Source organism: Mycoplana sp. ABR4_002 (assembly GCF_056159645.1).
On record NZ_JBSWVO010000003.1, the window covers coordinates 113,543 to 170,459 of the forward strand.

General features: G+C 58.3%; 51 protein-coding genes, 3 pseudogenes and 2 riboswitches (2 of these 56 cut by a window edge). Of the genes and pseudogenes, 22 read left to right on the forward strand and 32 right to left on the reverse strand.

Annotated elements, in window-relative coordinates; translation table 11 throughout:
- Positions 1-1,420, reverse strand: partial view of a S8 family peptidase gene (locus tag ACXAGF_RS22895; protein ID WP_475019854.1) — the 5' portion only. The gene continues 956 nt to the left of window position 1, outside the view; only the first 1,420 of its 2,376 coding nucleotides appear in the window; its start codon is at positions 1,418-1,420; its stop codon lies beyond the left edge, outside the window.
- An 89-nt stretch (positions 1,421-1,509) separates the two neighbouring features.
- Here ACXAGF_RS22895 and ACXAGF_RS22900 point away from each other — a divergent pair, with 89 nt between their 5' ends.
- Entirely contained in the window at positions 1,510-1,794 is a 285-nt protein-coding gene (locus tag ACXAGF_RS22900; RefSeq protein WP_475019855.1) for an ATP-binding cassette domain-containing protein, read from the forward strand.
- Between the two features lie 170 nt (positions 1,795-1,964).
- Here the strand turns inward: ACXAGF_RS22900 and ACXAGF_RS22905 are convergent, their stop codons facing one another.
- From ACXAGF_RS22905 to nrdH, 5 genes are all read right to left on the reverse strand, one after another.
- Positions 1,965-2,999: a DUF6925 family protein gene (locus ACXAGF_RS22905; RefSeq protein WP_475019856.1), complete on the reverse strand. Its 1,035-nt coding sequence runs from the start codon at positions 2,997-2,999 to the stop codon at positions 1,965-1,967.
- A gap of 80 nt (positions 3,000-3,079) precedes the next feature.
- Positions 3,080-4,069, reverse strand: a complete 990-nt coding sequence (nrdF, locus tag ACXAGF_RS22910; protein WP_475019857.1) for a class 1b ribonucleoside-diphosphate reductase subunit beta — start codon at positions 4,067-4,069, stop codon at positions 3,080-3,082.
- A gap of 13 nt (positions 4,070-4,082) precedes the next feature.
- Positions 4,083-6,230 (reverse strand): class 1b ribonucleoside-diphosphate reductase subunit alpha, encoded by a 2,148-nt coding sequence (gene nrdE / locus ACXAGF_RS22915; RefSeq protein WP_475019858.1) that lies wholly within the window; start codon positions 6,228-6,230, stop codon positions 4,083-4,085.
- On the reverse strand, positions 6,227-6,625 hold the full coding sequence (nrdI, locus tag ACXAGF_RS22920) for a class Ib ribonucleoside-diphosphate reductase assembly flavoprotein NrdI (protein ID WP_475019859.1): 399 nt from the start codon (positions 6,623-6,625) through the stop codon (positions 6,227-6,229). The genes nrdE and nrdI overlap by 4 nt, the downstream gene beginning before the upstream one ends.
- A gap of 11 nt (positions 6,626-6,636) precedes the next feature.
- The gene (gene nrdH, locus ACXAGF_RS22925) at positions 6,637-6,858 is read right to left on the reverse strand and encodes a glutaredoxin-like protein NrdH (RefSeq protein WP_475019860.1); all 222 of its coding nucleotides are present in this window, start codon (positions 6,856-6,858) and stop codon (positions 6,637-6,639) included.
- A gap of 240 nt (positions 6,859-7,098) precedes the next feature.
- Positions 7,099-7,313: riboswitch (cobalamin riboswitch) on the reverse strand.
- A gap of 448 nt (positions 7,314-7,761) precedes the next feature.
- Positions 7,762-7,963: riboswitch (cobalamin riboswitch) on the forward strand.
- Positions 7,964-8,053: 90 nt separating this feature from the next.
- Here nrdH and ACXAGF_RS22930 point away from each other — a divergent pair.
- Positions 8,054-9,295: an aromatic ring-hydroxylating oxygenase subunit alpha gene (locus ACXAGF_RS22930; RefSeq protein ID WP_475019861.1), complete on the forward strand. Its 1,242-nt coding sequence runs from the start codon at positions 8,054-8,056 to the stop codon at positions 9,293-9,295.
- 1 nt (position 9,296) lies between these two features.
- The gene (locus ACXAGF_RS22935; protein WP_475019862.1) at positions 9,297-10,394 is read left to right on the forward strand and encodes an FAD-binding oxidoreductase; all 1,098 of its coding nucleotides are present in this window, start codon (positions 9,297-9,299) and stop codon (positions 10,392-10,394) included.
- Positions 10,395-10,851: 457 nt separating this feature from the next.
- Here ACXAGF_RS22935 and ACXAGF_RS22940 read toward each other — a convergent pair whose 3' ends face one another.
- The 9 genes from ACXAGF_RS22940 to ACXAGF_RS22980 form a co-directional block, all read right to left on the reverse strand.
- Positions 10,852-12,081 (reverse strand): aromatic ring-hydroxylating oxygenase subunit alpha, encoded by a 1,230-nt coding sequence (locus ACXAGF_RS22940; protein ID WP_475019863.1) that lies wholly within the window; start codon positions 12,079-12,081, stop codon positions 10,852-10,854.
- Positions 12,082-12,283: 202 nt separating this feature from the next.
- A complete protein-coding gene (locus ACXAGF_RS22945) occupies positions 12,284-13,042 on the reverse strand; it encodes an iron ABC transporter ATP-binding protein (protein WP_475019864.1) in 759 nt (252 codons plus the stop codon).
- On the reverse strand, positions 13,039-13,980 hold the full coding sequence (locus ACXAGF_RS22950) for an iron chelate uptake ABC transporter family permease subunit (protein WP_475019865.1): 942 nt from the start codon (positions 13,978-13,980) through the stop codon (positions 13,039-13,041). Before ACXAGF_RS22950 ends, ACXAGF_RS22945 begins: the two co-directional genes overlap by 4 nt.
- Complete coding sequence (locus ACXAGF_RS22955) at positions 13,973-14,953, reverse strand: ABC transporter permease (protein ID WP_475019866.1); 981 nt, start codon at positions 14,951-14,953, stop codon at positions 13,973-13,975. Before ACXAGF_RS22955 ends, ACXAGF_RS22950 begins: the two co-directional genes overlap by 8 nt.
- Positions 14,950-15,861: a siderophore ABC transporter substrate-binding protein gene (locus tag ACXAGF_RS22960; protein ID WP_475019867.1), complete on the reverse strand. Its 912-nt coding sequence runs from the start codon at positions 15,859-15,861 to the stop codon at positions 14,950-14,952. Before ACXAGF_RS22960 ends, ACXAGF_RS22955 begins: the two co-directional genes overlap by 4 nt.
- Positions 15,862-15,949: 88 nt before the next feature.
- Positions 15,950-16,240 carry a DUF2218 domain-containing protein gene (locus ACXAGF_RS22965; protein WP_475019868.1) on the reverse strand — a complete coding sequence of 97 codons (291 nt, stop codon included), beginning with the start codon at positions 16,238-16,240 and terminating at the stop codon, positions 15,950-15,952.
- 96 nt (positions 16,241-16,336) lie between these two features.
- Positions 16,337-18,637: a TonB-dependent receptor gene (locus tag ACXAGF_RS22970; RefSeq protein WP_475019869.1), complete on the reverse strand. Its 2,301-nt coding sequence runs from the start codon at positions 18,635-18,637 to the stop codon at positions 16,337-16,339.
- A gap of 116 nt (positions 18,638-18,753) precedes the next feature.
- Complete coding sequence (locus ACXAGF_RS22975) at positions 18,754-19,779, reverse strand: FecR family protein (protein ID WP_475019870.1); 1,026 nt, start codon at positions 19,777-19,779, stop codon at positions 18,754-18,756.
- A 75-nt stretch (positions 19,780-19,854) separates the two neighbouring features.
- Positions 19,855-20,364 (reverse strand): sigma-70 family RNA polymerase sigma factor, encoded by a 510-nt coding sequence (locus ACXAGF_RS22980; protein WP_475019871.1) that lies wholly within the window; start codon positions 20,362-20,364, stop codon positions 19,855-19,857.
- 632 nt (positions 20,365-20,996) lie between these two features.
- Between ACXAGF_RS22980 and ACXAGF_RS22985 the strand changes: the two genes are divergently transcribed.
- The 6 genes from ACXAGF_RS22985 to ACXAGF_RS23010 all read left to right on the forward strand — a co-directional run bounded on the left by ACXAGF_RS22985 (position 20,997) and on the right by ACXAGF_RS23010 (position 29,921).
- Positions 20,997-22,781: an IucA/IucC family protein gene (locus ACXAGF_RS22985; RefSeq protein ID WP_475019872.1), complete on the forward strand. Its 1,785-nt coding sequence runs from the start codon at positions 20,997-20,999 to the stop codon at positions 22,779-22,781.
- Positions 22,765-24,501, forward strand: coding sequence for an IucA/IucC family protein (locus ACXAGF_RS22990; protein WP_475019873.1), 1,737 nt, complete (start codon positions 22,765-22,767; stop codon positions 24,499-24,501). The genes ACXAGF_RS22985 and ACXAGF_RS22990 overlap by 17 nt, the downstream gene beginning before the upstream one ends.
- Positions 24,498-25,778, forward strand: a complete 1,281-nt coding sequence (locus ACXAGF_RS22995) for an AMP-binding protein (protein WP_475019874.1) — start codon at positions 24,498-24,500, stop codon at positions 25,776-25,778. The genes ACXAGF_RS22990 and ACXAGF_RS22995 overlap by 4 nt, the downstream gene beginning before the upstream one ends.
- On the forward strand, positions 25,775-27,085 hold the full coding sequence (locus tag ACXAGF_RS23000; protein WP_475019875.1) for a DUF6005 family protein: 1,311 nt from the start codon (positions 25,775-25,777) through the stop codon (positions 27,083-27,085). The genes ACXAGF_RS22995 and ACXAGF_RS23000 overlap by 4 nt, the downstream gene beginning before the upstream one ends.
- Positions 27,082-27,939 (forward strand): sugar phosphate isomerase/epimerase family protein, encoded by an 858-nt coding sequence (locus ACXAGF_RS23005; RefSeq protein WP_475019876.1) that lies wholly within the window; start codon positions 27,082-27,084, stop codon positions 27,937-27,939. Before ACXAGF_RS23000 ends, ACXAGF_RS23005 begins: the two co-directional genes overlap by 4 nt.
- 188 nt (positions 27,940-28,127) lie before the next feature.
- Positions 28,128-29,921 (forward strand): ABC transporter ATP-binding protein, encoded by a 1,794-nt coding sequence (locus tag ACXAGF_RS23010; protein ID WP_475019877.1) that lies wholly within the window; start codon positions 28,128-28,130, stop codon positions 29,919-29,921.
- A 507-nt stretch (positions 29,922-30,428) separates the two neighbouring features.
- On the opposite strand, the gene ACXAGF_RS23015 is transcribed toward ACXAGF_RS23010, so the two are convergent.
- Positions 30,429-31,364 carry a LysR substrate-binding domain-containing protein gene (locus tag ACXAGF_RS23015; RefSeq protein WP_475019878.1) on the reverse strand — a complete coding sequence of 312 codons (936 nt, stop codon included), beginning with the start codon at positions 31,362-31,364 and terminating at the stop codon, positions 30,429-30,431.
- 154 nt (positions 31,365-31,518) lie between these two features.
- On the opposite strand from ACXAGF_RS23015, the gene ACXAGF_RS23020 reads away from it, so the two are divergent.
- The 8 genes from ACXAGF_RS23020 (at position 31,519) to ACXAGF_RS23055 (ending at position 37,883) form a co-directional block, all read left to right on the forward strand.
- Positions 31,519-32,358, forward strand: a complete 840-nt coding sequence (locus ACXAGF_RS23020) for a transporter substrate-binding domain-containing protein (RefSeq protein WP_475019879.1) — start codon at positions 31,519-31,521, stop codon at positions 32,356-32,358.
- A 103-nt stretch (positions 32,359-32,461) separates the two neighbouring features.
- Positions 32,462-32,815 carry a Rid family hydrolase gene (locus ACXAGF_RS23025; protein ID WP_475019880.1) on the forward strand — a complete coding sequence of 118 codons (354 nt, stop codon included), beginning with the start codon at positions 32,462-32,464 and terminating at the stop codon, positions 32,813-32,815.
- 5 nt (positions 32,816-32,820) lie between these two features.
- Positions 32,821-33,135, forward strand: coding sequence for a (2Fe-2S)-binding protein (locus ACXAGF_RS23030; RefSeq protein ID WP_475019881.1), 315 nt, complete (start codon positions 32,821-32,823; stop codon positions 33,133-33,135).
- Complete coding sequence (locus ACXAGF_RS23035) at positions 33,135-34,550, forward strand: FAD-dependent oxidoreductase (protein WP_475019882.1); 1,416 nt, start codon at positions 33,135-33,137, stop codon at positions 34,548-34,550. The genes ACXAGF_RS23030 and ACXAGF_RS23035 overlap by 1 nt, the downstream gene beginning before the upstream one ends.
- Entirely contained in the window at positions 34,540-35,661 is a 1,122-nt protein-coding gene (locus ACXAGF_RS23040) for an NAD(P)/FAD-dependent oxidoreductase (protein WP_475019883.1), read from the forward strand. The genes ACXAGF_RS23035 and ACXAGF_RS23040 overlap by 11 nt, the downstream gene beginning before the upstream one ends.
- On the forward strand, positions 35,651-36,373 hold the full coding sequence (locus tag ACXAGF_RS23045) for an ABC transporter permease (RefSeq protein ID WP_475019884.1): 723 nt from the start codon (positions 35,651-35,653) through the stop codon (positions 36,371-36,373). The genes ACXAGF_RS23040 and ACXAGF_RS23045 overlap by 11 nt, the downstream gene beginning before the upstream one ends.
- Positions 36,373-37,089, forward strand: a complete 717-nt coding sequence (locus tag ACXAGF_RS23050) for an ABC transporter permease (RefSeq protein WP_475019885.1) — start codon at positions 36,373-36,375, stop codon at positions 37,087-37,089. Before ACXAGF_RS23045 ends, ACXAGF_RS23050 begins: the two co-directional genes overlap by 1 nt.
- Positions 37,086-37,883 (forward strand): ABC transporter ATP-binding protein, encoded by a 798-nt coding sequence (locus ACXAGF_RS23055; protein ID WP_475019886.1) that lies wholly within the window; start codon positions 37,086-37,088, stop codon positions 37,881-37,883. The genes ACXAGF_RS23050 and ACXAGF_RS23055 overlap by 4 nt, the downstream gene beginning before the upstream one ends.
- A gap of 182 nt (positions 37,884-38,065) precedes the next feature.
- Here the strand turns inward: ACXAGF_RS23055 and ACXAGF_RS23060 are convergent.
- A pseudogene (locus tag ACXAGF_RS23060) lies at positions 38,066-38,557 on the reverse strand (class I SAM-dependent methyltransferase); the annotation flags it as partial.
- Between the two features lie 167 nt (positions 38,558-38,724).
- Here ACXAGF_RS23060 and ACXAGF_RS23065 point away from each other — a divergent pair.
- Entirely contained in the window at positions 38,725-38,982 is a 258-nt protein-coding gene (locus tag ACXAGF_RS23065; RefSeq protein ID WP_475019887.1) for a DUF4172 domain-containing protein, read from the forward strand.
- Between the two features lie 64 nt (positions 38,983-39,046).
- On the opposite strand, the gene ACXAGF_RS23070 is transcribed toward ACXAGF_RS23065, so the two are convergent.
- Complete coding sequence (locus tag ACXAGF_RS23070; protein WP_475019888.1) at positions 39,047-39,982, reverse strand: HEPN domain-containing protein; 936 nt, start codon at positions 39,980-39,982, stop codon at positions 39,047-39,049.
- A gap of 222 nt (positions 39,983-40,204) precedes the next feature.
- On the opposite strand from ACXAGF_RS23070, the gene ACXAGF_RS23075 reads away from it, so the two are divergent.
- Positions 40,205-40,378 (forward strand): hypothetical protein, encoded by a 174-nt coding sequence (locus tag ACXAGF_RS23075; protein WP_475019889.1) that lies wholly within the window; start codon positions 40,205-40,207, stop codon positions 40,376-40,378.
- Entirely contained in the window at positions 40,375-40,581 is a 207-nt protein-coding gene (locus tag ACXAGF_RS23080) for a hypothetical protein (protein WP_475019890.1), read from the forward strand. Before ACXAGF_RS23075 ends, ACXAGF_RS23080 begins: the two co-directional genes overlap by 4 nt.
- A 283-nt stretch (positions 40,582-40,864) precedes the next feature.
- Here ACXAGF_RS23080 and ACXAGF_RS23085 read toward each other — a convergent pair whose 3' ends face one another.
- The 4 genes from ACXAGF_RS23085 to ACXAGF_RS23100 form a co-directional block, all read right to left on the reverse strand.
- On the reverse strand, positions 40,865-41,803 hold the full coding sequence (locus ACXAGF_RS23085; protein ID WP_475019891.1) for a TIGR00341 family protein: 939 nt from the start codon (positions 41,801-41,803) through the stop codon (positions 40,865-40,867).
- A 219-nt stretch (positions 41,804-42,022) separates the two neighbouring features.
- Positions 42,023-42,775, reverse strand: a complete 753-nt coding sequence (locus ACXAGF_RS23090; RefSeq protein ID WP_475019892.1) for an ABC transporter ATP-binding protein — start codon at positions 42,773-42,775, stop codon at positions 42,023-42,025.
- On the reverse strand, positions 42,769-43,833 hold the full coding sequence (locus ACXAGF_RS23095; protein ID WP_475019893.1) for a FecCD family ABC transporter permease: 1,065 nt from the start codon (positions 43,831-43,833) through the stop codon (positions 42,769-42,771). The genes ACXAGF_RS23090 and ACXAGF_RS23095 overlap by 7 nt, the downstream gene beginning before the upstream one ends.
- Before the next feature lie 3 nt (positions 43,834-43,836).
- Positions 43,837-44,967, reverse strand: coding sequence for an ABC transporter substrate-binding protein (locus tag ACXAGF_RS23100; protein WP_475019894.1), 1,131 nt, complete (start codon positions 44,965-44,967; stop codon positions 43,837-43,839).
- A gap of 105 nt (positions 44,968-45,072) precedes the next feature.
- Between ACXAGF_RS23100 and ACXAGF_RS23105 the strand changes: the two genes are divergently transcribed.
- Positions 45,073-45,888 carry a class I SAM-dependent methyltransferase gene (locus tag ACXAGF_RS23105; RefSeq protein ID WP_475019998.1) on the forward strand — a complete coding sequence of 272 codons (816 nt, stop codon included), beginning with the start codon at positions 45,073-45,075 and terminating at the stop codon, positions 45,886-45,888.
- Between the two features lie 407 nt (positions 45,889-46,295).
- Here ACXAGF_RS23105 and ku (ACXAGF_RS23110) read toward each other — a convergent pair whose 3' ends face one another.
- The 6 genes and pseudogenes from ku (ACXAGF_RS23110) to ACXAGF_RS23135 all read right to left on the reverse strand — a co-directional run bounded on the left by ku (ACXAGF_RS23110) (position 46,296) and on the right by ACXAGF_RS23135 (position 52,087).
- Positions 46,296-47,108 (reverse strand): non-homologous end joining protein Ku, encoded by an 813-nt coding sequence (gene ku / locus ACXAGF_RS23110; RefSeq protein ID WP_475019895.1) that lies wholly within the window; start codon positions 47,106-47,108, stop codon positions 46,296-46,298.
- Between the two features lie 5 nt (positions 47,109-47,113).
- Complete coding sequence (gene ku / locus ACXAGF_RS23115; RefSeq protein ID WP_475019896.1) at positions 47,114-47,977, reverse strand: non-homologous end joining protein Ku; 864 nt, start codon at positions 47,975-47,977, stop codon at positions 47,114-47,116.
- Between the two features lie 485 nt (positions 47,978-48,462).
- Positions 48,463-49,275, reverse strand: coding sequence for an IS21-like element helper ATPase IstB (gene istB / locus ACXAGF_RS23120; RefSeq protein ID WP_475019897.1), 813 nt, complete (start codon positions 49,273-49,275; stop codon positions 48,463-48,465).
- Positions 49,265-50,790: pseudogene (gene istA / locus ACXAGF_RS23125) on the reverse strand (IS21 family transposase). Before istA ends, istB begins: the two are co-directional and overlap by 11 nt.
- 114 nt (positions 50,791-50,904) lie before the next feature.
- Positions 50,905-51,246 (reverse strand): annotated as a pseudogene (locus ACXAGF_RS23130) (GntR family transcriptional regulator); the annotation flags it as partial.
- Positions 51,247-51,481: 235 nt separating this feature from the next.
- On the reverse strand, positions 51,482-52,087 hold the full coding sequence (locus ACXAGF_RS23135; protein WP_475019898.1) for a cupin domain-containing protein: 606 nt from the start codon (positions 52,085-52,087) through the stop codon (positions 51,482-51,484).
- Positions 52,088-52,220: 133 nt separating this feature from the next.
- On the opposite strand from ACXAGF_RS23135, the gene ACXAGF_RS23140 reads away from it, so the two are divergent.
- Positions 52,221-53,153: a LysR family transcriptional regulator gene (locus tag ACXAGF_RS23140; protein ID WP_475019899.1), complete on the forward strand. Its 933-nt coding sequence runs from the start codon at positions 52,221-52,223 to the stop codon at positions 53,151-53,153.
- 889 nt (positions 53,154-54,042) lie between these two features.
- Here the strand turns inward: ACXAGF_RS23140 and ACXAGF_RS23145 are convergent.
- From ACXAGF_RS23145 to ACXAGF_RS23160, 4 genes are all read right to left on the reverse strand, one after another.
- Positions 54,043-55,059, reverse strand: coding sequence for a glycoside hydrolase family 3 N-terminal domain-containing protein (locus ACXAGF_RS23145; protein WP_475019900.1), 1,017 nt, complete (start codon positions 55,057-55,059; stop codon positions 54,043-54,045).
- 12 nt (positions 55,060-55,071) lie between these two features.
- Positions 55,072-55,854 carry a DeoR/GlpR family DNA-binding transcription regulator gene (locus tag ACXAGF_RS23150; protein WP_475019901.1) on the reverse strand — a complete coding sequence of 261 codons (783 nt, stop codon included), beginning with the start codon at positions 55,852-55,854 and terminating at the stop codon, positions 55,072-55,074.
- The gene (locus tag ACXAGF_RS23155; RefSeq protein WP_475019902.1) at positions 55,851-56,480 is read right to left on the reverse strand and encodes an HAD family hydrolase; all 630 of its coding nucleotides are present in this window, start codon (positions 56,478-56,480) and stop codon (positions 55,851-55,853) included. The genes ACXAGF_RS23150 and ACXAGF_RS23155 overlap by 4 nt, the downstream gene beginning before the upstream one ends.
- 86 nt (positions 56,481-56,566) lie before the next feature.
- Positions 56,567-56,917, reverse strand: the end of a protein-coding gene (locus ACXAGF_RS23160) for a GMC family oxidoreductase (protein WP_475019999.1). 1,281 nt of this gene lie beyond the right edge of the window; 351 of the gene's 1,632 nt are visible here — the last part of the coding sequence; the start codon falls outside the window, past its right edge; the stop codon is at positions 56,567-56,569.

The following is a 56,917-nucleotide window of genomic DNA, read 5'->3' on the forward strand; positions in this document are numbered from 1 at the left end:
CGCTCGATGGGTTGGCCGTATCCAGCTCGGAATATGGATTGACATTGGCACGCGCCAACGCGCGGTCAGCGGCCGGCACCCAATCAAGATTGCGGGCGCCGATCGTCAGTCCATTGATCGTCTCCGATGGTGACAACAGCCGGCGGTCGGCTACGATTTCTGCGACCGCGTTGATCACACCGCGTGCCCGCTGATCGGCGTTGGCATCCTCGAACGCGACCCTGTTTGCAAAGGCGGCCACAGGAAATTGCGCCGTGATATTGCCGGCACTAACGAGGAACAGGATACCGAACCGGAACGCCAGTCTGTCGAGAAGGCGTGCCCAAGGCGACAGCTGCCCATAAAATGGCCGTCTGACATTTCCGAGCGACATATTTACGATGATGACATGCGGAGCCGACGGTTGATCGCCGGCGCGCATATGCATGACCGCCTGATAGATCAAATCGATGATCAGCCTGTCCGGGGGAAAGCGGTCATTGTTGCCGAGCACCGGGATGCAATGCACCTGACGCGGCAGCGGCGGCTCCGGCCTGTTTCGGTCTCCGTGGACGATGAGTGAGGCCATGGCCGAGCCATGGAAACGTTGCGAGACAAGCGCGCCAAGCTCAAGCCCAAAATGGTCTTCGACGCTTAGATGACGCTGCAGCAACGGACGGCCAGCGACCGGAACACCATCGAGAAGGGCAAGGATCGGGTCGGCGGTGACGGGTCCCGCGGCGGGCGCGGGAGCAGCTGGCAAAAGATCATTGGAGTCAATTCCGGTGACGACACTCTGCGGGCGAATGTGCATGATCGGCTCGACGCCGGCGAGACTGCCGGGAGCACGCTCGACCACAGTCCGAACGGCTGCGACAGGCAGTTCGGCTAGGATAGCATGGTAGGCAATGTCTTCAAGCCTAGAGCGACTGAGAAGGCGACCACCGCTTTGCCGGATCGCAGCGGTGACCGTCGCGTCACTGATCGCACCTACCTCGGGAGAAGCACGGAACACGAGCTCGATTTCGAGAGGAACGAGTTCGTTGTCCTCCCGACCTTCGATCTCCTCAACCAGCACATCCACATCCAACGGTTGGACGCGATCGGCCGGCCCCCAAACACGAAGGTCACGAAGACAGGCGAAGACGTCCCGCCATGGGGTAAATCCTTGCGGCAGAGCTCTGCCACCGACCCATGTTCGCCAGAGAGATTCAATCTGCTGGAGCGCCCGCAAATCCGGCACGAGCAGGTACGCGACAGGTGCCTTGTCCTCATCGTCCGGCAGCTCTTCCTCGTCGATAAGTTCGAGGCCCGGGACGTTGTTGATTGCCCGGGCAAAGGCCGCAATGCTTCCCTTCACTTCGAATACGAGGAGTCGCTCAGGCGCCAGCGCTGCTGGATCGGCACGAAGCGCGAGACCCGCCGGGTCGCGCTGCAGCACGTCTGTCAGGCGTTGAAATTGCGGGCCAAAGCAGCGGCGGAACGCGCTTACTGTCGATCTTGTGGAGGCGAATCAAGTCGTAGAGACCCTTGGACAGACTGAACCTGTCGCGTGATCTCCTGGGGCGCTTGCCGAGCTCCGTCTCCGGCGGAGAACTTCAACGGATCGCACTGTTGCGCGCGCTGCTGCTCGACCCGGTCTTCCTCTTCGCTGACGAACCGACCTCGCGGCTGGACCCGGTGACACAAGCCCAAACCATCCGGCTCATGGTCGACATCGCCGCCGAGCGGGGCCTGGCGATCATGGTCGTCAGCCACGACGAGACACTGCTCTCGGCAATGTGCGATCGTGTGATCCGCTTGGAGGTGCACTAACCACGATTGTGATGCGACGGCAGCCTTGCCGACGAATTTGAGAGCAGTCCGCCGAGCACCCGCCGTCCTCCACTCACATACTGTTTGGGCACAATTCTAAGTAAGGCGGCTGTGATGGCCTGAGCGACAGTTTCTGTCGCCAGCACAACTTGCGGTCGATTTCTTGAAGACTAACAACCAGGCGCGACTTCATCGGTTGTAGCTGGATCGCCGCCACGGTCGAGGACCTCGCGCCATTTGCCAACCAACTCTTGATAGGAACGACTGCCGAACCGCTCAGCCAAACGATACTGTTGGCGCAGGGTTATGCGTACCGTGGCATGACAAAACCGATCAGACTGCAAGACGAACCGACTTGGCGCTGCCCTTCCAGCTAGACCGTCAAGTACCGCCTTGCGGAGAATTGGCAGGTCCGGCCGGGCATAGCGTTCGAACAATTCCTGGAACCGGGCGTGATCCTCAATGTCGAACTCGCGCTCTTGCCCCCGGTTATCCAAGACAGGGTTGGGGGGGTGTAGATAACCAAGCGGCACATGATCCTTCGGGATTGGAGTATTGGCGGAATGGGTTCGATGTAGCTTCAACAGCTGTGGTAGCAGATGCGTGTGCGGTCCTGTTGGAGAAACGCCGCCAGTATCCGCCCCACCTATTTTTTGAAAAACCTCGATGCGACCTATACGGGTTAACGCGATACGGTGCGGATGGGCCTCCATCATTGCAGACATTGCCGCACTGCCGGTGTCGAACAAGCTGTACCCTGCATGGGCACGAAGGATCGCCAGCAGTTCGGGGTCGTCAGTGCGAATGCAGAAGTCGCACTGCGGCAGATCGAGGCCGATGTCAAAGAGGGTTGCCTTTCTATCGGAAGGACGAACCGCACCCTCATCCGGCCCAAGTTCTGTTAGAACCTTCCGCCCACTCATAGCTGAATCCCTTTGCGGCAAGCAGAGCGCCACGCCGTGGCTCCAGCGATGCCGTTTGGGGCTGAGGGCTTCGTAGGCGACAGAGATGACCTGTGATAGGGCTCCGTCCTCGAGCCGAATGGCGCCCCGCGGCGTTGCGCGTACATAGGACGCCACGGCGTATTCTTCGACATGCTCGCCTTTGTCGTGATGGAACTCAGCGACAGCGCCGAAGGAGCCCATGCTCCATCCAGATTTCGGATCAGCGAGGCTATCCTTCAAGAGGTCCCGGATATTTCGCACGGCCGATCATCCTTCACTATCAATGTCTTCTCCCCACGCACGGTGCGCAGTGATTGAATCACCGTCGGGTTGCCGGCCAGCTAGAAATTCCAGTCCTCGTCCTCGGTCGCCACCGCTTTGCCAATTACGTACGAAGAGCCGGACCCCGAGAAGAAGTCATGGTTCTCGTCTGCGTTGGGCGATAGAGCCGAGAGGATTGCCGGATTGACCTTGCAGGCTTCTGGTGGAAACAGCGCCTCGTAACCGAGGTTCATCAGCGCCTTGTTGGCGTTGTAATGCAGGAACTTCTTGACGTCCTCGGTCAGGCCAACGCCATCATAAAGCGCCTCTGTGTACTTGGCCTCGTTGTCGTAGAGCTCAAGCAGCAGCTCGAAGGCAAAGTCCTTGATCTCCTGGCGGCGCTCCGCCGAGAGCCGCTCCAGTCCGAGCTGGAACTTGTAGCCGATGTAGTATCCGTGGACGGCCTCGTCTCGGATGATCAGCCTGATCATGTCGGCGGTGTTGGTGAGTTTGGCGCGGCTCGACCAATACATCGGCAGGTAGAAGCCGGAATAGAACAAGAAGCTCTCGAGGAAGACACTCGCGACCTTCTTCTTCAGTGGATCATTTGAAGCATACTGTTCCATGATCAGCGCTGATTTGCGCTGCAGGAACTCATTCTCCTCCGACCAGCGATAGGCGTCGTCGACATCCGGCGTCAGGCAGAGCGTCGAGAAGATCGAAGAGTATGAGCGCGCGTGTACTGCTTCCATGAAGGATATATTGGACAGCACGGCCTCCTCGTGCGGTGTGGCGGAGTCTGCCATCAGCTTCACAGCGCCAATGCCATTCTGGATTGTGTCGAGCAGCGTCAGGCCGGTGAAGACGCGGATGGTGAGTTTCTGCTCCTCCGGCTTCAGTGTCGCCCATGACGGGATGTCGTTAGAAAGTGGCACCTTCTCCGGCAGCCAGAAATTTCCGGTGAGCCGGTTCCACACCTCGAGGTCCTTGTCGTCCTCGATGCGGTTCCAGTTGATGGCGCGCACGGCGCTGGCAGCCTTCGGGGTCTTGGTTTTCATTTGGATGTTCATGGTCGTCACCGGTTCAGAGGGCGCACGAGACACAGCCCTGCACTTCCGTGCCGGACAGCGCCATCTGGCGAAGGCGGATGTAGTAGATGGTCTTGATACCCTTCCTCCAGGCATAGATCTGCGCGCGATTGATATCGCGGGTCGTGGCCGTGTCACGGAAGAACAGCGTCAGCGACAGGCCCTGGTCGACGTGTTGGGTCGCTGCGGCATAGGTGTCGATGATCTTTTCGGGACCGATCTCGTAGGCGTCTTGATAGTAGTCGAGGTTGTCGTTCGTCATAAAGGCTGCGGGGTAGTAAACGCGGCCGATCTTGCCCTCCTTGCGGATTTCGATCTTGGAGACAATCGGGTGAATCGAAGAGGTCGAGTGATTGATATATGAGATAGAACCGGTCGGCGGCACGGCCTGGAGGTTCTGGTTGTAGAGGCCGCCTTCCATCACGGCCGTCTTCAGTTCCAGCCAGTCTTCCTTCGTCGGAATGTGAATGCCCGCCTCCTCGAAAAGGCCTCTCACCTTCTCCGTCACCGGCAGCCATTCGGCTTCCGTGTACTTCTCAAAATATTCGCCGGTAGCGTATTTCGAGCTTTCGAAGCCCTTGAAGCTCCGCCCCTTCTCCACCGCTAGCCGGTTCGATGCGTGAACGGCGTGATAGGTCACGGTGTAAAAATAGATATTGGTGAAGTCGATACCTTCTTCCGAACCATAATAGATGCGTTCGCGGGCGAGATAGCCGTGCAGGTTCATCTGGCCAAGGCCGATTGCGTGACTGTCGTCGTTGCCCTTTTCCACCGAGGGAACGGACGAGATGTGGCTCATTTCGGAGACGGCGGTCAGCGCCCGGATCGAGGTCTCGATCGTCTGGCCGAAATCAGCCGAATCCATCGCGGCTGCAATATTCAGCGAACCGAGATTGCACGAAATATCCTTGCCCATCTTCGCGTAGGACAGGTCGTCGTTGAATTCACTCGCCTCGCTGACCTGCAGGATTTCCGAGCAGAGATTGCTCATCGTGATGCGGCCGGCGATCGGGTTGGCTCGGTTCACCGTGTCCTCGAACATTATGTAGGGGTAGCCACTCTCGAACTGGATCTCGGCGATGATCTGGAAGAAGTCGCGCGCCTTGATCTTCTTCTTGCGGATGCGGCCGTCCTCAACCATCTCACGGTACTTCTCCGTCACGGAGATCTCGGTAAAGGGCACACCATAGACGCGTTCAACGTCATGCGGCGAGAAGAGGTACATGTCCTCGTTGTTCCGCGCGAGCTCGAAGGTGATGTCCGGGATGACGACACCGAGGGACAGCGTCTTGATACGAACCTTCTCGTCGGCGTTTTCGCGCTTGGTATCGAGAAAGCGCATGATGTCGGGGTGGTGGGCGTGAAGATAGACCGCCCCCGCCCCTTGCCGCGCGCCTAGCTGGTTGGCGTAGGAAAAGCTGTCTTCCAGCAGCTTCATCACGGGGATTACGCCGGAGGACTGGTTCTCGATCTGCTTGATCGGCGCGCCCATCTCGCGAAGGTTCGTCAGCGACAGCGCGACGCCCCCTCCCCGCTTGGAAAGCTGGAGCGCCGAGTTGATCGAACGACCGATGCTCTCCATATTGTCTTCGACCCGCAGCAGGAAGCAGGAGACGAGTTCGCCGCGCTGCTTCTTGCCGGCATTGAGGAAGGTTGGTGTCGCGGGCTGGAAACGGCCGGATATGATCTCATCGACAAGGTCTCGGGCGAGCTTCTCGTTGCCCCGCGCCAGCGTCAAGGCGACCATGCAGACACGGTCCTCGTAGCGCTCAAGGTAGCGTTTTCCATCGAAAGTCTTCAGCGTGTAGGACGTGTAGTATTTGAACGCCCCGAGGAAGGTCGGAAAGCGGAACTTCTTGTCATAGGCGTGTTCGAAGAGATCACGCACGAAATTGAACGCGTACTGGTCCAGAACCTCCTGCTCATAATAACCCTCCGCCACCAAATAATCGAGCTTTTCTCGGAGGTTATGAAAGAAGACCGTGTTCTGATTGACATGCTGGAGGAAATACTGCTTCGCCGCCTGCCGGTCCTTGTCGAGCTGGATTTTCCCCTGTTCGTCATAGAGGTTCAACATTGCGTTGAGCGCGTGATAGTCCAGCGCCGTGATTTCCGGCGCTTTCGCCGGCTTTTCAAGCGTCATCGTGTCCAAAGTCGTTCTAGCCCCTGTCTGACGTTGTCGACATCCTCGTCCGTTCCGAGTAGTTCGAAGCGGTAGAGGAAAGGCACCGCGCACTTGGCGGAGATGATGTTGCCCGCGATGGCGAATCCGGTGCCAAAATTGGTGTTCCCCGCCGAAATCACGCCGCGGATCAGGCTGCGGTTGCACGGGTTGTTGAGGAAGCGGATGACCGGCTTCGGCACCGCCCCCTTCGCCCCGCCTCCCCCATAGGTTGGGGTTACCAGCACGAAGGGGTGGACTACTTCGGGCGGTTCCTCGCTTGCATCGAGCGGCAGGCGCAGGACTTCAACCCCGACTTTCTCGACGAACCGATGGGTGTTTTCCGACCGGCTGGAGAAATAGACCACTCCGCCCATCGTGCCGGGCCTCAAGCGAGTGCGCTGATCATGTCAGGACGGAAGCCGGCCCAATGCTGCTCTCCGGCAATAACAACAGGAACCTGACGGTAGCCGAGGCCCTGTACGAGGGCATACGCCTCTGCATCTTCGGAAATGTCGACGACGCTGTAGTCGATGCCTTGGCGGTCGAGCGCGCGTGTCGTTGCGGTGCACTGAACGCAGGCGGGTTTGGAGTAGACAGTGATGGCCATGGCTTTCCTCGTATCTGACAAGCGGGCATAGGAGACCGTCCGGCCATCCGCCGATGGCCGTCCGACGCAAATTTAAGGGCATAGCGGCCGCCTGAAACGGCGGGACGCGGGATGCGACCTACTCGCGTGGGTGAGCTGGAAAAAGGATCGACATGACTTCACCCCGAGGCATTTTGCGGGGCACCAGGGGAGGCGCTGAGGCGACATTGCTCAACGCTCGCCTGCCGGACACCCCGCCCGTGGACGTTCATGTGCGAGGCAGGTCTCCTGGCTCGCGGATCATCACATTCACCCACCTTCCCAAGGCATTTGCGCCTCAGTGGTCAACGGACGAACGCTCACCGCTTACAGTTGCGGGGGCAGCTCCGGACTCACTCCACCATCATGGTCGAACCGGATTCCCATCTTAGCCTTCAACTCAACGAATCGAAGGAACCTCGAACACTACATATAGTAGACCAGACAAAAATTGCGTCAATAGCTGGCGACAATTCCGAAGGACGAATTGGAAATTGTCTCTGTCGGCTGTGGATAGCGGGGACGCTGAGGGCAATCCACAGGAAGCATGACGGCCGGGGCTCGCGCGCTCTTCCCTTGATCGTTGGGGTAGGGCACTGGCCATCGCCCTAGGAGCGGGTTAGCCTGTCTTTGAAACACCTGGCCACCACCTAGCGCAGCTTTGCGCAGTTCACTGGCCGCAGCGACCATGTTCACCAGCGCCGGCTCGTCCTCATCCCATTTGCGAGCTTTCAGGCCGCAGTCGGACAAAAGGAGATCGGTCATCTCCTAAACCTCCGGCACACGCGGCGAGTGGAAATCCCTGGATTTTAGTCATCCGGGGGTTAGTCGATTTGCGACGCCTTTGATGTCGCTGTCGCTCTGCAGCAGCTCAAGGAAATGAAGTATGGTGCTCTCATCTTGGGTGCCGTCTCGCATTGGTTGCGATTCGGAGAATTGGGAAGCCGGTCCAAAGCCGGCGCTGCCCCCGCAACGGTAGCAGAGCGAAAATCGACAAATGCCACTGGGTAGTCCACCTGGGAAGGCGTCGACCGTCCTCAAGCGACAGCTCTGAAGCCCGGAAACCAGCCCAAGATGACATGAAACGACTGATTGCGGTGGGCGATCGGGCGACGGCACTGGTCTACGAGTGCCGGAAGCGCGACTCCATGCAACAGTCCCCTTTGGGATTTGGACAATGGACATTCGCAGCGAAGTGCTTCGCAAGATCAGGAACCGGCGCGACGGCTACAGCCTCGACCAGAATTTCTACATAGATCCCGACTACTACCACGTCGATCTCGAGACGATCTGGTATCGCGACTGGCTATTTATCGGCCACGACTGCGAAATCCCGCGCGCCGGCAACTTCTTTACCGTGCAGATCGGGGATTATCCGGTTGTGATCACACGCGACCGACATGGCGTCATCCGCGCGCTCCACAATTCCTGCCGCCATCGCGGCTCTCGCGTATGTACGCAGCACAAGGGATCATCAGCCAAGCTGGTTTGTCCCTATCACCAGTGGACCTACGAACTGGACGGAAAACTGCTCTTCGCCCGCCACATGGCCGAGGACTTCGACAAGAGCAGACACGGGCTGAAACCGATCCATTGCGAGACAGTCGGCGGTTACATCTTCATCTGCCTTGCGGAAGAGGCGCCGGATTTCGCGCCCTACCGACAGCTCGCAGAGCCCTATCTTGTCCGCCATCGGCTGGGCGAGGCCAAGGTCGCCTTCGAAAGCACCATCGTTGAGAAGGGCAACTGGAAGCTCGTCTGGGAGAACAACCGCGAGTGCTACCACTGTGCGGCCAACCATCCCGAACTCTGCCGCACCTACCCCGAGGCTCCGAGCGCAACCGGCGTGCAGGGAGCGAAGGATGATCCGGTAATCGCCAGACACTGGTCAAAATGCGAGGCAGCCAGTCTGCCGAGCGAGTTCCGCATGTCACCGTCCGGGCAGTTCCGGATGGCGCGCATGCCGCTGATCGCAGATGCCGAAAGCTACACGATGTCAGGCGCGCGTGCTGTCCGTCGTCCGCTTTCGAGCGACGTTACGGAAAGCCACATCGGCACACTTTTGATGTTCCACTATCCGACGACGTGGAACCACGTGCTGGCCGACCATGCGATCACCTTCCGTGTGCTGCCGCTCGGCCCCGAGCTGACCCAGGTTACAACCAAGTGGCTCGTCAGCACGGACGCTGTGGAAGGCGTCGACTACACGCTCGATGAACTCATCCACGTCTGGACGGAAACCAATGACCAGGATCGCCAGATCGTCGAAGAAAATGCCTTCGGCATCCGTTCGCCGGCCTACGAGCCCGGTCCCTACTCCGCCGAGGACGAAAGTGGCGTGATGCAGTTCGTGGAGTGGTACTGCCAGTTCATGGTCGACCGACTGGGCGACGAGAAACCGATGTCAAGGGTCGCCTGACATGCAGATGGCTCCCGCTTTCCATCATTTCGACGAATTGCACGTCTGGATCGACCGGCAGCAGCTACTCGAATGTATTTCGGCGGTGGTAGAGACCGCCGATGTCATGACTTTCACCTTCCGGGCGGAAAAACCTTGTTGGTTCCGTTATCTTCCGGGGCAATTCGTCACCCTCGAACTGCCTGTCGCCGAAGAACCGGTCATGCGCACCTACACACTGTCGTCGACACCATCCCGGCCCCATTCTATCGCGGTCACCGTGAAGGCGCAGCCCGACAGCCTCGGTACGCGCTGGATGTTCGATCACCTGAAACCCGGCACTAGGGTTAGGGCCTTCGGGCCGCTCGGCGACTTCTCCTTCGTCCGCCACCCCGGTGACAAGTACCTCTTCATCTCTGCGGGTTCCGGCATCACGCCGATGATGTCAATGACACGCTGGATGGCCGACTGCGTGCCGGAAACCGATGTTACCTTCGTTTCCTGCGCCCGCCGACCAGAGGACCTGTTGTTCCGCTCGGAGCTGGAGGTACTGGCGACGCAGATGTCTGGACTGAACCTTGGTTTCATCGTCGAAGGGCATGGGGCACGTCAACGTTGGCATGGCCTGCGAGGCAGGCTAGACGGGACGAAGCTTCCGTTACTTGCCCCGGACTTCCTCGAGCGAACGGTGTTCTGCTGCGGGCCCGAACCATTCATGCGCGGTGTCCGAGAGATGCTGAAAGTGGCTGGTTTCGACATGGGCCGCTATCATGAGGAAAGCTTCCAGCCGGCAGCCGCTCCAGCGGCAGAAGAGATTGCCGTGCGTACAGGAGCGGTCGGCGACGCAGTCGAGGCTCAGATAGCCAAGGTCTCCTTCACCCTGAGCCACAAGGAAGTGGAGTCCAAGCCCGGGCAAACCCTTCTCCAGACGGCTCGATTGAGCGGAGTTCGGATCGGCGCGGCTTGCGAAGGCGGCATTTGCGGCACCTGCCGCGTCTTGAAGCTGTCCGGCGAAGTGGACATGCAGCACAACGGCGGCATACTCGATGACGAGATCGAGGAGGGTTACATCCTCGCCTGTTGCTCACGACCGATAGGGGATGTGGCTATCGAGGCGTGAGCAAACTCCTGCCCAGTGTTCAAGGCTCTTCTCAACCAGAAAAGGAACTTGGTCTTGGCGCCTCAGCAATCATTGCGAAACGATCATCCATAGCTCAGCTGGAACGCTGTCTGTCAAACCCGAGCCACTGCGAAAGGTCAGAAACGCTGCCTTAGGCACCGCCCCATGGCGTTGCAAAAGGCAGCTGGCCAAAAGGGCGTGTCGAACCGGCCGACCGCCCCGGCATTAGGTAGCAAGAACCAGGTCTTTGCTGCCTAATGCCGGACCGCCCGGCGGGCAACGCCGGCTAGGACCTTCTGTCAACGCGTTGAGTTCAGGAACAGGTCGTTGCCGAGGATTACCTTTGCGAGATGATGGCGCTTGTCCTAGAGGATTGTTCGGACGAGGGAAGCGAACCGAGAGTTAGCCAAGTGTGTTATTCGACGGGGTACCCTCTCGAATAGTCCAGGTTGGTCGACTAGGGCCGGCTAATCTCGTCCAGATACCATTCGATGTAGCGCAGTTCGTTCTGCTCCATCGGCGCGATGGGACCGGGCACGAAATAATGCGACCGCACCCCGCGTGCCGTGTGTTCGATGATCGCCTTGTCTTCCGCGGTCGTGACCTTCCAGAGCCAGGTCAGCTTTTCTAGGTCATAGTCCTTGCCCGCTTCCGCCTTGCCATCGACGAGCCAGATCAGTTCCATCTCGCAGGTCTCCGCTGTCTTCGGTATGAAGCGGTAGATCATGCCGTGGTCGGGATAGCACACGAGGAAAGTGGTGCCACCGAGATGAATCGATGTGACGCCGCCGTCGAAATCGGTAAAGCGCCCCATCAGCGGCGCGACCGGCTTGCCGTCTTCGCTACCGCTCTGCACACCCTCGTAGAGTGCATAGCGGAAGGCGTGGATCGCCTCGCGGCCATCGCGCGAGGTCTGCCAATGATTGCCGTAACCGACCTCGATACCGAGTGCGCAAGTGCGCGCCTCCATCGCCTTGTTCAGCGCCTCGATCATGTGCAGCGGCTGCTCGAGCGCATGGGTCTGTGAATATTCAGGATGAGCGGGACCGCAGTGATAGCACTCTACATAGTTCTCGACGGCGAGCTTCCAGTTGGCTGAAACCGGATAGGTCTCGCGGTGAGCGACCTTGGCGCTTGCCCAGCCGTATTGGCCGCAGGTTGCATGCAGCAGGTGTTCGACTTCCGAAAAATCCAGCGGCTGATCGGCAAAACAGATAAAGACCAGCCCTTCGACAACGCGCACATGCAAAGTCTTCAGCCCGTGGTCCTCGCGCCTGAAATCGTTCGGCATCAATCGCGCAGCCCTGAGACTCCCGTCGTTGCCATATGTCCATGCATGGTATGGGCAGACGAAAACGCGGGCATTGCCCTTCTGTTTGGTGCAGACCTCCGCACCCCGATGGCGACAGACATTGAGCATGGCGTGGATAGACCCATCGGCCGCTCGGGTGACGATCACCTGCTCGGTATCGATGCGGAAAACCTCGAAATCGTTCACGTTGGGGATCACGCTTTCGTGGGCGAGGCAATGCCAATGGCGGCGGAAGACCCGCTCCATGTCACGTCGATAGATCCCTTCGTCAAGATAGAATGGTTGGGTCAGCCCATGGCCAGAGCGCTGTTCGGATACCAGGCGGTCAATGCGGTCTGCATGCTTATCGACGACAATTTCCGCGAATCTATCCATCGACGGGTCCTACAAGTAGTGCTTGTTCTCCATCACATTAACCGTATGGTTGCGCTGAACGGAAGGCCACAAAGGGACCTCTATTGATCGATGTTGTCGATTACAGATGCGATTATTGGGTAGCGGAAAGCATTGATATTGAAGCGCTTCAGCCTTAGCTAAAGCTCAAGCCCGTACATCAGCCGATGCCATGTCCGTGCGGCTAAAGATGATGAAGCACCAGCGGCTTGCCGTCTATCTCCTTCACCTTCATCCGATAGCCGAAGATCGCCTCCAGATTGTCTACGGTGAGAATGGTTTCGGGCGAGCCGTCGGCGATAACGCGGCCATCGCGCATGGCAACGATGCGGTCGGCATAGGCGGCGGCCTGGTTGATGTCATGCAGCACGATGATGGCCGTGCGCCGGCGCTCGTCGGCAATCAGCCGCAGACATTTCATCAGCTGGCGAGCATGAAACATGTCGAGGTGATTCAGCGGCTCGTCGAGCAAAAGGTAGTCTGTGCCCTGGCAGAAAGTCATCGCGACCATGGCCCGCTGACGCTGGCCGCCAGAGAGCGTATCGATGATGCGGTCCGCAAGCGATTGCAGATCGAACTGAATAAGCGCTGCCTCGATGAGTTCGAGGTCTTCCGCGACCGGTCGTCCTTGATGGTGCGGAAATCGGCCGAAGCCGACAAGCTCGCGCACCGTCAGGCGGCTGGCGACGGCTCCATCCTGCCTCAGGATGGCCAGACGCTGCGCAAGGCCGCGGCTCGCGGTCCGGTCGACCGCCAGGCCGTCGACCGTGATGCGTCCCTTTTGCAGCGGCTGCAACCTGGCGATCAACGACAGCAGGCTCGATTTTCCGGCCCCGTTCGGACCGACGAGCGCCACAATCCCGCCGCGCGGCAAGGCAAGATCGATGTCCGTGAGGATCGGCGTGTCGCGAAATGAAAGCGAGACATTCTCGACGAGGATCATTTCCGGCTCCCGCGGAACAGTAGCACGAGGAAGACAAGGCCGCCGACGAACTCGATCACCACGCCCAGCGTTGATGCGCCGCCGAGCCCATGCTGCAAGACGGCCTGGCCTCCGACGAGGGTGATGATGGCAATCAGTACCGCAGCTGGCATCAACAAGGCATGGCGCTGGCTGCGAACAACCCGCTCGGCAAGTGCGGCGACCAGAAGACCGAAAAAGGCGACAGGGCCGACCAGTGCAGTGGAGACCGCCACCATGACGATGACGAGAACGAGAAGGCCGGCAGCGGTCCTGAGCCAGTTCACGCCAAGCCCAATCGCGGCCTCACGTCCAAGGCCGATGATATCGAGGACATGTCTTGCCCGCCAGCACAAGGTGGCGGCCGCCAGCGTGAGGGCCGTGCCGAGAAAGGTCAGGTCGACGCGCAGCCCGTTAAAGTCGGCAAAACTCTTTATCTGCACGACGGCATAGGCATTCGGGTCCAGCAGGCGTGACAGCAACTGCGACAGGCTGCGAAACAGCAGGCCCAGCGTAACACCCATCAGGAGCATCAGATTGATATCCAGGCGCGACCTGACGAGTGGCCAGAGCAATGCCCCGGCCAGTGCCATCATGAGCGGAACTTCTACGCCGAATTTCAGGGCCGGATCGAGGCTGGCGTAGCCAACTCCGCCCAGCGCAAAAACCAGCGCGGTCTGCCCGAACAGGTAGAGGGCATCAAGGCCCATGATCGAGGGGGTCAGGATCCGGTTCGCCGTTACTGTCTGGAACAGCACGGTCGAGATGGCGATCGCCACCGCGACCTGGAAAAGTGCCAGCAGCTTCAGCGCCCGCAACTGCACGACAAACAGCAGATTGCCGCGCAGGCCCACTGTCAGAAAGCAGAATGCGGCGACGAGGGCAATGGCTGCGAGCAAAGCGATGCGACGGTCAGGCATGGGCGGCTCGCTGGAACAGCATCAGGTAAAGGAAGAGGAAGGCCCCGACAACGCCCATTACTGTCGCGACAGGAATCTCATAGGGGTAGCGCACCACGCGCCCGAGTACGTCGCAACCGAGCACAAGCGCCGCCCCGCTGAGCGCCACCCAAGGAATGGTTGCGCGCAGGTTGTCGCCAAGGATGCGAGAGACAAGGTTGGGAACAACGAGGCCGACGAACGGGATAATGCCGACGATCGTGACAGTCACAGCCGAAACCAGGGATACGACCAGCAGGCCGAACTGGAGTGTGCGCCGGTAATTGAGCCCGAGCCCGATGCTCACATCGCGGCCAAGCGACAACAGCGTCAGCCGGTCCGCGGCCCACCAGGCCAGGGCAACGAGGAACGCTGCGCCCCACAACAATTCGTAACGGCCGCGCACCACGCCGGAAAACTCGCCGTTGGTCCAGATGTCGATGAACTGCAAAAGGTCCGTCTGCCAGCCGACAAAGGTCACGATCGCTCCGACCACGCCGCCGTAGACAAGGCCAAACAGCGGTACGAGGTAGGGCTGGGTGGGCGGGAGGCGATGTGCGATCCCAAGGAACAGTGCGGTTCCGAGCAGAGCCAGAACACTGGCGGCAAGCATCTTGACGGCAAGCGTCGCTCCCGGGAAGAACACCGTCATGAGCAGTATGCCGAGCGCGGCGCCTTGCGTCGTGCCTGCCGTGGATGGTTCCACGAAGCGGTTGCGCGCCAGCGATTGCATGATCAGACCGGCGATCGAAAGCGCAGCGCCCGTTAGCACCGCGGCCACCGTGCGTGGCAGGCGACTGACAAGAAAGAGCTCGAGCGCCTGGGGTTCGGCCGCCAGCGAGCGCGGCGAGAAGTCCCCTGCCCCGATGCATATGCTAAGGAACACAAGCACGACGAAGGCCGCACAGGCGGCCAGCTTCTTCACATTTGGGACTGCAAGGCGTCTTGGGGTCATTGTGTCTTGGAGAAGGCCTCGGCGATCGCGCCAAAGACCCTGGTCATTGCCTGCACGCCGCCTGCCGCGATGTAGAAATCGCCGGCAGGCAGATAGACCACCTGGCCCTTCTTCCAGGCTGTGGTTTCAGCCACCAGTTCATTGTCGAGCGTGGTCCTGGCGTTCTGGTCCTCTGAACCGATGGCCGCCGCCCGATCAAGCACGAGAAGCCAGTCGGGATTTACGGTGCGGATGAACTCGAACGAGACGGCCTCGCCGTGAGTGGCAGCCTCGACGTCGGCCACCGCCGGCGGCAGATCGAGAGCGGAATGAACCCAGCCGAACCGCGACCCGGTACCATAGGCGGTCACCTTGGGGCCATTCGTCATGATGATCAGCGCCTTTCCCTTGCCGGAAACGGCGGCGCGTGTCCTTGCGACCGCCGCGTCAAGTTCGCTGGCGATCATCTCGCCCTGCCGCTGCCGATCGAAAAGCATGGCATAGGCTGCAAGCCGCTCCTTCGCCTGGTGCAACAGTGTGTCACCGTCCATGGTCATGTCGATGGTCGGGGCGAGCCGTGACACAGACTCCATTTGGGTCGACGAGCGGCCGCCGATGATAATGAGATCCGGTTCGAGTTCGCTGAGTGCCTCGAGGTCGGGCTGGAAAATGTCGCCGACAACGGCCGCGCCTTGCTGGAGATGTGTCAGTTGCGGCAGATATAGATTGGAGGGAAGCCCCGCTATCTTGACCCCCAGCGCGTCGAGCGTGTCGATCGCAGCTATATCGAAGACGGCAAGCCTTGCGGGCGAAGCGTCGATCGACACTTTTCCCGTCGCGGTCACGATCTCGGCCGCGCTTGCCACGCCAAAAGATGCAAGACCCAGCAGTGCGCCGAAGAGTGCTGAAAGAGTATGGCGGCTCGTCATCTCGGTCCTTTCATTTTTCGCGTGTCGGACATCGGGCCCAGTTTCGCAGCCAGGTAAGATAGTTGCCCATTGACGCGCTGCCGCGCCCTCAATCCGCCGACTTCCAGTCAAGCGCCTCGGGGTTCTCTCGAAAGGCGAAGCGGAGCAGGTGATTCTCGATGACACTCTTCGTGTCGGCGAGATTGGCGTCGTCGACCGAACGGACACGAATGTGCAGTCCGTCCGGCGCGGCCTGCAGGTAGCCGGTGCCGCAGGAAAATCGGAGCTCGGCGCGAGCGTCGAGCTGCTCCACGTCGATCTTGTGGGCGAAATGCTTACAGAGCTGGGCCAGAAACTTCTGCCCGTTTTCCGTCGCGAACCGGGTTGTTGCCTCTTGCATTTGAAACTCCTTTATCTTGACGCATATGCGAGGCGGGGTCAGGCACCAGGCCCGCCCCACTTCGTCTGAAGGCAAGCGTCCGTTGGCGGGCCGACCTCAGAAGGTGGCCTTGGCAGTCAGAACGAAGGACCGACCCGGCTCGTAGAGCGGCGTAACGGTTCCGAACTCCTGACCGTAGGTCGCCCGATCGGCATAGGTCTCATCGAAGATGTTCTTTACATCGGCGCGCAACGTGAGGTTCGGCCGGTTCGGCGGCACATATTCGACGAACGCATTGAACACCTGATAGCCGTCGAGGGGTTCGCTACCGGCTGCGACGTCGTCATAATCGAGGGCGAACTCGGCGTCGGCGCCGAGCGTGACGCCCCAGTCGGCCAGTGTGTGCACCACCTGTACAGTGATGAACTGGCCGGCCGGCGTGGCGAGATAGGTGCCAAGATCGGAATCGGCCGGCTGGCCATCGATGTCGACGTCAATATTGGCGTATCTCACGTCGAAAAAGCCGTCGCTCCAACTGTAGCCGCCGCCGATCTCGAACCCACGCGAACGCACGTCGTGCGCCTCGATGCCACTTGTAATGGCATAGCGTGGCGTGCGGGCATGGTCGAGATCGGTCTGAAACACGCTGCCCTCTGCGGTGAACCCGTTGTAGGTAGCCTCCAGCCCCAGGATGTAATTATCGGCGGTTACCGGCTCCGGACCATCGCCGTAGTCCCAGTTCGGATTCATGATGAAGTTTTCGGCCAGCGGAATTCCGGCCCACACGTGCGAATAGCCAGCCTTTGCCGTCAGTAGGTTCTCGATGAGATCGTACTCGCCCGAGACATTGCCGCTGAAGCCGGAGTTGGTCCATTCCTCGCCGGTCGTTCCGGTGAACTCCTGGTTGTCGCCACGTGCGCCGAAGGACAGGCGGGTCCTGTCCCAGGGCTCAATCCGCGCTTGCGCGTAGACGCCGACATTGCGCGCCTTTTCGTTGGCCGGATCGAACAGGTCTTCCAGATCCGCCTCGTCGTCGTAGAAGTCGACGCCGGCGATGACATTGCCGATGTCGAACGAGAACTTGTTTTCGAACTTGCCGTTGAAGCTGTCCGTCGTACCTATGGCCGGATAGGGCGGTATCGCCAACGCTGGCGGCAGGAATACTGGAACCTCGAGATTTGTTCGGCTGTAGGCCAGCAGCAGCTTGGGGTCCCACCACCCTTCCGGCGTGCTGTCGGTATAGGTGAATACCGTGTTCTGCCGGTCGAGCTCGTAATCGCGCACACGCGGCTCCCATGGCGGGCGGCCGTCGATGAAGCCGATATTGGCGCGATAAGGCCGCGGTGCGTCATCATGAACGCGCTCATGGCTGATTTCTATACGGTCGCCGCTGTCGAACTCATAGGCCAGCTTGCCAAGGCCGCTGAGCAGATCCGTGCTGGTGCCTTCGACCTCATCGCCGTTTCCGGCCTTGAAGTCGTTGCCGTTGCCAAAGCCGAAGGCCCCCAGGAACTCAAGCCCCTCGTGCATGCCGTAGACAGTGATTCCGGTGGTAAATGTATCACTGTTGAAGTTGAAGCTCGACGTAATGAAGCCGCCAAAGCTATCACCGTCCAGAAGGTCCCGCGCGTCCTTCGTTTCATAGGCGATCGCCCCGGCGAGCGCTCCAGGACCGGCATCCGCCGGCGCCACACCCGCATCGACGCTGACGGCCTTCAGCAGGCCGGGATCGATGAGGTTGGTGCCGCTGTGATGGAAGACCTTGTTGTTCTGGCGGCCTCCGTCGATGGTCACGGCGAGGTTGGTCTCCTCGATGCCGTGTACATAGACTTTCTGCGACATCGGCACAGAGCTGCCGACGGAGATGCCCGGCTCGGTTCTGAACAGATCGCCGAGGTTGGCCGGGTTCCTCAGCTCGATGTCCTCAGAGGTGATCACGGTTTCGCCGGCGCCGATATTGCCACCACCGAAGACGGAGATCGGGTCAAGGACGGTCGCGCCGTCGGCGGCGGCACCGGCGCCCGTTGCGGATGCCGATCCTATCACGGCCGTTCCGCCGGAAATCTCGTAGGGAAGGCCCGTGCCCGCCAGCATCAGTGCCAGTGCCTGCTGCGGATCCATTGTGCCATTGACGGCGCTGGATTGAACGCCTCGCGAAGCGGCGGCCGCAAGCGTGACCTGTAGTCCGGACTGCCGACCGAAAGCGTTTAATGCCCTCGCCAGCGGCTGGGCGGGAATGCTGAAGGTGCGAACATTGCCGACATGCGCAGGCGCCTCCTGGGCTACGGCGCTCCCCACTGGGGCCGAGGCAAGATACGAAAGTCCGGCAATCGCAGACGTCGCAAGCAGGCGCAATCCCACGTGGCTATGAATTCTTCTGAAGTCTGTTTGGCCCTTGCGGCGTTGCGGCGAACTCATGATACCCCCGGCTCGACTTGCTGCTCGCCGCCTACGGCAAGCGCTTCCGAACAAAGACGACCGGCTCGGAGATTTTTTTCACCTTTGCTGCGATTTTGTTGAGTTTTAGGGTCAAATTAAAACTGCGTCAGAACGCGGCCGTAACGCGTCACCTCGTGAACCTGGCCGCCAAAGGGGCGTACCAATGCATGAAGGGCGCGGTCCGGGTCTTTCAGATCGAAGAGACCCGTGACCCGCTGCGTCGCGAGAGAGGACTGCGGGATCGCAATCCAGGCGGTATGATAGCGCTGCAACCGTTCAGCGGCCGCTGCAACCGTCATGTTGTTGATAAACATCCTGCCACTACGCCAGGCCGCGACGTCCTCCGGCACAACCTCGCTGCGCACCACTTCACCCGTGCCGTGGGCCACTGTTGCCGCCTCGCCAGGCGCAAGTTCGAAATTTTGCTTGAGTTGACCGCTATAGGAGACCGCGACGGTACCTCGTGCAAGTTCGACGGTCGTTTCGGCATTTGCCAATTGAACATCGAAGGCCGTGCCAAGAACCGCCACGGTCACGCCGCCGGCATCGACGGTGAAGGGGCGAGATTCATCATGCGCGACCATAAAGAAGGCTTCTCCCTTGAGAAGCCGGACATGGCGAGAATTGGCGCCAATCTGTGATGCTATGGCACTGCTGCCGGCCATTTCGATAACAGTACCATCCTCCAACGTGACTGTCCGCATTTCCGCTGTCTCGGTGACATGGTCTGCCTGCCACTGCAAAAGAAGCGAGGGACCAGCGAGAACAGTAAGGATGCTGGCAGCCGCGGCCAGCGCTACCCCTACCGCACGGGCCTTCCAGTGATGGACCGATGCCAGCCCTTCAACTGGCGGCCGAGTGTCTCGCCACAAGTGCTCATGGACGGGAGGCACCTCTCCCAGCAGCTGCCAGGTCTTGAGGACACGTTCCCAAGCCCGGAGATGGCTGGGCGACCGGCGTACCCATGTACGGAAAGCGTCTTCGGTCGCGCGACAGTGGGGACACCCCTTCAACTCGAGGAACCAACTCGTGGCCTCCTCAAGCAACATCGTCGGAATGTGATCGTCCTGGGTCAAAGCGAAGCCTGTGCTGCTGTTCGATAAGGATTCAAGCAAATTCATCCCATTTTCTTCTATAGACGAGCAGCATACGATTTTTTTTCACAACCCGGACGAGAATTTGTTGGCCGCTGTGGGTCACGCGTCGCTGGAGATCGCGGCTGCAATCCGCACTATCGCAGTGCGTATGTATCGATGGGCGGTCGCGGTCGATATGTTTAGGCGGGCCGCGATCTCTTCTAGAGTGTGACCGCCGAAGCGGTGCATTTCGAGAGCCACACGGACATCGACCGGCAGTTCACTCAGGATCCGTATGATGTGCTGAACCCCGTCGGTCGCGACCACAATGTCTTCCGGAGTAGGAACCTGGCCCGGGATCGACCAGAACGGCGGCTCGCCCTGTGTTTCCCGAGCCTCGATCTTCTGACGCTTGAGCAGATCGAAGGAGAGATTGCGCACAATCCTGTATAGATAGGCGAGTGTCTGCTCGTAGGGACCCTTGTCAGAGTTCGTCGGTGCGAACCGGAGATAGGCCTCTTGCACGATATCCTCGGCTGTCTCGCCGGAACCCAGTATTCGTGTCGCATAGGCGACCAGAGCCGATCGGTTGGCCAGGTAGACTTGTCGGCGAGTCTCGATGTCGATCATGACTGTTGGTTCGGTCCGGGTTCGGTTGGTCCGCAACATCCAGCCTGCGTGGCATTCTGCGGATCTGGGCGGCGGCTAAATCACGTGCACGCGGAGCCTCTTAGCACGCTCCAACAAACTTGTCTCCAATACTCAAGTTAATTTTCTATGTGGCCGGGCTTCGAGGTTGAGCCATGCCTCTCGCAGATCGCGCCGTGATGCGCTCGCCTCTGCGAGACTGCCTCATTGCGCGCTGCCCCCGCCAAAGCAAGGCAACGCCTTGCTGACAGAAGTCTGAATCTCGTTCCAAATTTAATTTGATTTTTTTTCTCAACAAAAGTTCGGGGCAGGTGAAAAAATAACTGAAGCCGGTCGTCTTTGGTCGGAAGCGCCCGCCGGAGGCTACGCGCAGCAATACGACAGGACGGCAGGGACGGGTCCCTCCAAAGCCTAGAGCAGGAGCCTCACATGCAAGCAGTCCAAGCCCGACTTGCGATTGAGAACGGCCGCATGTGCCTGAACCAACAAGAACCGCGCCCTGTCCTTCGTGAGACCCCGGGGCGGCGCATTAACGCCCGACAGCAGAATTCGCCTGCTGAGCAAAAGTACCCGCCGTTGAGCAACCATGCGGCCGCGTGCCGAGGATAGACGGGATGCAATCATCAAGGCAAATCGCTGAGAGCGCAACTTTTCAGAGTTTCGCAAATTGCTACTTGCGGGAAGTGAACCCCGGCAATCGGGTCCTGCACCGGACCGCGGCAGGTTCCTTCGACAGTGTGGAGTGGTCGCTGCCAAGGCAGCAGATGATTCTTCGCGCCGAGATTACCTCGTCCTCCCTTTGCGGTCCGCATCACTTTGGGCGGGTCTGGGGACGTGCGGTTCCGGATCCCATCTGGCGTCAGATCGAGTTGATTTCGGCGCTCCAGATGCTTGTTCACGAATGCTACAGGCGGGCCGAGGAAAGTCAGTCCGATACGTTGCGAGGCTTCGAACTCGAACTATTGATGCGGGTGCTCGAAAGTTACCAGCAAACGGTGCATTACATCGACAGGGCGCAATCCGAACCATCCGACGACTGGCATTTCATCAAGGCTGAGCAATCGCTGGTTTTCGGTCACTGGCAGCACCCGACCCCGAAAAGCAGGCAGGGCATGACCCACTGGCAGCAGGAACGCTATGCCCCGGAGTTGCGCGGTCGGTTCAAGCTCAACTATTTCGCCGCCAAGGCCGACGTCGTTCGTCATGCCTCCGCAAGGCCGATGCAGGCCAGCTCGATCGTTCGTGCCCTTGTGGGATCGGATGCAGAATACCTTCAAATCGACCACGGTGAGCACCTCTTGCCGATGCATCCGCTCCAGGCCGAAGCCCTGCTTTTAGATCCCGACATTCAGGCTATGCAGGTCAAGGGGCTGTTACGCCACCTCGGTCCTGCAGGCCCGAGCTTCACGGCGACTTCGTCGGTTCGCACCGTCTACAGCGCCGACTCCCACTGGATGCTCAAGTTCTCGCTTCCTGTTCGCATCACCAACTCCATGCGTATCAACAGACGGCACGAACTTGAAGCAGGCGTTGCAATGGCGAAGCTGATCGACCGTATTGGCTTTGGAAGGCGGTCACGAAACTTTCGCTTCATCCAGGATCCTGCATTCATCACTCTCGACATACCGGGTCGCAACGAAAGCGGATTCGAAACCATCCTGCGTGAGAACCCATTTGGGGGCGACAGGGGAAATGGTGTCGTGACGATCGCTGCGCTGTCTGCGGACCCGCTACCGGGTAATTCGTCGTGGCTTGCGAGGCTCGTTCGCACCCTCGCCGCGCGTAATGGCAAGACGGAGACCGAGACAGCCCTCACATGGTTCCGGCGTTATCTCGACTGCGCGATCGCTCCACTCATCCGCCTGTACGACGACTTTGGCATCGCTCTGGAGGCCCATCAGCAAAATAGCCTGCTGGACATCGGCTCGGGCTATCCTTCAACCAGCTACTATCGCGACAACCAAGGCTTCTACCTTTCCGAACGCTATAGGAGCCTGATTGCCGGCCACGTACCCGAAACCGAGACGATCGGATCTCTCTATTTTACCGACAGCGAGATTCGCGACCGGTTCGCCTATTACCTGATCGTCAATCAGGTCTTCTCGATCGTAAGCCGCCTCGGACATGACGGGTTATGCGACGAAGATGTCTTGCTGCGCGAGTTGCGTATGCATCTCGAGGGCCTGGCTTCGGTATTGTCTGGGGCGGGGCGGGATTTCTCGCGACATGTCCTTGATCTGCCAACGATCGGTTCCAAGGGCAATCTTACGACGCGCCTGCTCGACGTCGACGAACTGCAGTCCGGCCACGCGCCGACACTCTACCGTCAGATGCCAAACCCACTGCGGGCGCAGGCCGTCCTTTCGGTGCCGAGGAGCAGTCATGCCATTGCCTCGTGACATCGAGGGCCGGGCGGACGAGAGGGTGCTACGCCAACTCGTTTCCGCCCTGTTGTTCGAGGGCATCGTCGACGCGCGTGAAACTGCAGGAGACGGCATCTCGATATTCAGATGGGCGCTCGGCAATGCTCACTTCCGCTGCCGAGGCGCCATCGGGCCGTTTGGACGACCGCGCCTGCTGCCTGCTTCGGTAGAGATGCAGCATGCCGATGGGAGCTGGGGCGAAGCGCGACTTGAGCAGATCGTGCCCCGCCTTCCCGGCAATGGCATCAATCGTGGGAAGCTGCTCAAAGAGTTGAAACAGACCATCGCCTTTTGCAACTGGAACGAGCGCAATCTTCCACAACGTTTGCGGCGAACGATGACCTTTGCTGAACTGGAGGGTGCCCTCGACGAGGGGCATCCCTATCATCCCTGCTTCAAGGCGCGCACCGGCTTTTCGAATGCCGATCACGCGGCCTACGGGCCGGAGTCCGGCAAGACGTTTCAATTGGTATGGCTCGCCGTTGCATGCAAGCACCTGAAGTACGCTCTGCCCGTCGATGAGGCCAGCTTCTGGCGGGCCGAACTTGGACACCATGGCTGGTCTGAGCTTCAGGCGGCACAGCGACAGCTTGGCATCGCTCCGGACGGCTTCGGTCTTGTGCCGCTGCACCCATGGCAATGGCGAGAGCTCAGAGATACGCTCGTCTCCGGCTGGATCGCCGCGGGCGAGGCCCATTGGCTCGGGCCAATCGGAGATCGTTACCAGGCAACCCAGTCAGTGCGGTCTCTGCTGAACCAGGATCGACCGCATGCCGCCAGCCTGAAGCTCCCGCTCAGCATCATCAACACTTCGTCGCGCAGGACGCTCGAGCCGCATTCAGTCTGCACGGCGCCGATAATTTCCCGCTGGATCGCAGGAATGGTCGCCGATGATCCTCTTCTTCATCATCGCTACCCGCTGACCATCTTGCAGGAGTATGCCGGCATCATCGCCGGCGACGGCGGACCACTTGCCGGTCAAGTGGCGGCGCTGTGGCGCGAAAGTGCGGCCGCCACACTCGGGCCCGGCGAAGCCGCCATACCCTTCAACGCCCTGATGGTGCTGGAAAAGGACGGGCGCCCCTTTGCAGACGACTGGATCCGGCACTTCGGCCTCATGCCATGGTTCAACCGGCTGATCGAAGTCGCGATCCTGCCTGTATGGCACCTGCTGATACATCATGGCCTTGCCGTGGAAGCCCACGGCCAAAACATGGTGCTGGTTCATCGCAACGGTTGGCCAATGCGCCTTGTTCTTCGCGACTTCCATGAAAGCATAGAGTTCTCGCCCAGCTTCCTGCGTGAGCCGGAAAAGGCACCGGACTTCCCGTCGCTGAACCCGCTCTATCGCGAAGCCGAACCGGATCAGTTCTACTGGACCGACAATCTGGACTCGCTGCGCGAACTCGTGATGGACACATTGTTTGTCTACAATCTCAGCGAAATCTCCCACCTCCTCCATCAATGCTACGACCTACCGGAAGCGCTTTTCTGGCAGCGTGTCGAAGGCATCCTTGCAACCTACGAGAACGAGCATGCCGCGTCGGATCGGCGGGTGCGACTTGGCTGCGACCAACCCCACATTCTCACAGAATCCCTGATGACAAGGAAGCTGCTCGCGCGTGCCCCGGAATATCACCACTCGGTGCCGAATGCCCTCGTAACTGAGCCCCATCTACGAAGGAGAACATCATGATCCGCATCGACGAAAGGCTGTACGCGAGCGACTATGTCGAGGAGACATCGTCTCGACTGGCAAGCGAAATCGGCCTGTCCGAGCGAGATACGGGCCGATATGCGGTCTGTTTTGCCGACACGATCGACTGGCTGTCGTTGTTCTTCGCGATCCGCAAGGCGGGGGCGAGCGTTCTGCCTATCCATCCCGGCACGCCATACCCGGCTGCGCGCAAGCTGGCGGTCGGCGCTGGTTGCGACCGGCTGTTCTACAACAGCCTGACGGCCGAAGTGCTCGATGCGCCTGCGAGCGTATCGACGCGCGGAACTCTGTTACAGATGAGCTCGGGCACGACCGGCGCGCCGAAATGCGTGGCACGCGACTGGGACGTGATCGACGCCGAGATTGACAGCTATGTCCGCACATTTCGTGAACCGGAAAGCATGACACCTGTCGTCGCCTGCCCGACCACTCACTCCTACGGGCTGATCTGCGGGATCCTCGTAGCTTTGAAGCGGGGCCAGACGCCGGTCATCCTCAACACCGCAAACCCAAAATACCTCCTGAAGGTGCTGCGCGAGACCGAGCGCCCATTGCTCTACTCATCGCCCGCAATCCTGCACACGCTGGCTCGGCTTATGCCGCCTGGTGAAAAGATACACGCGACCATGACTTCGGGCACGGTGCTTCCCGACGCATGGTTCGCCGACATCCGGGCGAGGAGCCTTCACATGTTCCAGCAGTACGGCTGCTCCGAAACCGGCTGCATTGCCATCAATCCTGACGTTACCGCTACAGGTGACATGGGCTATGTGTTGCCTCATCTCACTGTTGCGACGGGCAGCAGCGTTTCCGAAACAGCCGAAATCGTTGTGACGAACGAGGATGGCGCTGCGATCCATACGCGCGATCTCGGCTATCGCCGTGCCGACGGTATGCTCGTCTTTGTCTCGCGCCTTGACGACATGATCAATGTATCGGGCCTCAACGTCTATCCGAAGGACGTTGAGGACGCTGTCATGTCGATGCCAGCCGTCAACGATGCGGTCGCCTTCCGCAAAAGCGACCGTTTTGCTGGCGAACGGGTCGCACTTCTCTTCAGTGCCGACCGCCCGGTGGCACTCCAGGCAGTGCGCGAATGGTGCACGCGCCATCTCGCCAGCCATCAACTGCCAACGGAGATCATCCAGATCGGGGCCGTGCCGCGTCAGGCAAACGGAAAGATCAGCCGACGCGACATCGCAGCTCGCCACACAGTCGGCGAGTTCAACAGCATCGTGACGGGAGCTGCATCATGAACGACGCCGAAATCCTGGCAGCTATTGAGACGGTCCTGACCGACCAGATGGCGCACGCGCATATGGACGGCTTCGGGCTTAAAGCCCGCCTGAACGAGGATCTCTATCTCGATTCTGTTCTGATGCTCGAAATATTCCTTAACCTGGAGCTGGAGTACGGGCTTGCGGTTCCAGAGCAAGCCATCGCAAGACAGGAACTTTGCACGATGGCCGATCTCGTTGCACTTTACCAGCCAGCACCGGTGCCTGCCGTTCCTGCCGTTCCACTCACAGGTGGAACGTCCGACGAAGGCGTACATGGTGAAGCCTATTACGACATCAAGGTTCATTGCTTCGTCAGCTGCGTTTGCGACGGACTGAAGCGCCAGAAGCTCGACCACAGACCGTTCTATTTTGGGGTCTGGGACGCGAGGTTCGCGGTGAGCGATCGTTTCGGGCTCCTCTATCATTCACCCGAGATCAGCCAGGAATTCTTCCGCGCCTGGTTCGAGCGCCTGTATGGGGTCTGCGTGGTCGAATGGTACGATCCGAATCGCTCGAAGGAAGACAATCTTTCGGTACTATTCGATCTCCTCCGCAACCGCGGAGAAACCGGCTCTGTAATGGTCATGCTTGACATGTTCCATTTGCCGGAACGAGAGAACAAGTTCAACCAGAACCCCTTTCCGCACTACCTGATGCTTCAGGAGACGCCCGATCCAGAGACCTGGTTCGTGCACGATCCCGATTACCGATGGGAAGGCGAGATCGCCCGGAGCAAGGTCATCCACGCGATCATGCAGCCGACCGTGGGCGGCGGTTACGTCTTCGACCACGCCTTGGCACGGTTGCCGGATCCGGAGGATCTGAAGGCCTATTTCGAAGCGTGCTTCTTCGAGGATCGCAATCCGCTTGTCGACTCCGTACGCAAGATCGTCGCTGCGCACCTTGAAGAACGGGACGAGGGCATCAGACTTTCGGGGCTTGCCGCAGCCTTGCGCGAGCTGCCCGTGATCACCATCCGCAAGTACGCCTATGAACACGGCTTCGCCTTCTTCTGGCGCGCGTTGAAGTTGCCGGCTGCCGAGTTCGAGACATGGTGCGATGAAATCGAAACCTTGGTGCAGTCGCTGAAGGCCCTTCATTACGAATGCATGAAGCTTGCCCAAACCGGAAACCGTGCTTTGGCGGCCACCGTCTACGAACGCCTCGACGAGGCGGACAGCATAGAATCCAGGATCAAGGAGAGGCTGTCCGAGCTATTCGACCTGTGGTGCGACTTCGCCATTACTCCACAACTCAGACTACGCAAAAGGATAGCGCGATGAAGGTCTCACTCTGCACGATCACGTTTAGACATCATCTTATCTCGCTCGCAGAAATCGCCGCCTGGGCGCAGTCCAACGACTTCCAGGGCATCGAACTCTGGGGGGCACACGCCCGCAACCTCGCGGCCCAGCCGGACCGCAACGCCGAATGGCTCGACGGCTACGGGTTGTCGGTCCCGATGATCAGCGACTACCTGCCGCTCGATGCGGACGAGGAGACCCTGCGAGGCAGGACGGTGGAACTGTGCAGACTTGCGCGCCGTTGGCGCGCACGCAAGATTCGCACCTTCGCCGGGAACTGCGGCAGCCTCGTCGTATCGACACCGGAGCGCCGGCACATTGTCGAACGCCTCAAGCAGATCTGCGAAATCACCGGCAGCCACGGCATTCACCTGCTGGTCGAGACGCATCCAAAGACGCTGGCGGACACGGCCGCCTCTACCCTTCGCCTGATCGAGGAAATCGACCACCCCTATTTCGCGATCAATTTTGATACATTGCATGTTTGGGAAGGTGGCGACGAGCCGGTGGCCATTCACCGGGCGTTAAAGCCGTATATCCGACACTATCACCTGAAGAACATCGTAGACCGGGCACAGCTTTCCGTCTTCGAGCCAGCCAACGTCTATGCTGCTGCCGGTAGCAGGTTGGGCATGACACCCTTGTTCGAGGGCAGCGTCGACTATGTGAACTTCCTTTCGGAAGTATCCGGGGAGCCGCAAATCGATGCGTCGCTTGAGTGGTTTGGCAACGATTGCCTCAAGATCCTGCGACAAGATCGTAGGCAAGTGCGTCAGCTGATCGAAGCGTGCGTGCAGAAAAATCTGGAAGCCAAGCAGTTGCGAGCCGGCTAGGTATGGCGAACGACTGCGACGACGGGTCTTTCCATTGAGGTCGGACACTATGCGCTTGCGCAAATTGCTGACTTGCCGTCAATCGAGGTATTGACCGTCAACATAAAGGCTTCCTTCGACGGGCCCATCCCGCCGACACGGCGTCATGACACCTCCATCCCCACGATCCATCGAAAGTCCGCCCTGCAATGCCCAGTCTCCTTCAGCGCTTTGCAACTTACTATCGCCCGCACCGCGGACTCTTTGCGCTCGACTTCTCGGCCGCCGTCGTTTCGGGAATGCTGGAGCTTGCCTTTCCAGTTGCAGTGACACTCTTCATAGACCGGCTGCTGCCAACCGCTCGGCTTGACCTGATAGTGGCCGCAGCCGCAGGTCTCTTTGCGATTTACCTACTGAATGCCGGCCTCCAAATCATTGTCACATATTGGGGACACCTGCTCGGCGTGCGCATAGAGGCCGAAATGCGGCGCAAGGCCTTTGATCACTTGCAAAGATTGTCTTTCGGCTTCTTCGACAACCAGAAGACTGGACATCTCGTGGCAAGGCTGACGAAGGATCTCGAGGAAATCGGAGAGGTCGCTCATCATGGGCCGGAGGACCTGTTCATCGCCATCATGACGCTGCTCGGCTCCTTCACCTTGATGCTGCTGGTACATGTCCCGCTCGCGCTTCTCACTGTCACCATTGTGCCATTGACCGCACTAGTCACCGGCCACTACGGTTCTCGAATGACCTCGACCTGGCACGCGCTCTACGGCCGCGTTGCTGACTTCAATGCCCGCATCGAGGAGGCCGTCGGCGGCATACGCGTCGTGCAGGCCTTCGCCAACGAAGAACACGAACGCAAGCTCTTCGCTGAAAGCAACCGAAACTACCTCGCCACGAAGATGCAGGCCTATCGAGTGATGGCCGCGTCCCTTTCGCTGTCCTACCTCTCCATGCGTCTCGTGCAGGTCGTCGTGATGCTCGCAGGTGCCTGGTTCGTCGTTCGTGACGACCTATCGGCCGGAGGTTTCGTCGGCTTTCTGCTGTTGGTTGGCGTCTTCTTTCGCCCGGTAGAGAAGATCAACGCGATCATCGAAACCTATCCGAAGGGCATCGCTGGCTTCGAGCGGTACGTTCGCTTCCTCGATACACCGCCCGACATTCTGGATCGCAAGGGGGCCAGGGAGGTCGCCCGCCTGGAGGGCAATATCCGATACGAAGCTGTCCGATTCGGGTACAGAGACGGACAAACGATCTTCGACGGGCTGGACCTCACGGTAAGTGCGGGCGAGACCATCGCCTTCATTGGTCCGTCGGGCGCAGGCAAGACAACGATCTGCTCGCTGCTGCCGCGCTTCTACGAGGTATCTGGCGGTTCGATTACCATCGACGGCATCGACATACGCGACATGACGCTGAAGTCGCTCCGCGACAATATTGGCATTGTGCAGCAGGATGTTTTCTTGTTCGCAGGCTCGATCCGCGACAACATCGCCTATGGGCGGCTCGACGCAACGGAAGATGAGATTCTCGAAGCGGCCCGGCGGGCAAGGCTGGAAGACGTCATCGCCAACCTGCCGAACGGGCTCGATACCGTTGTCGGCGAAAGGGGCGTCAAGCTCTCCGGCGGCCAGAAGCAGCGCCTCGCGATTGCCCGAGTTTTCCTCAAAAACCCGTCAATTCTCGTCCTGGACGAGGCGACGTCGGCGCTTGACACCCATACGGAACGGGCCATCCAGCAGTCACTCACCGATCTGTCTAAGGACCGCACCACGCTCGTGATAGCCCATCGCCTCGCCACGATCGCAGGCGCCGACCGCATCTTTGTCGTGGACGCGGGGCACATTACCGAAGGCGGCAGCCATGCGGAACTCATCGACCATTACCAACGCAAAGGCCGCCAGACCGAGCAGGGCGGAACTTGGGAAACTCGCTTGTGTGACAACTCGATAATCACTCGAGACTTCTCAGGGGCCGCAGTGGTAGGTCGAAAGTGATCCGAACGGACATGACGCAGCCCAGAAGCTCCACCGCTGATCCGGCGGAACAATTGCAGGTTTCACGCAAGAAGCGGTGGCTCTTTGCTCCGGTGAGTTGTCTCGAAGCCCCGATGTCTTCGGCCCTACGATTTGAGGCAAGACTTGGCCAATGCGCTGCAAGGCCGCTGCCGCATAGGCGCACGCTCCGGCGCGATATCCTGGCGTGCTTCCGGCACTGCATCTTGTGGAGTTTACGTGGTCATGCCAACAAACCTGAAGGGGGCCGCGTTGAGTTGCCTAGGATTGGAGTTTGCTTGCCCAATTGCCGACGCAGATGACTGCTCGGCAGGAGATCGGCGATCTGTCCGGTCCGACCCGCGCTACTGCATCGGCCACAGCCTCGTTGGAGCACGATCTGCCGCACCGTTGTCAACCAACGGCGAAATCCGGCCGTGGCGCAATTGGAAGCCCTGCAGGTGCTGCCGGGCCTTGCCGAGCCAGCGCCGCGGGAGCCTCGTGCAGAGGTTAGACATTGGACGCCGGTGCAGCAGCCGTTGCCGTTGCGATCACCTGAGACAGCTCTTTGACCGCAAATTCTATAAGCGCATCAGCAAGTGCAGAGGGTTTGGATCCCTTTTGCCGATAGATGCTGTAGCTGATCGTGAGCTTTGGTTCGAACGGCCGAATGACAAGCCCGTTCAGTTCTGCTGCAAGAGCCGACAGCAAATCAACCACGGTAACTCCCCATCCGTTCCGGCAGAATGCAATGGCTGTCGCTGCTAAGTTGGTTTCAACGGCTACTGGAATTCGAACACCCTCTCTTGAAGAGAGCTGCTCGATCTGATTTGCAAGCGGGTCCGATGCAGAGAGTGATATGAAGTTCGTTCGCGACAAATCGCGCACCCCAACAATAGGCAGTTTTGCTAAGGGATCACCTTCTGGAATTACGCAGACGACAGGTACAGGTGGCAGAAGTCGCCGCACCACAGTTGGGTTTTCGTAGTTAGAGCTCGCCCCAATGGCCAAATCTATCTGATTTCTTCCAGCCCATTCGATCAACGTCTGGGTCGATCGAATGTTAACTGTTATTTTAACATCAGCATGCTCAGACATGAATGATTGGACAATTGCCGGGATGATACCATTTCCCAAGGCTGGGAGGATACCAATACGTAGACGCCCTGTCTTGAGGTCCGCTAGATCTCTGGCGACACGGGTTATTTCCTTGGCGGATATGAATGATCTCTCAACTTCCGAAAACAACGACAGCGCTTCTGCAGTCGGAACAAGACGCTTTTTCTGACGCAGGAAGAGCGCCATACCTGCTTTTGCTTCAAGTTGTGCAATAAGCCTACTGACCCCAGGTTGAGCAACATTCAAAAAGTCCGCTGCCTTCGTGACAGTGCCGTGACTCATGATTGCAGAAAACGCCTCAATCTCGCGCAGAGTGAAGTCTCGCATGCCGCTTGCCTCGTCAGATATCGCACACCCCACGACGGGATTATGCCTTTTTGATATGAACTCCGAACAGCTTGGTATTTGTATTCTGACGTTCTGACCACAGAATATTCGGGTAAGCAGACTAAAGTTTTGCTACCACCAAAAAGGGAACAAGATGCTCAATCGTCATATCAAATCCTCTGTCGCCTTCCTCGCCGCTGCGCTGACTGCATCGACTGTAATGGCTCAGAACAAAGCAGTCACTATCGCTTTGGAAGGTGCATACAAGCCTTGGAACCTCACAAATTCAGATGGAACACTAGGTGGCTTCGAGCCAGCCCTGGCCAAGGTGCTGTGTGAGAGGGCGAAACTGGAATGCGACCTGATTACTGCCGAATGGGACAGCATGATACCGTCCCTGAACGCTGGTAAATTCGACGTCATCATGGATGCGATGTCCATTACCGCAAAACGAAAAGAGGTCATCAATTTCAGTGTTCCATACGCGTCTACGCGCTCGCGGTTTATGTCGGCAGCGTCGAGTTCGGATACATTCAAAAGCCTGGTCGAAAATGAGATCGTCCTGAATTCGACCGGCAAGGCCGGCGGTGAACTCGATGCCCTACGGGCTGCCTTCAAGGGCAAGATTATCGGAATTCAGGCCGCTACGCACTATGGGGCCTTTGTCCGCGAAAATTTCGGCGACGTGGCCGAAATCCGCGAATACAAAAAAGGTCAGGAACGCGATATTGACCTTCAGAACGGACGCATCGATTTGATCATCGATAACACGGTGTATTTGACCACAGCGTTGGAGACCGCAAAGGGCGCTCTGTCCTTTGTCGGTCCGACGATCAGTGGTCCAATTTGGGGCGAAGGCGTCGGCCTTGGATTGCGTAAATCCGACGACGAACTGCGTGCAGCACTCGACGGCGCCATCAAGTCAGTTCGTAGCGATGGCACTTTGACCAAGCTGTCGCTGGAACACCTCAAAACTGACGTCACGCCGAAGTGAAACAAGCGACCGGTGGGGAAGTCAATCGCCCACCGGCCACCACTTATACTAAAATTGTATCATTGAGAAGCGCGCAGTGTCAGTTGTGCGCCAAGGATATCCAATGCGAATTGAACATTTGGACCAAGCTCCGGCATTCCACCGCATCGTAATCCACGGGTCGACGGCGTACCTGTCCGGACTGGTCGCGGAAAACGGTCATGCGCCGTTCGAAGAACAGGTCAACCAGGTGATCGATCGGCTAGAGAGCACGCTCTTAAAAATCGGTGCTTCACTTGATGATGTGTTGTCAGTGACTGTGTTCCTAACCGAGATGAGTAAGAAGCCCAGCTTGAACAAAGTCTGGAATGAGCGCTTTGTTTCCGAACGACTTCCCGCTCGGGCTACGGTTGGCGTCAGTGATCTCGATGGACCTTACCTCATCGAGATCTCTGTCGTCGCCGCTTATGGGGCATAAAGCAGATGTTTCGCCGGTTAGCCAATTTACCGTCAAACAGGCTGGAAATCGAGGTCGACGGTCGATCTGTAGAGTGTTTTCAGGGTGATACCGTTGCTGCGGTGTTGCTTACGCAGGGAAACTTGCCCTTCCGGCAGACGATCGTCAGTGCAACGCCACGCATGCCTCTCTGCATGATGGGTGTATGCTTCGACTGCCTTGTCGAAATAGACGGGCTCCCTAATCAGCAGGGCTGCCTGCGCGAGGTCGCGTCCGGGATGAAGGTTAGGCGGCAGCTTGGCAGCGAATTGAACCCCACAGCCCTGAGGAAGACAAGCTGATGGATGTTGTGGATGTTTTGGTGATCGGCGGCGGACCAGCGGGAATGACAGCCGCGACGATTGCGGCAGAGTCCGGGTTGAAGGTTGCTCTTATTGATGAGCGTCCGGATGCTGGCGGGCAGATTTACCGAGGGCTGGAGGAAGGGCCCTTGCGCGAAAGCAGTTCTTTGGGTCCAGACTACACCAAGGGTCGTGCCATTATCGACAGGTTCCGACGGACCAATGTTGCTGCATTCTTCAATTCCTCGCTATGGCGCATTGATGCGGATGAATGCCCAGGGCGGGCCGCGTTTTCTTGCTGCGGCCAGAGCAGGACGATCAGGTTCACGAGATTGATCCTGGCGACTGGCGCGATGGAGCGACCCGTTGCGTTTCCAGGATGGACCTTGCCGGGTGTGATGAATGTAGGTGCAGCTCAGCTGCTACTGAAGTCATCAGGCGTGATCCCTTCCGGCCGAGTGGCTCTATTGGGCAACGGACCACTGTTGTTGCTGTTCTCACAGCAACTCATGACGATGGGAGTTCGGATCTCTGCACTGCTTGATACCGCACCGAAGATCAACAAACTTGCTGTGGGCCTACGACACTTTAAGGCCCTCATCGCGAACAGAGACAAAGCGATGAAGGGGATCGGACTTTTGCAGGCTCTGCGACAAAGCAAGATCCCTGTATATCGAAATGTGTCAGAGATCTCCAGCGTGGGTAGAGATCAGTTGTCGGAGATCCGTTTCCTGGCAGATGGCCAGCGACGTAAGCTCGCCCTGGACCTACTACTGATCCATGAAGGTGTTATCCCGAATACTCAACTGAGCAGAGCACTCGGTTGCGAGCATGTTTGGAATGAAAAGCAAGCATGTTTCATCCCGGCAACGGACAACTACGGAAGGTCAAGCAATCAAAACATTTTCATTGTGGGAGATAGCGCATCGATCAGGGGCGCAGACGCTGCTCCAGCATCCGCGCAGGTAGCAGTTGCGACCATCATGCGCGATCTCGGATTTCCTCAAGCGAATATCAACAGCCTTTTGATGCCTGCATTGCGATTGCGGCAGAGGGAGGAGAGCTTCCGTCCCTTCATTGATGAGCTTTATCCCCCGCGCTTGGCAATCTCAAGGATCGCAGACGAGACAATTATCTGTCGTTGCGAGGAAGTACGTGCGGTCACCCTTCGCGAAGCGGTTAAAGATGGCGCCGTCGGCCCAGCCCAAGCAAAAGCATTCACTCGATGCGGAATGGGTCCGTGTCAGGGCAGAATATGCGGACTGCGGGTCTCGCAACTCATTGCAGAGGAAACATCCGCAAGCGTTGCTGAAGTGGGATCATACAATGTCCGGTTCCCATTGAAGCCGGTAACCCTGGCCGACATGGCAGCCCTCGCGAACAATGTGGCAGACGGAGACAATCATGTTCATTGAGAAGGATGTCGCCGTTATCGGTGGGGGCCTAGTCGGAATATCCATGGCCTATGGCCTCGCCATCAATCAGGTTAATAGCGTCGTTTTGGATGAAGGTGATTCCGCAATTAGGGCTAGCCGAGGCAATTTTGGGCTTGTTTGGGTTCAGGGAAAAGGCCTTTCGCTCCCTGCATATACGGGATGGGCAATTCGTGCGGCCGAGCTGTGGCCTGATCTGGCCCAGAGGCTCGAAAGTAAAACCGGCATAGATGTCTCGCTCGATCAATCCGGCGGCCTATTTTTCTGTCTTACACCGGAGGCGCTGGAGCGCCGGAGGGCAGATCTTGAGACGGTGCGAGAGTTGTACGGTCGCCCTTATGACTTCGAGATGCTCGACAACTCTGAGCTCAGGAAGCTGGTACCTCAGGTTGGTGAAAATGTCGCCGGCGCGAGTTACAGTCGATACGACGGCCACGCAAATCCGATCCGATTATTGCAGGCCTTTCATCGAGCCTATGGAGAACTGGGAGGACAATACATTCCAGGCGCAGGGGTGGTTGGCATAGACCACCATGGCGAAAACTTTCTCGTTAAGACGGAACTCCAGACAATATCGGCGCGGCGCATTGTACTTGCAGCAGGCCTTGGGAATGCCGGGCTGGGAGAGCTATTGGGGCGGACTATCCCCGTCCGCCCCATACGTGGCCAGATCATGGTCACCGAGCGTGTAAAGCCAATTTTCAAAATGGCGATGGAGCAGGTCCGACAAACTGACAATGGCTCAATCATGATCGGATCGACATGGGAAGACGTAGGCTTTGATACCAGGACGACCCTGGAGGCCAACATCCGTATGGCGGCTGATGCCGTCAGCCTCTTCCCATTCCTATCGCAAGTCCGCGCCGTCCGCAGCTGGTCGGCCCTTCGGATCATGTCTCCGGACGCTTCCCCAATCTACGAGGAGGTCGTGCCGGGCGCCTTCTTAGTTACCTGCCATAGCGGCGTCTCGCTCGCAGCAATCCATAGCTTCGAGGCGGCCAAGTGGATCGCGGACGGAAAAATACCAGAGGATATGGCTGCATTTGGCCTGTCTCGGTTCGACAATAGAACGGTCTCGAACCATGCTCACTGAGGCACTGAATTCAGATATAGCGGGGTGGGTAGTGCTCCTTGTTCTCGGAGCACTTATGACCTTGGCCGTAACTATTTGCTCATTGGCTCTTGGCGCAATTCTCGGCGCTATCGTTTGCTCATGGAAGTTGTCAAAGAATCTCGTACTGAGAACGACGGCTTCGATCTACACGGCCGTATTGCGAGGCATTCCCGAACTTCTTGTCATTTACGTCATTTATTTTGGCGGATCTGGGGTTCTAACTAGTCTTGGTGGGGCGGTGGGCTATGGTGACTTTATTGCCGTTCCTGCGTTTGTCGCAGGAGTGGTAGCTGTCGGGCTAGTTTCGGGTGCCTACCAAGCGGAGGTCTACCGCGGAGCCTTTGTGGCCATAGCTCGCGGGGAAATCGAAGCTGCCATGGCAATCGGAATGCATCGGATGCAGCGCTTTATCCGTATCATTCTTCCCCAGGTTCTGCGAATGGCGATCCCTGGCCTTGGGAATGTTTGGCAACTGACGCTGAAAGACTCTGCACTGATTTCTGTCATTGGTCTTGCCGAACTGATGCGCGTCAGTCAGCTCGCGGCGGGTTCGACTCGAGAATATTTCCTCTATCTATCCCTCGGCGGCATCTTTTACCTGCTTCTCACATCTGCATCGGATCGCGTCTTCAAACTACTCGAGAGCGTAGCTAATCGAAGCATGCCCACAGCAACGATGGGAAAAGTGTGATGGACACGACTTTTCTGACGAGTACCCTCACCGAGCTGTTTGCTGCAGTACCGTTAACCTTGGCACTCTTCGCGCTTTCCATTTTATTTGGTGGCACGTTGGCGATCACGATCACCTGGATGCGCGTGTCCCGCAACAGGGCCATTTCCTCGTTCGCGAAAGCGTACATTTTTTTGTTTCGCGGTTCTCCCCTGCTCATTCAGATATTTCTCATATATTATGGTCTGGCGCAGTTCGATCTGGTCAGGAACGGACCGCTATGGCCATACCTTCGACAACCTTTTGTCTGCGCGGTCATTGCACTGTCACTTTGCACCGCCGGATATACCGCTGAGATCCTGCGTGGCGGCCTGCGGGCGGTTCCAGTTCGTGACATCGAAGCGGCAAAATCAATCGGAATGTCAGGCTTGCTGCTGTTTCGCCGGATCATCGCTCCCATTGCTTTGCGTCATATTCTTCCGAGCTACACCACTGAAATGGTGCTGATGATCAAGTCGACCGCCCTGGCCAGTATCGTCACAGTCTGGGAGGTAACAGGGGTAGCGCAGCGCATCAGTTCCGAAACCTACCGCGTGTTCGAGACTTTTGCCTGCGCAGCCATCATCTACCTAATGCTTAACTTCATTGTTATCCAGGCGATGGCGCTGGCGGAGATGCAACTATCGAAGCACAGCAGGCAGATATCCGGGGTTTCCATTATAGGTCGACGCAAATGAATAGAATTTCCACGCAAGCTTCTCCTCGCCTGATGGTCAAGGACATTCACAAAAGCTTCGGTGTGTTCGAAGTTTTGAAGGGAATCTCGATGGAGGCACGGGATGGTGATGTCATTTCACTGCTGGGTGCCTCAGGCTCCGGTAAGTCGACCTTTCTAAGATGTATCAACCTGTTGGAGGTGCCATCGAAGGGAGAAATCTGGGTTGATGGCGAGAAGCTGAAAATCACCCAACATCGTCATCACGCGACTATCGACGATCAGCGGCAAGTCGATCGAATTCGATCCCGATTGAGCATGGTGTTCCAGACTTTCAATCTCTGGTCGCACATGACCGTTTTACAGAACGTCATAGAAGGGCCGGTTCACGTCATGAAGCGGCCACGGGCCGAGTGCGTTGATGAGGCTGAGGCTCTGCTCGAAAAGGTTGGCCTTTCCGAAAAACGAAATGCCTATCCGGCACATCTGTCGGGTGGTCAACAACAACGTGCTGCAATTGCCCGAGCATTGGCAATGAGGCCAAAAGTGATGCTCTTCGATGAGCCGACCTCTGCACTTGATCCAGAGCTCGTTGGTGAAGTCCTTCGCGTGATGCGTCAATTGGCAGAAGACGGCATGACGATGATCGTCGTTACCCACGAGATGGGTTTTGCAAGCAATGTATCCAATCGGATTGTTTACATGAAAGATGGCAGGGTAGATTGTGTCGGAACACCACAGGAGATGTTCGGCAGTGGATGCCCCGAGTCGTTTGCTCGTTTTGCGAGCAAAGCAAATCATTCCGCAGAAACATAGTACTTCGAGGTGGCGGGGTTGCGTAGGCGCTCTTGGACACAAGCCGGTGGAGCCGCAAGCCCTTGCACGTTAATCCTCCGGTAGTGGCCGTAGGTTGTACCGCTTGAGCGGCGATTTGGGTGAGGACGTCGACCTGCGATCGATGTTGATCTTGGCGCTCATGACCAGCGTAGTGCTGTGCCCCCGAACGGAAGGCGGGCCAGGATGTTCGCATGCTTCTGGCTCATCGCTCCGACGTAATAGGGATCATGTCCGATGTAGCGCTCGCCTGCCCGGACGGCGAGGCTGGCGAGCCGTCCGATGGGCGTCGGCGTCGTCCAGTCGCCGTCGAAAACAAGCAGCCTTCCGCCCGGCTTGAGCACGCGGAACCAGTCCGAAAGCGCCTGCTCCGGCTCCGTCAGCGTCCAGACGAGATGGCGGCAGATCACAGCATCGTAGGTCTGATCGAGCTCCATCGTCCGCTCGGCATCGGCCAGGATGAAACGGACCCGCCCATTGCCGGCATGTTTGGTGCGGGCCACGCCGAGCATTGCTTCGGAGAAATCGAGCGCCGTCACCTCATGGCCGAGGGCAAGAAGGACATTGGTCACCTCGCCGGTGCCGCACGCAAGTTCCAACACCTTCTGCGGAGCCGGACCGATTGCCTCACGTACGGCGGCTGCCCAGGCGTCCAATGCGCGCGGCACGGGCCTGAAGAAGATTATCAACCCTGGAGGTTGTCACGCCCAACGGCCATTTGCGGCCAGCTTCAACGCGGTGCTGGTGTGATGAGCGAAACAATCCACTATTATCGCCCACATCATTGCGGCATTGTGAGCGATAAATATGGAGTTTATCACCCATGACGTGGAATTGGGAATTGGCTGCGTGGCCGGAATTCGAATGGAACCCTGAGCTTCTGCGGGCCAAAGAACAGGCATTCATGGAGAATGCAGCTATCGCCGTCGGCACCATGCGCCATCTGGGGAAGAATGATCGCGAGGACGTCGCAATCGAGCTTCTCAGCTCCGATGCTTTGAGCACTTCAGCCATCGAGGGCGAAGTCCTCGACCGTGACCCAGCCACGGGCCGGCGCAGATGGCCTACCGACAAACGATAGCCCCGAAGCACCGGGGTCTCCCGCACCCTGCGCCTGCCTGAGAACGCACCCCGATCTCTGGCGCTTAGGAAGAAAGTTGTTCAGCGCAAATCGCTTCGACTATATTCTGCAGCGCCTTGATACGTTCGACCAGCCAGTCCAGTTCCTCACCACCAATTTGATATTTCGAAGAGTACCGCGCCTCGACATATGCCCGCGACAATAACTCAAAGCACCGACGTGAGAATCGGTCTTCTCGCGGCCATGCAGATATCAATCGTTCATCCAGACCTTCGGCACGGGAGCGCAGCACCTTAATTCGGTGAGACTTTGGGCTGTAAAGAGTAAGAGTAAGCAATGTGCAATGATAGGCACTTTCCGTCGCTTGATGGAGCAAAAAAACACCATGCCGCCAAATGCCATTTGAAATGCTAAACTCTGCCAGCTTCAAAGCATCCAGAGACAACTGATACCACTGGGCGAAATGAGCACGCGCTTCGGCCAGCTTTCCCTCACTTGTCAACGGCTTCGGCTTTGCCAGGGGATGGCCAGGCTCCTCGTATAGCACAATCCCGTCCCTGGCGATGTCGACGAAGAATGGCCGACCGCGGCCAAGCTGATCGTTAACATCCTGCAAGGTGTGCACGATCGGTACGACGGGTGTCTGGATGCGACGGGCTATCTGTTCCTTCAATAGCCGTTCTTCGATAGCCTCCCAAAGATCGCTTTCCTCAGCAAAGGCTTTGCTGTTGACGACGATCAAAAGGTCGTAGTCGGAGCGATAGCCACTGACGCGATCCTCGACCCAACCACCCCGGGCATAGGATCCGAAAAGGATCACCTTCAGTATCTTTCCGGCACCCCTCTTCCCCGACAGTTTGGTCGCCTGGAATTGCTCAACCTCGGAAAACAGGGTCTCCAGAACACGCGCAAGTTCGCGACGCTTCCTGTCCGGCAGGTGCTCGATATGGTCCGTCAGGGTCAAAGCTACGTCAAAGCCTTCAGCGTGAATCGCATCCATAGTACCGGTTTCGTAGTCATTACACACCAAACCCTTTTACGAGATGCTCGGATAACATGCAATCGAACGTTGCATTTGACGGGTCTCCAGAACGGGCGAGTGCGCCTTTTGTCTGGACGCTAGCTTCATGAGCTGCGAGACGGCAAGCCCTTCCATTCGCGACGTCTTGACTCTACCTACCTCAAATGAGAACATATAGAGAACATAAGGAGTGTCGTCGCCATGGCCAACACCGACAAAGTCATTGCAGATGCCCTCGCCGCGGTTGCAGCGTCAAAGGCGCTTCGTGAACGCAATCTTGCCCGCCGTTCCGAGGCGCAAAGGTACCTGGAAGCATCGCGCCCCGCCTACGAGTTGCATCGGGCTGAAACCCAACTTGCTTTGCCACTCCAATGAACGCGGCCATCGCAAAGGAACCGGACGAGGCCGTGGCTATCCTGGAAATTCACGAAGGCAACGCGCTTGAAGCGATCCGGACGTTGTTGGCTGAACGTGATGCTTTGGAGGCGAAACTCCAAATCGCCGCAATTGCCATGGGTCACGGTTTCACACGTGGTTGGCGCACGCAGTTACCCGCCAGGTTCATCGGAGAAGGGTGAACGTGAATCGTTGTCAGGTTCGGGGGGTACCGCGGACTGCGTTTTGGAAAACCAACTCGACTCATCGCGCGCTCAATGCTTCGATGAGTCGAGGCTAGGAGGGTGGGATGGCAAGAAAATCGAGTGAACAACGCGCTGGGTGGTGCGACCAGTTCTGGAGTGTCACAACAATGCTGGTGGCGACGCTCGTCACGACAGCAATTCCGACTGTGATTGTGTTGGCCGCCATGACGTACTGAAGGTTCGTCGGGTGAACTCATGCCAGTATCAAGGTGAGGGCAGGTCAGACTGGCAGGTCTCGCAAACCGACGAACGCAGCCAGCGCGAACAAGCAAGTCAGCCACACTATAATGCTTACCTTGACAGACTGCCTTGCGGCACGTTTCTCAAGCCAGGTTCGTGGCCGAACTTCGCGCATCAAAAATACTAGCTGGCCCGCCAGATTTACGCAGACGACGTTCGCTCCGAGAAGCAGCGCCGCGCCGAGCGCGCGGTCGGGTTGAAACGCTGCGAGCATCAATCCGATTGTCGCGGCAGGCGGGAGCAAGGCAACTGCAACCATGACACCAACCAAAGTGCTGGAAAGACCCGTCGTAGCCGAGAGCGCCGCTGCTGCCCCTGAAGCGAGGGCCAGCGCCACACCAGAGAGCTTGACATCCGTCCGCGCAATAAGCTCGCTGGCATCCAGGTTCAGCGGAACGATGCAGCCGAGCAGGAAGGCGAATGCAACTGCAAAGGCGACACCCGCAGTGCCCGTCGTGAGTGCACGGCGGACCAAGTCCCGGTCTCCAAGCGCTGTCGCCAAAATCAATGCGAGATTGGGTCCGAGCAGCGGGGCTATCACCATTGCCCCGATCACGACTGCCACATTGTTCTCACTCATACCGATCGCCGCCACAATGGTCGATAGTGCAACGAGTAGAAGGTAGTTGGCGTCGAGCGAGGCCCCTTTCTCGATGGAGGCATACAGTTCCTCTCGTGTCTGAACGGCGGCAGCCTTTCTTAGTAGTTCCTGAGCCTCCTGCGGTTCATCCGGAGGAGGAATGACTGCCTCAACTGGCAGCACGATCATTCGCCAGTCTGCGTCAACACCAAGCAGGGACTGAATGTCGTCGAGCAGCGTTTGCCGCTCCTGCGGGCCCGCCAAAACATAAAGCGTCCGCTCGCCATCCTCGGCGCCGGATAGGCGATGATCGATAACCGACTTGCGCGCGGCAACCATATCGCGGAGTGTTTCCGCACGTGCGGCAGGCGCTGTAACTTGTATATACCTCAGGGACATTGTTCGTAGCCTCAGGTGGGTGCGATGCTCTGGTCCGGCGGAGCACCATTCAGCCCGAGCAAGTCACGAAACGACACGCAAAGCAAGATGAGCCAAAATGGGCCAGAGAAAATCCTTGGATGCTTACGGCTGAGACTTCGCGCCAGCGCCACTGGAGCGCTACAGGGCACCGTCGACTATGATCATGGGGCGCCCGCGCGAGCAAGTTTCGATGCGGGCATCGACTTGGTAGATATCGCGTAGCATGGCCGGCGTAATAACGTCAGCGGTTGCCCCGCTTGAAGCCATTTTTCCATTGGCAATGACGATCGTGTTTGTGCAGTAGCGCATGGCGTGGTTGAGGTCATGCAATGCGATCAGAACAATCATGCCGGTGCGGCTCGCAAGATCGGCGACAAACTCCAGCACGTCGATCTGGCGGTGGAGATCGAGCGCCGATGTAGGTTCGTCCATCAGCAGAACTTCGGGCTTGCGTACCAGCGCCTGACCGAGCGAAACCAACTGCCGCTGCCCACCAGAGAGGGCATCAAGGCCCCGGAAGGCGAGGTCTTCGATACGCAACGCCTTCAATATTGCGTCGATCTCAAAAAGCTCGTCATCGTTCACGCGCCAACTACCGCCTTGTTTTGCTGCAAGCAGCAAGGACTCGTACACCGTCAGAACTGCGTTCGAGCCTGTGTCCTGCGGCATGTAGCAGATCGAGCGGTCGCCGCGTGCCGCATCAGACAACTCGACGACGCCGGGCCCGGAAATCAGGCCTGCGATGCGCTTGAAAAGGGTCGACTTTCCCGCTGCGTTCGGGCCGATCACCGCGGTAGTTGCGCCGGGTGTCAACAATTCAATTGCGACCTTGGACAGAACCGTCGTGCGACCATAGCTTGCGCCAAGGTCCCTCAGAACCAGACTTACCACGCGCGCCTCCGGTTGGAGAAAATCAGGACGAAGAAGAAAGGAACGCCGACGAGTGCGGTAATCACGCCGATCGGCAGGATCGCACCGGGGATCAGAACCTTGCTGACAACTGATGTCGCCGAGAGCAACAACGCACCGCAGATAACGGAACCGGGCAGGAAGAAGCGCTGATCCTCCCCGACGACCATGCGAGCGATGTGCGGCCCGACGAGGCCGACAAAGCCGATCGTGCCGACGAACGAAACGGGAATGGCAGCAAGCAGGCTGACCACAAGCATGGTGTGAAGGCGCAGCCGTCGCACATCGACGCCCATGCTCGCCGCCTTGTCATCGCCCAGCCTGAGCGCTGTCAATGACCAGGCATTGCGCATGAACAGCGGAAGCGCAATCAGAAGGATTGAAGTCGTTACGAATACCTTGTCCCACGTCGCCTTGGTAAGACTGCCCATGGTCCAGAAGACAACAGCGGCTAGCGCCTGTTCCGAAGCCAGATACTCGAGCAGCGACAGGGCGGCGTTAAAAGTGAACACGAGCGCGATACCGAGCAGCACGATGGTTTCCACTGTCACGCCTCGCATGGTCGAGGCGAAATGGATGAACAGTGAGGCCACCATTGCCATGATGAAGGCGTTGATCGGCACCATGTACTGAACCGCGCCGGGGAAGATCGCGACACCACTCACCAGGCCGAGTGCCGCTCCAAAACTAGCCGCCGCCGAAATTCCAAGTGTGAAAGGGCTCGCTAGCGGGTTCGACAGGATCGTCTGCATTTGCGCCCCCGCGACGGACAGCGACGCCCCAACAGTCACCGCCATCAGCGCGATTGGCATGCGGATATCCCAGATCACGACGCGCAACTGGTCCCCCGCCGTGCCTGGTGAGAAGAGCGCGGAGAGCACCTGAGAAACACTGTAGTTCGCCGGCCCCAACGCCATATCGACGGCAATGCTTGCGGCAAGCGCTATGCCAAGGCCGGCAAGGATGAGGATGCGCCGAAAGGCAAGGGCGCGATACTGATCGCGCCCGGTCGCCTTCGTTTCGATTGGCGCGGCGGTCATCGCCTATTCGCCCTTCAGTGAGACGAAATATCCCGGTTTGTAATCGAGTGGCAGGAAGCGGGCGTGCAGTTCCTTGAAGGTAGCCTCCGGGTCAAGATCCTGGAACAGATCCGGGTGCAACCACTTGGCGATCTGCTGGATCGCGACGAACTGGTAGGGATTGTTGTAGAACTGGTGCCAGATGGCGTGGACGTTGCCATCCTTGACGGCCTTGATGCCGGTGAAGGCTGGCCGCATCGTCAGTTTCTCCAGCTTTCGGTGTGCTTCGCTTGTATCCGCGCCGTAGCCTACGCCGACCCAGTTGCCGGCTGGGACATAGGCCTCCCACATACCACCGGTGATGATGACCTGCTCGGGATCGGAGGCGATGATCTGCTCTTGGTTCACCGTGCCGAACGTGCCCGGGATGATGTCCTTGGCCATGTTCGTACCGCCGGCGAGCTCGACCATCTTGCCGAAATTCTCGTTGCCGAAGGACATGCAGCAATCTTCCGAGTAGCCCCCTGCCCTCTCGACGAAGACGACGGGCTTAACCGGTTTTTTCTCCTCAAGGACATCTGTCACCTGCTTGATGGCATCAGCTCGAAACTGAATAAAGTCTTCGGCCACCTTCTCCTTGCCCATCAACGTGCCCATGATGCGCATGCTCGGCTCGGTGTTTTCCATCGGCCTTTCGCGAAAGTCGATATAGACGAGCGGAATTCCGACCTTGGCGAGCTTCTCGATATAGCCGGCCTCTTCGGTCGCAGTCTTGGAATCGACGTTCATCAGGATAACGTCGGGCTTCAGCGCCACCGCCTGCTCGATGTCAAAGGTGCCCTCCTTCATGCCGCCGAATGTCGGCAGGCTGGCGATTTCCGGATACTTGGCAAGATACGCAGCATAGGATTCCGGATCGGCCTTCGGCAAATCGTCGCGCCATCCAACGACGTGCTGAAAGGGGTTGTCGTTGTCGAGTGCCGCGAGAAAATAAATCTGTCGCCCCTCACCGAGGATTACCTGCTTCACCGGGACGTTGATTTCGACATTACGACCTGTCACGTCCTTCACGACGACGGGATCGGCCATCGCCGGCAGCGCGGTAGACACGAGAAGGCCGAGTACGAAAATTGCCGACTTGCCAAAAAGACGCATGGGTTTGATCTCCCGTGGAAACTGCAGGGCACATATTATTTGATGACTTTTCTAGTCAAGTATTATCTTTTAGAAGCGTTCGAAGCTGGAGACGAGTTCAGAAACATGCAGAACGATGGAACGGCGAAAGGCGCAAATTTCAACTTGAGGGATGAGATCAGGGCCTACTGGTCTGCACGTGCGGCGACATTCGACCTGGCTGCCGGCCACGAAATTTTCTCCGCGGAAGAACGGACTGCATGGCACGAATTGATCGAACGCCATCTTGGACGTGGTGGTGGCCGAAAGGCGCTCGACCTTGCAAGCGGCACCGGGGTGATTTCTCATCTCATGGACGATCTTGACTATCAGGTGACTGGCATTGACTGGTCCGAGACCATGCTGGCGCTGGCGCGCACCAAGGCCGCCTCCCGTGGTCGCGCCATCCAGTTCCGTCTTGGCGACGCTGAGAACACGCTTGAAGCCAATGAAAGCTACGACGTGATCGTGACCCGCCATCTTGTCTGGACACTGGTCGACCCTGAAGCCTGTTTTCGGGAGTGGCTTCGCGTTCTTAAGCCCGGCGGCAAGCTTTTGGTCATCGACGGAGATTTCGTCAATACCAGCCTTGCCGAAGGTTTGGTGAAGCGCTTCGCCTCAATTCTCGAACAATTTGGCTTGACCAAGCCTCAGACGACCCATGCATCGACAACAATGGCCGACACACATAAGAGCATCCTTTCACGCGTCCATTTTTCCGGCGGCGCCAGGGCTGAAAATGTTGCCCGCCTGATCGAACAGGCCGGATTCTCAGCTGTGAACACAGACACGAACCTGCGGCGAATCCACAAGGCGCAGGCATCAAATCTCGGCTACCTTAAATCCGTTGCTCGGGGGTTCCAGCACCGCTATGCGATCATAGCCAAGAAGCCGTCCGGCTAGTTTTTGCGACGGAAAAAGGCCAACGAATGCCTTGGCGTCGGGCGATCATGTGTCCGCTTGTCTTGTTTTAATTCCTAGCTGCCGACGGTCGGCGGGCGGCCCCACATAGGCGCGACGCGCGGCCGATGCTTGGAGTATCCCGGAAAAAAGAAGCTCCGCGCGATGGCGGAGCTAAAACGTGCGGTCCTGACTGACTCTGGACTGAGAACACCATCAGTAGAGGGTGTCTCGTAGCTTCTACCGCTCTCCTCGGCGACCCACAAGCGAATATGTTCGCGTCAGCCTCACTCACAGGGCTGGAGCAGGTTTTGATGCGGACAAGCGTGATGGAGCTGAGGACCGACGGCCTGGTTTTCGGCGATGGCAGGGCGATCTTAAAGACCGACACACTCGGCACGATGCCCCATCTACCTCTTCGCCTTGGATCCCGGCTTTTTCCCGCTACCTTCCAGACTCTTTTTCAACGCGGCCATCAGGTCAACCACATTATTCCGGGAAGCGGCTGGGAGATCGACCGGTTGGTCAATCTTCTTCAGGCCTTTCTTCTTGGCGGCGATGATCTTGAGGAGGCTGTCCTGCAGGGGATCTTTCACAAACGAGCGAGACCAGTGCTTCGTCTGGCCCTTTATCATTTCCTGCGCCATCTCGAGTAGCTTGGGATCCGTATCGGCATTGATGCGGTCGAAATATTCATCCTCATCGCGAACCTCGTCGCCATAGTGCAAGGTCCAAACGACGATGCCGTTACCTCTCGGCTCGAGCATGATCGCATGCTCCCTCCGCCCAATGACCAACCGGGAAATCCCCACGACGTCCTCGGCTGCCATCGCATCTCGGATCACCGCAAAGGCATCTTCGCCAACCTTGTCATTGGGAACCAGGTAGTACGCCTTGTCGAGCCAGATCCAGTCGATCGTTTCGCGAGGGACAAACGTGCTGATATCGATCGTTCGTGCACTCTCCAGAGCGATGGCATCGAGCTCCTCGTCTTCCAGAAGGACATATTCCCCCTCCCGATCGAACCCCTTGACCTCGTCGTCCGTGGTCACCTCCTTGCCCGTAACGCTATCGACATAATGGGAGACAACGCGGTTGTTGGTGGCACGGTTTATCGTGTGAAAGCGAATCTTCTCGGATTCGCTCGTCGCAGGCGACATTGCCACCGGGCAGGTGACAAGAGAAAGCTTCAAGTAGCCCTTCCAGTAGGGACTGACCGCCATGGAGATCACCCAGCCTTTCGTCTTTCGCCGGACCCAGCTTTCCTAGCCTTTTGAGCACCTGCCGCCCTCGAGTTGGCGGTCGATCTTGCCCTCGGCGTCTTGACGCCGGCGCTTTCGCGAAGCGCGTCGAGCAAGCTGGTGACGTTGGAAACCTTCTGCTCTTTCGCTGGCTTTATCGCCTTGCCTTCGGCCTTGGCCTGTACAAGCTCCAACAAGGCGGCATCGTACCGGTCGTCAAATTCCTTGGGATCAAACTTACCCTTCTTCTTGGATATAATGTGCTTCGCCAGGTCGAGCATCTCACCTTCAATGTGCTCTTTCGGGGCTTCCTCGAAGGCGTCCTCCGCGGACCTTACCTCATAGTCGAAGTTCATGGTCGAGGCGATCAGCCCGTTGCCGTGAGGACGAATTAGAAGGGTACGGAGCCGACGGAAAAGCACGGCTTTGGCGATCGCTGCGACATCACAGCGGTCCATGGCGTCGCGCAAGAGAACGAATGCCTCTTCGCCGGCTTTGTCGGGTATGAGGTAGTAGGGCTTGTCAAGAAAGACGGTGTCGATTTCTCCATTTGGAATGTAGTCCGACACGCGGATCGTCTTGTCGCTTTCTGGCGCCAGGGCAGCAATCTCATCGGGCTCGATAATGACGTGCTGGCCGTTCTCGATCTCGTATCCCTTCACTTGGTCATCGCGGTCAACCGGCTTGCCATTTACGCTGTCTATGTATTCCCGGCGGACCTTGTTGCCAGTCTTCCGGTTGACTATTTTGAAGCTAACACGTTCCGACGATGAGACAGCCGTGTACAAGATGACGGGGCACGTAATTTCCCCGAAACTCAGAAATCCCTTCCACAATGCCCGCGCCGCCATACTCGGTACCTCCACGGAACCAGAACGGTTTACAAGCCTCTATGTTTCTCAGATTCCCGAATCAAATTGTGGCTAAAACTTGACTGTCCATGGATTCGGCTACATTTCGCCTAGCTTTGTGGCTTCGGCAAACGCCAGGTGCGTCGACGGGTCCGACGGAAAGATGTCTAGGACATTGTTCCAATGATGTCCGGTTCGACGAATCACGCTGCTCTAAGCTGCGCGAACGAAGGTTCCTGACCTCCCCTGCTTGCCGTCCTCCCCCGCTCACATGCTCAAGCCCAGCCCCTTCAATCCTCGTGTCAGCTCGTACTTCCGGCTGAGCTCCGAGCTCGATCGACGAGACGCTCGATCTCCTTGATGCGCTCGATTCTTGCGCCAGCCGATCGAGCTCTTTCTTGAACTCACGCGGTGGCCTTTGCTGCCTGGATGTTGATTTGCGCTGAGAAGTGACCCGGTATTTGCGCCGAGAATTGACCCGCCTCTTAGATATGTTTCGGGTCTTGGGTCGTGGTCAAGTTCCTGTTTTTCTCCTTTGCCGGTTTGGGTTCATGGGCTGAGCTGTTCTTGAAGCGGAAGCTGTCGTTTCCGGATTCAAGGATGTGGCAATGGTGGGTCAGGCGATCGAGCAGCGCCGTCGTCATCTTGGCGTCCCCGAAGACGCTGGCCCATTCGCTGAAGCTGAGGTTGGTGGTGATGATGACGCTCGTGTGCTCGTAGAGCTTGCTGAGCAGATGGAACAGCAGCGCGCCGCCTGAGGCGCTGAACGGCAGGTATCCCAGTTCGTCGAGGATCACGAGATCGGAGTGGGCCAGTCGGTTGGCAATTTGCCCCGGTCGCCCCTGGGCCTTCTCCTGCTCGAGCAGATTGACCAGTTCGACGGTGGAGAAGAAGCGAACGCGCTTTCGATGATGCTCGATGGCCTGCACGCCGATCGCGGTTGCGATGTGCGTCTTGCCGGTGCCGGGCCCGCCGACCAGCACGATATTGTTGGCGTCATCGATGAAGTCGCAGCGATGCAACTGTCGCACAAGAGCCTCGTTGATCTCACTGCTTGCGAAGTCGAAGCCGTTGAGGTCGCGATAGGCGGGAAAGCGTGCGGTCTTGAGCTGGTAGGCTGTCGATCTGACTTCGCGTTCCGCGGTCTCGGCCTTGAGGAGTTGCGACAGGATCGGAATCGCGGCCTCGAAGGCGGGCGATCCCTGTTCGGTCAGTTCACCGACAGCCTGGGCCATGCCGTGCATCTTCAACTGCCTGAGCATGATAACGATCGCGCCGCTTGCTGGATTATGACGCATGGCGCACCTCCGTCTTCCTCAAGGCGTCGTAGCGTTCGACATTGGCTTTGGGCTCGTTGTTGAGCGTCAGGGCCTGAGGTGCGCTGATCGTGGGCGGCGTGAAGGATTTACCATCGACGAGGCGATGAAGGAGGTTGAGGATGTGGGTCTTTGTGGGCACGCCAGACTGCAACGCCATGTCGACCGCAGACAGCACCGCCTGCTCGTCGTGCTGAAGGACCAGCGCCAGGATATCGACCATCTCGCGATCACCGCCGGACTTCTTGAGCAGGTGCTGCTGCAAGGTTCTGAAGGCGTCGGGAAGTTCGCTGAATGGCGCGCCGTTGCGCAGAGCGCCGGGCTTGCGTTGCACCACGGCTAGATAGTGCCGCCAGTCATAGATCGTTTGTCCGGGCCGATCATGGGAGCGATCGATGATGCGGCGATGCTCGCAGACAATTGGCCTTCCGCGGCCACAACGATACGATCCGGGTAAACGCGGAGGCTCACGGGCCGGTTGGCGAACGACGCCGGGACGCTGTAGCGATTGCGCTCGAGATGGACGAGGCAGGTCGGGGTGACCCGCTTGGTGTATTCGACAAAGCCATCGAACGAACGGGATACCGGCATGAGCGTCCGTGCTTCGTCAGCCCAGATATCGGCGATGGTGCCGCGCATCTGCCCATGTGGCGTCTGAGCCCAAAGTTCCTTGCAACGGTTCTCCAGCCAATCGTTCAAGGCTTCCAGGGTCGGAAAGCGCGGGATGGGTTGCCACAGTCGATGACGGGTATCCTGAACGTTCTTCTCGACCTGTCCCTTCTCCCAGCCGGAGGCCGGATTGCAGAACTCAGGTTCGAAGAGATAGTGGCTCGCCATGGCCATGAAGCGGACGTTGACGTCGCGCTCCTTGCCGCGGCCGACCTTGTCGATCGCAGTTCGCATGTTGTCGTAGATGCCGCGCCGGGGGATGCCGCCGAACACGCGGAAGGCATGATTGTGGGCATCGAACAGCATCTCATGCGTCTGCAGAAGATAGGCCCGCACGATGAAGGCCCTCGAGTAGCTCAGCTTGGTATGTGCAACCTGCAGCTTGGTGCGCTCATTGCCGATGATCGCCCAATCCTCGGACCAGTCGAACTGGAATGCCTCACGGGGTTCGAAGGCCAATGGCACGAAGGTGCCACGACCGGACGTCTGCCGCTCTTTTTGCCAGTCTGCTCTCCACTCTCGGGCGAAGGCGGCAACCCGGCAATAGGACCCGTCGTAACCGAGGCTTAGCAGATCAGCATGGAGCTGTTTGAGGGTGCGCTTCTGCTTGCGGGGCTTATTGGCTTCCGTCTTCAGCCAGGCCGATAGCCTGTCCGCGAAGGGATCGAGTTTGCTCGGCCTGTCCGGGACCCTGAACTTTGGCTCCACGCCGTCGGAGCGCAGATACTTGCGGATGGTGTTCCGGGAGAGGCCAGTGCGCCGTGAAATATCCCGGATCGAAAACCTGTCTCGAAAATGCCAGCGCCGGATAACGCTCAGTAACTCCATGTCGATCACTCCAGAGCCCTCGCTGCGAAAACGCGAGGGACGGTTCCAAACATGGGTCAATTCTCGATGAAAATATCCCGCGATACCGGGTCACTTCTCAGTGCAAATCAACACTTCTGCTAGATGGACCTGCAGTATGTTCCGTCCGGCCGGCGTCAGTTCGCTCATGTTTCGCAGCAGGCCCGATTCGATGACGCGCCGAGCCGCATAGACCGTTATGGCCTCCTCGGCAGACGGCTCGGCCACGAACCAGCCCCGACGGGGACTGACATGGACAATAGCGCGGGTCTCGAGCCGCATCATCGCCTCCCGCACGCGCGTGCGGGACACGCCGAAAAGTGTTGCCAGCTGGTTCTCACTCAGTCGGGTGCCGGGTTTTATGCGGACAGAAAGGATTCCGGAGACGATGGTCTCTTCGATGCTGCTCTGAGTATCAGACGTGTGGTTGACTTGCATACAAGACATGTACGCAAATTACGTGCCAGCCAGGCACAACCAATAGTATCAATCATTTATGCTGGGCCTGCGCCACGTTCGCCGGGAGCGTAGTCACTACTCGTCAGATGTCGCCAAAATTTTGAGCTTTCCGCTCCGTTGTGTCGTGTCATTGCCGCTCGCGGCAAGATGGTCTGCGCATCTCTTGCGAATTCGTCTTGCATCACCTGGCCTCGTTTCAATGAAATGTTTGCCACTATGGAATCACTTGCCAATCCGGAGAGCGGACACCCGGACGTGCCGGCCTGATGGCCAGGCGATATCCTTGAAACCGTGCAATCGGCGTAGCCATCGCAAAGATGAACTTCTGAAGCCATACGGGAATTCCGGCAAGATAAAGGTGGCCGTGAAAAGCATGGAGGAGGAGTACGATCGCCAGGAACCTGACTTCTCCTTCTGGGGTGAAGTATTCAGGGCGATCTCTCGTCCAGAGTGCGAGATTGAGAAAGAACCGCTGATGTTGTTGGGCATTGGCAAATGTAACCGTTATACGGGTTTCGCCCACGTAATCATTGCGGAAAAAGTGACGCGCGCCCTTTGGAACGACAATTGAGCCCCCGGCCTCGACAATATGCTTGGTGCCTTCGATGAAGACCGCCAGGCGGCCATGTTGAACCTCGAAGGCCTCGTCGGTCTGCGGATGAATATGCTCGACGGCGTTGCCGCCACCGGAGCCTCCCTCATCCAATACGACATCCATCCGACTCGATACCTGACTATCGTACGGGTGGGTGAAAATGAAGGTTTCCTTGTTGAAATGATTGGTTATGCGGGTTCCGGGCGGGACGAGTACCGTCGACATGGCCAATTCCTCTGTATGAGATGTAGAGACCGATCTTGTGCTGGCTTGCGTGAAGCGGACCGTCGTGTAAATTGGCTGAAGGGTACCTTCAAACACCATTCGTGCTGGTCCGTTCTGCATCTCTGCATAATCAATGTCTCGGCGCTTCGATTTTGATGACTTGCGTTATCTCTTGGCTGTTGCCGAGACGGGGTCGACCTTGGCCGCAGCACGCGCACTCAGAGTCAGTCAAAGCACCGTTTCGCGCCGCATAGCGGCTTTAGAGGAAGCTGTCGGAATACTGCTGTTCCAGAAGCTTCGAACCGGCTACCAGTTGACCGATCAGGGCAAGTTTTTGCTTGGGCCCGCCAGTAACGTTCGATCGGCAACTCAGGCCTTCTTGCATGCGGTAGACGACCTTTCCCGCAATGTTTCGGGCACTGTCCGCTTCACCACCAATCACCTCCTAGCCGAATTGGTCCTGCCTTCTCTGGTCAGCCAGATGCGTGAGAAATACCGGGACGTTCGCGTCGAAGTTGACACAAGTTCCGAAATGAGGGACTTGGCGAAAGGCGAAGCCGACGTTGCTCTCAGGTCGGGCCAGGCAAGATCAGACGCCGGTCTGGTGGGTTTGAGGCTCGCTGTCGATCATTGGAGCCTGTATTGTTCACGGTCATATGCAGAACGATCCGGGTATCCGACGTCTGCGAGTGAACTTCGCGATCACGCACTTATCAGGCTCGATTCCAGTTTTTCCACCCGGCGTGAATTCGAATGGTCCCGAAAGCATTTTCCCGATTCTGCAGTCATCATCGAACAAAACTCGTTGCCGGGTGCTTTTGCGAGTGTGCGGTCGGGCATTGGCGTTGGCTTCTACTCAGACTTCCTCGCTTGCATTGATGATCAACTCGTGCGGTGCTTTCGGCCGGATCTGCCCCCTACTCTTGAAATATGGCTTCTCACTCACGAACGGTTGAGAGATGTTCCACGCGTGCGGGCAGTCATGGACACGGTCAAATTGATTGTGCTCAGGCACAAGCGGCAACTTCTGGAAATCAACAAAGCAAGTATCATCACAGTGGAATGATCCGTGTCGTTTAGGTGCTTTCCGACGCTTCAGCAAAGCGTATTGCGGAAATTTTACTGGTACTTTTCGACAACCCCCACCGGCCTAAGGCGAGGCCACCGTCAGCAGTGCGAGAACTGCAGCCAAGGCGGGCAGATTGCTGGCGAGGGTCAGGTCGGCAAGGATGCGGCCAGGGCGGCGAGGCAGAAATGCCACAACGCCTAAGCGATCCGAACCGATCGTCAGGCACACCCTCCGATGATGATCATGAGTGGCCGGCAGGCATTTTGGGCTAATGCCCTCCGACGCGTTCACTGTGCTGGGAACGCCCGACGAGCACGTGCCCGTTTGCCGGGAGCGCTATCCTGTCCATTTCACGGCCGAGGCGCGCCGCGCCGCCGCCCGCCAGCGCGAGGGAACATGATTCTCGGTTGGAGTAGACCACGCGCACCGGCCACTGCCTGTTCAATCCACGGCACAGGACGAATTCAGCCCCGCGCGAGAGCCTTCTCGAGAAGGTCGGCGAATGCGCCCGTTCTGCAGCTGCCAACCGCACGGTTGTGGCAAGGCGTGGCATGCCAGTCTTTCTTCCCGCACCCCAACCGTCATTCATGCAGCTGTTTGGGTCATGCTGATTGAACAACCGGATGGTAGTTTACTCCGTGCAACATCGAGCAAGGTTTCGTTGGCGAGACGGCTGACTTCGGTGCAGCAGGTCTATCAAATCGCACGCAAATGCGGGCTCGACTTGATCACTATCCCCGTTCAGCACCGAAAATGACCACCTACTGGTGCACAGCACCGTAGAACGCGTCAGCATTGCTCGAGCAAGTGAAGCGGCAAGGGTACTGATAGACGGCTCCAATGACGCAGGCTGCCGGTTGGTGGACACCATTGAAAAGTGTTGGCGTCAGGCTCCGTTCCCAGCTGCACAGAGTCGAACGCGGGTTGCAGCTTCGGCCAGACGCTCCGGAGCAATCCGCCCATTCCGCGCGGAAATCGCAATGCCCTCGCATAGCGCATCAAGGTGCGGCCCACCACTGACGAGCAGCAGGTTCGCACCCGCAGTCAGTGCGGTGATAGCCGATTCGAGGAGGGATCGTCCGCGCAAGGTGGCCGGCGCATCAAGATCGTCGCTGACGATCAGGCCCTTGAAGCCAAAATCGTTCCGCAACATTGCCATAACCGCAGGTGAGGTGCTGGCGGCATTTTCCTCATCAATGGCTGAAACCGGGGCGGGGCCCGTCATGATCGCCCTCGTTCCGGCCCTGATTGCGGCTGTGAAGGCCAGCGCATTTTGCACAATACGGTCGCTCGGCGTCGACAACGAGACATCGACAAGCGCGGGATCCTCGGCAAGGTCGTTGAAGCCAGGGAAATGTTTGGTGACGGCGGTGATTCCGGCGGCCTGGACACCCTTCACGAAGGCCGAAACCAGCCTCGCAACCGCATGCGGGCAAGACCCCATCGTGCGCCCTCGCAACCAGATGTTTTCGCCATCGACAACATCGGCGATGGGCCCGAGAAACATCGATACACCGAGATCGCGAGCGGCGGAGGCGGTCATCCGGCAACGTTCAGCAAGCGCATCATCGCCAAGGGCCTGGGCTTCTTCGAGCGAGGGAAGCGAAGGCACCAGCCCCTGGAGCCGCTGGATGCCACCAAGCTCCTGATCAACGGCGACGATCAACCCTCGCCTTACCCCTTCCAGCCGACGCAGGCAGGCTCGAAATTTTTCGGGCGTCTCGCTGGCCAGCCGTTCTGCAGACATGGCGCGCGCGACATATTCCGACCGATTCTCGCCGATGAGGATGGAACAACCGCCCTTTTCCAGAAATGGAACCATGACGTCCATGACGTCCAGCGTATCGAAGGCCGGCAGAACAACGGCTCTTGCGTCCCGATCAATTGAAGAGGTCATCATCATGTACGCCCTTTGTCAGACTGTCTCGACATCGACACCGGCCTCGCGGATTTTCTTGAGGATCTCGGCGTCCTTGCTATTGGTGAAAAGCGTTGAGACTGCGGAGATCGGCGCCACTTCGTAGGTCGCGGCCTGGCCGAGCTTGTCGGCAGTGGCCAGAAGCAGGGTCTTGTTGGCCGCGTGGATCATCGCTGACTTCAGGTACGCATCCTCAAAGTCGTCCGCACGGAGCGTCAAGTCGTCAGCGATGCCGCATGTACCGATTACGCAGTAATCGGCACGCAGCCCGCGGATTGCGTCGGTCGCCGCAACACCTGTGGCGCTACGCGTCATCCGCCCGAGACGGCCTCCAAGCATGATCACCTCGGCGAGCGGATGGTCGAGAGCGGCGGCGGCGGCGTCCACGGCCGTTGTGATAATTCGCAGTGAACGTTCTGGCGAGAGCGCGCGCAGGAAGCGGACGACAGTCGTGCTTGAGTCCACCAGCAGCGTCGCTCCGTCAATTATCGAAGCAGCCGCAACCCGGCCGATCAGCTCTTTATCTTCCGCATATAGTGCCTCGCGCCGCTGGAAATCGAGCGAAGGCTTCACGAGCCGCGCCGCACCCCCATGAAACCGCTGTACGAGCCCCGCGTCTGAAAGATCGCGCAGGTCGCGGCGAATCGAATCTTCCGAAACGCCGAACTCCTGTGCCATCACGGTGGCGAGTACACGTCCCGAGGCGTTGACCTTTTCGAGGATGACGACCTGGCGTTCTTCCGGTGAGAGTGAGGAAAGCTGTTTCCTGCCCCCGCTCATTTCTCGTCCTCGGCTTCTCCCGTCAACAGACCCAAATTGATCAAGCGGGATTCCAGCGCCTCGGAGCCTGTGAAGTGCTCGGTATGGAACCCGAGCGCCTCGGCAGCGGCTATGTTGGCAGCATTGTCATCGATAAAGAGACACTCGGCCGCACGGACGCCCGCGCGGTCAAGAAAGCGCTCGAAGATCGGCGCATGCGGTTTGACAAGCTTTTCGCGCCCGGAAACGACGAGGACGTCAAACGAGCCGAGAAAGGGATAGATTTCCTGAGCTCTTGGAAAAGTCTCCGCGGACCAGTTCGAGATCGCATGTACGGGAATGCCGGCGGCCTTCAATCGATCAAGCAGCTTTACCGTTCCCTCTATCTTGCCCCCCAGCATCTCGTGCCACCGCAACCAATAGGCCTCGATAAGGTCGGACTGGTCAGGATTGCGTGACACAAGCTCCGCGATGCCGTCTGAGAATGGACGTCCCGCGTCGAACTGCTCGTTCCAGGCTGAGGTGCAGACATCAGACAGGAAGGCCGAAACTGCGGCCTCATCCGGTAACAGCTTGCGATAGAGATAGGCCGGATTCCAGTCTATCAGCACGCCGCCGATGTCGAAGACTACGATACTCGGGTCCATATGGATGCCTCTTAATGCATGAATTTCCGCAATATATGCACTATCAGGCGAATATAGGCAATATACCGCAGCAATGTTTGATGATCTCAGGCACTCAGGAAGTCAGCCGCGCGCTCACCGATCATGATACAGACGGCGTTAGGATTACCTGAAATCAACGTAGGCATGACCGAGGCGTCGGCGACCCGCAGGCGTTCGACGCCATGAACACGCAACTTAGGATCAACCACGGCCATATCATCCCGGCCCATCCGACATGTTCCGGCGGGATGGAGGGCTGCATGGGCCTCCTTGACGCAGAATGCGCGAATTTCACCACGTGTCCTGAGCGAGGGCGCCGGTGTGTGGCGCGCCGCCACAAATTTCGTAATCGCCGGCTGCGCCATGATGTCTAACGCCGCCATGGTTCCGTCGGTGATGGCGTCGAGATCGTAGGT

Coding starts and splice junctions, on each gene's coding strand:
- nrdF (WP_475019857.1), bottom strand. CDS start 4,069: ATGAACATCCAAATGAAAACCAAGACCCCGAAGGCTGCCAGCGCCGTG.
- nrdE (WP_475019858.1), bottom strand. CDS start 6,230: ATGACGCTTGAAAAGCCGGCGAAAGCGCCGGAAATCACGGCGCTGGAC.
- nrdI (WP_475019859.1), bottom strand. CDS start 6,625: ATGGGCGGAGTGGTCTATTTCTCCAGCCGGTCGGAAAACACCCATCGG.
- nrdH (WP_475019860.1), bottom strand. CDS start 6,858: ATGGCCATCACTGTCTACTCCAAACCCGCCTGCGTTCAGTGCACCGCA.
- ACXAGF_RS22930 (WP_475019861.1), top strand. CDS start 8,054: ATGGACATTCGCAGCGAAGTGCTTCGCAAGATCAGGAACCGGCGCGAC.
- ACXAGF_RS22935 (WP_475019862.1), top strand. CDS start 9,297: ATGCAGATGGCTCCCGCTTTCCATCATTTCGACGAATTGCACGTCTGG.
- ACXAGF_RS22940 (WP_475019863.1), bottom strand. CDS start 12,081: ATGGATAGATTCGCGGAAATTGTCGTCGATAAGCATGCAGACCGCATT.
- ACXAGF_RS22945 (WP_475019864.1), bottom strand. CDS start 13,042: ATGATCCTCGTCGAGAATGTCTCGCTTTCATTTCGCGACACGCCGATC.
- ACXAGF_RS22950 (WP_475019865.1), bottom strand. CDS start 13,980: ATGCCTGACCGTCGCATCGCTTTGCTCGCAGCCATTGCCCTCGTCGCC.
- ACXAGF_RS22955 (WP_475019866.1), bottom strand. CDS start 14,953: ATGACCCCAAGACGCCTTGCAGTCCCAAATGTGAAGAAGCTGGCCGCC.
- ACXAGF_RS22960 (WP_475019867.1), bottom strand. CDS start 15,861: ATGACGAGCCGCCATACTCTTTCAGCACTCTTCGGCGCACTGCTGGGT.
- ACXAGF_RS22965 (WP_475019868.1), bottom strand. CDS start 16,240: ATGCAAGAGGCAACAACCCGGTTCGCGACGGAAAACGGGCAGAAGTTT.
- ACXAGF_RS22970 (WP_475019869.1), bottom strand. CDS start 18,637: ATGAGTTCGCCGCAACGCCGCAAGGGCCAAACAGACTTCAGAAGAATT.
- ACXAGF_RS22975 (WP_475019870.1), bottom strand. CDS start 19,779: ATGAATTTGCTTGAATCCTTATCGAACAGCAGCACAGGCTTCGCTTTG.
- ACXAGF_RS22980 (WP_475019871.1), bottom strand. CDS start 20,364: ATGATCGACATCGAGACTCGCCGACAAGTCTACCTGGCCAACCGATCG.
- ACXAGF_RS22985 (WP_475019872.1), top strand. CDS start 20,997: ATGCAATCATCAAGGCAAATCGCTGAGAGCGCAACTTTTCAGAGTTTC.
- ACXAGF_RS22990 (WP_475019873.1), top strand. CDS start 22,765: ATGCCATTGCCTCGTGACATCGAGGGCCGGGCGGACGAGAGGGTGCTA.
- ACXAGF_RS22995 (WP_475019874.1), top strand. CDS start 24,498: ATGATCCGCATCGACGAAAGGCTGTACGCGAGCGACTATGTCGAGGAG.
- ACXAGF_RS23000 (WP_475019875.1), top strand. CDS start 25,775: ATGAACGACGCCGAAATCCTGGCAGCTATTGAGACGGTCCTGACCGAC.
- ACXAGF_RS23005 (WP_475019876.1), top strand. CDS start 27,082: ATGAAGGTCTCACTCTGCACGATCACGTTTAGACATCATCTTATCTCG.
- ACXAGF_RS23010 (WP_475019877.1), top strand. CDS start 28,128: ATGCCCAGTCTCCTTCAGCGCTTTGCAACTTACTATCGCCCGCACCGC.
- ACXAGF_RS23015 (WP_475019878.1), bottom strand. CDS start 31,364: ATGCGAGACTTCACTCTGCGCGAGATTGAGGCGTTTTCTGCAATCATG.
- ACXAGF_RS23020 (WP_475019879.1), top strand. CDS start 31,519: ATGCTCAATCGTCATATCAAATCCTCTGTCGCCTTCCTCGCCGCTGCG.
- ACXAGF_RS23025 (WP_475019880.1), top strand. CDS start 32,462: ATGCGAATTGAACATTTGGACCAAGCTCCGGCATTCCACCGCATCGTA.
- ACXAGF_RS23030 (WP_475019881.1), top strand. CDS start 32,821: ATGTTTCGCCGGTTAGCCAATTTACCGTCAAACAGGCTGGAAATCGAG.
- ACXAGF_RS23035 (WP_475019882.1), top strand. CDS start 33,135: ATGGATGTTGTGGATGTTTTGGTGATCGGCGGCGGACCAGCGGGAATG.
- ACXAGF_RS23040 (WP_475019883.1), top strand. CDS start 34,540: ATGTTCATTGAGAAGGATGTCGCCGTTATCGGTGGGGGCCTAGTCGGA.
- ACXAGF_RS23045 (WP_475019884.1), top strand. CDS start 35,651: ATGCTCACTGAGGCACTGAATTCAGATATAGCGGGGTGGGTAGTGCTC.
- ACXAGF_RS23050 (WP_475019885.1), top strand. CDS start 36,373: ATGGACACGACTTTTCTGACGAGTACCCTCACCGAGCTGTTTGCTGCA.
- ACXAGF_RS23055 (WP_475019886.1), top strand. CDS start 37,086: ATGAATAGAATTTCCACGCAAGCTTCTCCTCGCCTGATGGTCAAGGAC.
- ACXAGF_RS23065 (WP_475019887.1), top strand. CDS start 38,725: ATGACGTGGAATTGGGAATTGGCTGCGTGGCCGGAATTCGAATGGAAC.
- ACXAGF_RS23070 (WP_475019888.1), bottom strand. CDS start 39,982: ATGGATGCGATTCACGCTGAAGGCTTTGACGTAGCTTTGACCCTGACG.
- ACXAGF_RS23075 (WP_475019889.1), top strand. CDS start 40,205: ATGGCCAACACCGACAAAGTCATTGCAGATGCCCTCGCCGCGGTTGCA.
- ACXAGF_RS23080 (WP_475019890.1), top strand. CDS start 40,375: ATGAACGCGGCCATCGCAAAGGAACCGGACGAGGCCGTGGCTATCCTG.
- ACXAGF_RS23085 (WP_475019891.1), bottom strand. CDS start 41,803: ATGGTTGCCGCGCGCAAGTCGGTTATCGATCATCGCCTATCCGGCGCC.
- ACXAGF_RS23095 (WP_475019893.1), bottom strand. CDS start 43,833: ATGACCGCCGCGCCAATCGAAACGAAGGCGACCGGGCGCGATCAGTAT.
- ACXAGF_RS23100 (WP_475019894.1), bottom strand. CDS start 44,967: ATGCGTCTTTTTGGCAAGTCGGCAATTTTCGTACTCGGCCTTCTCGTG.
- ACXAGF_RS23105 (WP_475019998.1), top strand. CDS start 45,073: ATGCAGAACGATGGAACGGCGAAAGGCGCAAATTTCAACTTGAGGGAT.
- ku (WP_475019895.1), bottom strand. CDS start 47,108: ATGGCGGTCAGTCCCTACTGGAAGGGCTACTTGAAGCTTTCTCTTGTC.
- ku (WP_475019896.1), bottom strand. CDS start 47,977: ATGGCGGCGCGGGCATTGTGGAAGGGATTTCTGAGTTTCGGGGAAATT.
- istB (WP_475019897.1), bottom strand. CDS start 49,275: ATGCGTCATAATCCAGCAAGCGGCGCGATCGTTATCATGCTCAGGCAG.
- ACXAGF_RS23135 (WP_475019898.1), bottom strand. CDS start 52,087: ATGTCGACGGTACTCGTCCCGCCCGGAACCCGCATAACCAATCATTTC.
- ACXAGF_RS23140 (WP_475019899.1), top strand. CDS start 52,221: ATGTCTCGGCGCTTCGATTTTGATGACTTGCGTTATCTCTTGGCTGTT.
- ACXAGF_RS23145 (WP_475019900.1), bottom strand. CDS start 55,059: ATGATGATGACCTCTTCAATTGATCGGGACGCAAGAGCCGTTGTTCTG.
- ACXAGF_RS23150 (WP_475019901.1), bottom strand. CDS start 55,854: ATGAGCGGGGGCAGGAAACAGCTTTCCTCACTCTCACCGGAAGAACGC.
- ACXAGF_RS23155 (WP_475019902.1), bottom strand. CDS start 56,480: ATGGACCCGAGTATCGTAGTCTTCGACATCGGCGGCGTGCTGATAGAC.